This window comes from Streptomyces sp. NPDC002566 (assembly GCF_042889585.1).
Taxonomy (GTDB): Bacteria; Actinomycetota; Actinomycetes; order Streptomycetales; family Streptomycetaceae; genus Streptomyces.
In genome coordinates this window covers 964,360-1,020,520 of record NZ_JBIARD010000001.1, presented here as the reverse complement: position 1 = coordinate 1,020,520, position 56,161 = coordinate 964,360, and the positions used below count along the sequence as shown (strand labels likewise).

Here is a 56,161-nt window from a genome sequence, read left to right as displayed (position 1 = left end):
GCACCGCATGGGCGCCTGGACCTCCGAGTCCAAGACCAACGTCGCCACCATGGGCGTGGACGACTTCCGCTCCACCGAGAAGTCCGTGGTGATCGCCGAGGACGGCGCGCTGCGCATCGAGCTCAAGGGCGACGACGGCTCCACGACCGTCCTGCGCGAGTCCGTACCCGTGCTGGCCGGCGAGGTCGTCGACGCCTCGGTGATGCGCGTCGCCGCGCTGCGCGAGTTCCTGACCGAGCAGGTCGCCCGCGCCAAGGCCGAGGGCGTGCTGTTCTCCGTGCACCTGAAGGCCACGATGATGAAGGTCTCCGACCCGATCGTCTTCGGTCACGTGGTGCGCGCCTTCTTCCCGAAGACGTTCGCCCGGTACGGCGAGGCGCTCGCCAAGGCCGGTCTCACCCCGAACGACGGTCTCGGCGGCATCTACAAGGGCCTGGAGGGGCTGCCCGAGGGCGCCGAGATCAAGGCCTCCTTCGACGCCGAGCTCGCCGAGGGCCCGGAGCTCGCGATGGTCGACTCGGACAAGGGCATCACCAACCTGCACGTCCCCTCCGACGTCATCGTCGACGCGTCCATGCCGGCGATGATCCGCACCTCCGGTCACATGTGGGGCCCCGACGGCCAGGAGGCCGACACCCTCGCGGTCCTGCCGGACTCCTCCTACGCGGGCGTCTACCAGGCCGTCATCGACGACTGCCGCGCCAACGGCGCCTACGACCCGTCGACGATGGGCTCGGTCCCCAACGTGGGCCTGATGGCGCAGAAGGCCGAGGAGTACGGCAGCCACGACAAGACCTTCGAGATCCCGGTCACGGGCACGGTCCGCCTGGTCGACGCCTCCGGCGAGGCCCTGATCGAGCAGGCCGTCTCCGCGGGCGACATCTTCCGCGCCTGCCAGACCAAGGACGCCCCGATCAGGGACTGGGTGAAGCTGGCCGTCACCCGCGCCCGCGCCACCGGCGACCCGGCGGTGTTCTGGCTGGACGAGACCCGCGCCCACGACGCCAACCTGATCGCCAAGGTCAAGGCCTACCTGCCGGAGCACGACACCGAGGGCCTGGACATCCGGATCCTCGCCCCGGTCGAGGCGACCAAGCTGTCGGTGGAGCGCATCCGCCGCGGCGAGAACACCATCTCCGTCACCGGCAACGTGCTGCGCGACTACCTGACCGACCTGTTCCCCATCCTGGAACTGGGCACCAGCGCCAAGATGCTGTCGGTCGTCCCGCTGATGGCGGGCGGCGGCCTGTTCGAGACGGGCGCCGGCGGCTCCGCCCCGAAGCACGTGCAGCAGCTGGTCCGGGAGAACTACCTGCGCTGGGACTCGCTGGGCGAGTTCTTCGCGCTGGTGCCGTCCCTGGAGCAGTACGCCAAGCTCACCGGCAACGGCCGCGCCCAGGTCCTCGCCGACACCCTGGACCGCGCCACGGCGACCTTCCTCAACGAGGACAAGTCCCCGACCCGTCGCGTCGGCGGCATCGACAACCGCGGCAGCCACTTCTACCTGTCCCTGTACTGGGCGCAGGAGCTGGCGGCGCAGACCGACGACGCGGACCTGGCGAAGGCCTTCGCCCCGCTCGCCGAGACGCTCACCGCGAACGAACAGCGCATCGTCGACGAGCTGAACGCCGTCCAGGGCCAGCCGGCCGAGATCGGCGGCTACTACCAGCCCGACCCGGCCAAGGCCGCGAAGGTGATGCGCCCGTCCTCGACGTGGAACGAGGCGCTGGCCGCGTTCTGAGCCGGCGCCGGGCCAGGCCCCTCCAGCTGACGCCGTCCTGACGGTCGTGAGCCGGGGCCCGGCCCACCCCGCTGCCCCCGCTCCGCCCCGACCGGCACACCGCCGGCCGGGGCGGAGCGCTGTCGGGCCGGGGCCCGTACACACGCCACGCCTCACGCACAGGAGTCCTCACATGTCCGCCGACGCCGCCTCTTTCTCCCTCCTCCCGGGCGCCGAGGGCTCCCCGGTGATCCTCCATGTGCCGCACTCGGCGCGGGCGATACCGCCCGAGGTGCGCGCGGGCATCGTGCTCGACGACGGGGCGCTGGAGCGGGAGTTGGACCACATCACCGACGCGCACACCGCGGAGATCGCCGAGCTGGCGGCCCGGTCGGCGCGCCTCGCGCCCTGGCGGTTCGTCAACCGGCTGTCGCGGCTGGTGGTCGATCCGGAGCGGTTCCCGGACGAGCGGGAGGAGATGCTGTCGGTGGGGATGGGCGCGGTGTACACGCGGACCACGCACGGCCGGGCGCTGCGGCCCGCCGACGCCGATCCCGGGCCGCTGGTCGACCGGTACTTCCGGCCGTACGCGCGGGCGATGAGCGAGGCGGTGGCGGAGCGGCTGGCCGCCGTGGGGCGAGCGGTGATCATCGACGTGCACTCGTACCCGAGCGAGCGGCTGCCGTACGAACTCCATGGTGACGGGCCCCGGCCGCCGGTGTGCCTGGGCACCGACTCCTTCCACACCCCGCCCGCGCTGACGGCCGCCGCGCGCGAGGCGTTCGCGGCCGTCGGGGAGACCGGGCTGGACAGCCCGTTCGGCGGGACATACGTACCGCTGGGGTACTACGGGTCGGAGCCGAGGGTGTCCGCGCTGATGGTGGAGATCCGCCGCGACACGTACATGACCGAGCCGGGCGGCCCCGCCGGCCCCGGCCTGCCGCGGCTCGCCGCCGCGCTGGCCGGGCTGGTCGAGGCGGTCTCCGTCTGACACGGCCCCCCGGCGGCTCGCCTCAGCTCACTTGAGGCGACTCGCGTCAGACAGCTCACCTCAGGCGATTCGCGTCAGGCTGCTCGCCTCACGCGCGGAGCCACTCCGTGACGACGACCTCGCCGCCGGTGCGCAGGCGCAGGGCGAACGGGCCGGCGGGCGGGGCGTCGGCGGTGAAGCGGCCCATGGCGTCGGCGGTGAGCACCGCGCCGGTCCGGGGGCCGTCGAGAATCTCGATCGCGGCCGGCTGCGGCGGCAGCAACTGCCCCATCAGGCCGTGCGCGGTCACCTCGACGTCGACGGTGAGCCCGCCGGTGTCGAAGGTGAGCATCCGCGGCGCGTCCACGGCGCCCCGGACCGGCACGGCGTCCACCAGCGAGTCGAAGGTCAGCTCCGCGATGCGGGCGTCGAGGTCGCGCAGGGCGAAAGCCTCGACGGCGATCCGGCGCAGCTCGGCCGGGACCGGGTCGAGGACGGCGACCGCTTCGCGCAACTCCTCCTCCAGGCCGCTGTGGTCGTCGGCGCCGCTCGGGACGTGGTCGTCGTTCATGGCGTTCACAGTGCTCCCCGTGCGTCGAGTCGGGAGCGCAGGCGGCGCAGGCATCGCTGGCGCATCGGTCCGATGCTGCCCACCGCGATGCCGAGCGCGGCCGACACTTCCTGGTAACTGGGCGGCGGCGAGGAGATCAGCACCCGCAGCAACTGCCGGCAGCGCTCGCCGAGCGCTTCGAACTCCTGCCAGAGGTGGCGGACGCGCTCGCTCCGCTCGGCCGCCTCCTCCGAGTCCAGCACCGACTGCTCCGGCGTACGGTCCTCGCTGACCCGGTCGAGCAGCTGGGGATCGTCGGTCGGGGTGAGCCGGCGCAGGCTTTTGATCACTTTGAGGCACTCGTTGCGCGCGGTGCTGGCCAGCCAGGAGCCCGCCTTGTCGGGTTCACGGATCCGCCCGAGGTGCTGGGCGAAACGGAACCACACGGTCTGGTACACCTCGTGCCCGTCGGCCTCGGAGAGCCGGTGTGCGCGTACGACGGACCACACCAGCGGGCTCAGCCCTTCGACGAGTCCCTCCCAGGCCGCCGTGTCACCGTCGACGGCGGACCGGACGAGCACGCCGACATCACTACGGTCCACGGCCCCACCCCTCGTGTACGGCATGTCATCGTACGCCGTGACGGGGGCCGCCTCGCTCCTCATGCCGGCCTCATACGGATGCGGTGAGCTGTCCGACCGCGACCGGACGCCAGGTCGGCGGGCGCAGCGCCGGCACATGGTGTCCGCGCACCTCGGCGAAATCGGCTTCGACGGCGAGCAGTTGACGGGCCGCGGCGCGCGGATCGGTCACCTGGTGCGCCTTCATGTGGGCGGCGACCAGTCCGGCCACGAGGGGGGTGGCGAACGACGTCCCGCTCCAGGAGGCGAGCCCCTCGAACATCACCTGGTCCGGCTTGCCCTCGCCGGCCGCCCGGGTCTCGCTCAACACCCCTGTGTGGCGCGGCGACTGGCAGGTGCAGGAGTAGCCGAAGCCGTAGCGGCACACCTCGTAGGTGGAGTGCTGGTAGACGTACGGGACGGGGTGGTCGAAGCCGGTGAGGGCGCTGACCAGGCGCTCGCCGGGGGCGTAGACCCTCACCCAGGGGCCGTGGTTGCTGAAGCAGGCGCCGAACTCGCCGTCGCCGCGCAGCGCGCCGACCGAGAGGACGGCGTCGGCGTACTCGGGCAGGGCGGCGTAGGCGGCGGGCCAGAACGGCGTGGCGCTGGCGTTGTTGCCGGCGGCGGCGACCAACAGGGTTCGCTGTTCGCGGAGTTCGTCCATGAAGGCGGCCGCTCCGAGCAGTCCGTCGACGCGGCCGTTGGAGGTGCCGGCGGAGAGGCTGAGGATGTCGGGCCAACCGCCCTGCTCGACGGCGTCGAAGAGCCGGTCGCCGAAGTCGTACTCCAGGATCGCGCCGGCGTCGTTCAGGGTGTTGCGCACGGTGACGTCGGTGTCGGGGGCGACGGCGGCGACGAGTCCGGCGATGAACGTGCCGTGGCCGACGTACTGCTGGAGGACGCCGTCGGGGTCGGTCTCCTGGATCTGCGCGTCGCCCTCGGTGCGGCCGAGCAGCGGGTAGGAGCGGTAGTCGTGCATCAGACCGGTGTCGACGACGAGGACGGACACGGCGCCGCCCTCCTCGTCGCGAGTGGCCTGGGCGGCCGCCGGGTTGGGCGTCTCGCCGGACGCGACGGGCACCGGCTCGTCGCCGGGGCAGGCGTTGACCGCGATGGACACGACGTGGTTGCGGCTGACGAGCCGGCGGCCCGTGCGGTCCTCGGCGCCCCGCAGGGCGCGCAGGGCGCCCGCGACGGTGCGGTCGGCGCCGGGCACGCCCTGGCCGGGGTCGCCGACCTGGATGCGGGTGATGCCGGAGCGGTTGGTCTGCGGGCCGGCCCGGCGGATGTGGTCGGGGACGAGGCCGTCGGTCGCGGTGAAGTGCGCGCGGACGGCGTCCTCGACGACCTGTGCCTCCTCGCCGTCCCGGGCGAGGACGACGCCCTTCTCGTAGATGAACTCGGCGGAGTCGTCCGGCCCCATGGCCAGCGGGACGCCGGGAAGGGCTCGTTGGATCTGCTCGAACTGCTCGTGGAATCGCTGTGGCGCCATGGCGTGTCCTCCCTGAGCCCGGTGGTCGTCAGTCAGAGCCGCGACGACGGCCTTTGATACAGGTGGTGCGACGCCGGGGGCGGGGGGTGCGGTTGCGGGGACCGGGGGTGCGGTGCGCGGAAACGGCGTGTTGCCTTCGGCCGTGCGCCCCGGCGTGCGCTGCCGGTGCGTTCGGTGGGCTCGGTGCGCCTGGTGGGTTCGTCCACGCGATGTTCGATCGATACCTCCTGTGGCGGGTCGAACCGGTGTGCCGTACAACCGGGGCCACTACCATCCGTGGGGTGACAGCGGGAAACGACACGGTTCTCGAACTGCTGCCGATGGTGTTCGCCGCCCCGAACGCCGCCCTGGCGCGGGCGGAGGAAGTACTCGACACCGGTCCACCGCCGCTGCACGCCTCCGTGGCCCACCAGGTGATCGGCATCTGGCAGCGGGACTGGGGCGACATGCGTCTGGCCCTGGACCATCTGCGCCGGGCCCGCTCACTGGCCGCGCGCGCGGACAGCGCCGAACGGGAGGCCGACGTCCTGGCCACGCTCGGGGTGGCTCTGGTGCACGCGGGCCGCACCCGGCAGGGGCTGGCCGCGTTCGAGCGGGGCGTCGAACGCGGCACCGGGCACACCCGCGCGCGTGTGCTGTACCGGCGGGCCTACTCCTGGTGGGTGCTGGGGCATCACCGGGAGGCGCTGGACGACGTACGGCGGGCGATACCGGTGCTGCGGCAGGAGGACGACGTCATCTGGACGGCGCGCGCCCTGACCCTGCGCGCCACCGTGCACCTCGCGCTCGGCGCGGTCGACCGCGCCGACGCCGACTTCACGGCCGCCGAGGCCCTGTGGGACACCACCGGCCAGGAGCACGACAAGGCCGACGCGGTGGAGAGCCGGGGGCTGGCCGCGTTCCGGTCGGGGGACGTGCCGGCGGCGCTGCGGCTGCTGGACGAGGCCGAGGAGCGGTACGCCAAGCTGGGCACGCCCACGTTCATGCTGAGCATCCGGCGGTGCGAGGTGCTGATGGCGGCGGGGCTCGCGCCCGAGGCGCTGGCCGAGGCGGACGCGGCGATCGCCGTGCTGGACGGCATCGGCGGGCAGTCGACCCGCAAGGCCGAACTGCTGCTGGCCGCCGCCCGGTCCGCGCGGCTCGCGGGCGATGCGGGGACGGCGATCGCGCGTGCGGAGCTCGCCGTGCGGCTGTTCGCCGGCCAGCGGCGCACCTGGTGGGAGGCGCACGCCCGGCTGGTGCTGATCGAGGCGCGGGTGGCCGCGGGGCGCGGTTCGGGGCGGCTGGTCGCCGAGGCGGTGCGGGTGGCGGAGCGGCTGTCCGGGTTCGGGGCGCCCGCCGCGCCCGAGGCGTGGCTGCTGGCGGGCCGGATCGCGCTGGCGCTTCAGTGGACGGCGGACGCGGAACGGTATCTGGCGGTGGCGGCCCGCGGCCGGCACAGCGGGCCGCCGCTGGCCCGGGTGACCGGCTGGGCGGCGCGGGCGCTGTGGGCGCGGGCGGCCGGGTCGGGGCGGGGTGTGCTGGAGGCGTGCCGGCGCGGGCTGGACGTGCTGGACGACCACCGTACGACGCTGGGCGCCTCCGAGTTGCGGGCCCGGGCCACCGCGCAGGGCGCGGAACTCGCGGCGCTCGCCCAGGAGGTGAGTCTGGAGCGGGGCGGGCCGCGGCAGTTGCTGGTGTGGAGCGAGCGGTGGCGGGCCACCGTGCTGTCGGCGCCGCCGACCCGGCCGCCGGCCGATCCGGCGCTGCTGAGCGGGCTGACCGCCTACCGGGAGATCGCCGCGCGGGCGGAGAGCGCGCGCATGGACGGCAAGCCCGTGCCGACGCTGGAGCGGGAGGAGCGGCGTCTCGAGCGGGAGGTCCGCTCCCGGACCCTGCACATCCGCGGCGGCTCCCCCGGCGGCACGGGCCGCTTCGACGTCGGCCGGCTGCTGGAGCGGCTCGGCGACGGGCGGCTGGTCGAACTCGCGGTGCTGGACGGACGGGTGCAGGTGCTGCTGTGCGGGGGCGGCCGGGTCCGGCGGTTCGCGGGCGGAATGCTCGCCGAGGCGGAACGGGAGGCCGAGCACGTCCAGGCCGGGTTGCGGCGGCTGGCGCACCCCGGTGCGGAGGGACGCCTTCCGGTGGTGGAGGCGGCGGGGCGGCGGCTGGAGGCGCTGCTGCTCGGCGAGGCTGCCGGGCAGCTGGGCCCGGGACCGGTGGTGGTCGTGCCGCCGGCCCGGCTGCACCGGGTCCCCTGGGCGCTGCTTCCGTCGCTCAGGGAACGGGTGCTCAGCGTGTCGCCGTCGGCGGGCAGTTGGCTGCGGGCCCGGGAGACCGAGCCGCCGCCGGGCGGACGGCACGTCCTGGTACGGGGGCCGGGGCTGGCGTCCGGCGGGGCGGAGGTGCCGGAGGTCGCGGACCGGTACGGCCGGCCGACGGTGCTGGAACACGCGGACGCGTGTGTGCCGCGGGTGCTGGAGGAGCTGGACGGGGCAGCGCTCGCCCATATCGCCGCGCACGGCGTGTTCCGGGCGGACAGTCCGCTGTTCTCGTCCCTGCGGATGGCCGACGGCCCGCTGATCGTCCACGACTTCGAGCGCCTCGCCCGCAGCCCTTACCGCATCATCCTCTCCAGCTGCGACACCGCCCGCCTCGCCTCGGTGGGCGCCGACGAGCTCCTCGGCCTGGTCACGGCCCTGCTGCCGCTCGGCACGGCGGGCGTGGTGGCGAGCAGCGCCCCCGTCAACGACGACGCGGTGGTCGCCCTGATGCTGGCCCTCCACAAGGGCCTGAGCACCGGCCAGTCCCTGGCGGAGTCCCTGCGGGACGCCCGCGCGTCCCTTCCCGACGACGCCCTCCACCAGGCGACGGGCTGGGCGTTCACGGCGTTCGGGGCGGCTTGAGCTCGGGGGCGCGATTCCGCCGGACCGCGTGCGGTGGCCCGGCGGGCGGCTGCTCGGGGCGGCCGCCCGTCGACGCCGTGTGCGTCAGGTCATGAGGCGGCGCGCTCCTCCTGCCGGGGCTCGTCCTGCCGGGGCTCGTCCTGCCGGGGCTCGTCCTGCCGGGGCTCGTCCGGGTGGGCGAGGCCGAGGTGGTCGCGGAGCGTGGAGCCCTCGTACTCGGTGCGGAAGACGCCCTGCTCCTGGAGGATCGGCACGACCTTGTCGGCGAATTCGTCGAGGCCGCCCGGGGTGATGTGCGGGACGAGGATGAAGCCGTCGGCGGCGTCGGTCTGCACGTACTCGTCGATGGTCCGGGCGACGGTGGCCGGGGAGCCGATGAAGTTCTGGCGGCTGCCGGTCTCGATGACGAGGTCGCGGATGGACCAGTTGTTGGCCTCGGCCAGCTCCCGCCATTCGCGGGCGGTGGCCAGCGGGTCGCGGTACATGCGGACCTGGGCGCGGCCCCGGGAGACGGTGTGCTCGCCGAGCAGCGGGTCGACGTCCGGGAGGGGGCCGTCGGGGTCGTAGGAGGACAGGTCGCGGTTCCACACCCACTCCAGCTGCTTGAGCGCGGTGGCGCCGCTGACCTGCTGCCGGCGGACCTCCTTGGCGATCTCGTGGGCCTCGTCGTCGGTGTCGCCGAGGACGAAGCTGGCGGCGGGCAGGATCAGCAGTTGGTCGGGGCGGCGGCCGTACTTGGCGAGGCGGGACTTCACGTCGGAGTAGAAGGCCCGGCCGGTGTCCAGGGAGGCGTACCGGCTGAAGATGGCGTCCGCGCCGGAGGCGGCGAACTCGCGGCCCTCGTCGGAGTCCCCGGCCTGGAAGATTACCGGTCGGCCCTGGGGGCTGCGCGGGACGTTGAACCGGCCGTGGATGTCGAAGTGCCGCCCCTGGTGGACGAAGGCGCCGGCCTTGGCGTCGCGCAGGAAGGCGCCGGTCTCCTGGTCGGCGAGGATCTCGTCGCCCTGCCAGGAGTCGAAGAGCTCGTTGGCCGTGGCGAGGAACTCCTTGGCGCGGGAGTAGCGCTCCTCCTGCGGGAGGAAGCCGCCGCGGCGGAAGTTCTCGCCGGTGAAGGCGTCCCAGGAGGTGACGACGTTCCACGCGGAGCGGCCGGCGGAGAGGTGGTCGAGGCTGGCGAACTGGCGGGCCACCTCGTAGGGCTCGTTGAAGGTGGAGTTGATGGTGCCGGTCAGGCCGAGCCGGTCGGTGACGGCGGCGAGCGCGGCGAGGACGGTGAAGGTGTCGGGGCGGCCGACCACGTCGAGGTCGTAGATCCGGCCGCCCTGTTCGCGGAGCCTGAGCCCTTCGGCGAGGAAGAGGAAGTCGAACTTGGCGCGTTCGGCGGTGCGGGCGAAGTGGGCGAAGGAGCTGAACTCGATATGGCTGCCGGCCCTGGGGTCGCTCCACACGGTGGTGTTGTTGACGCCGGGGAAGTGGGCGGCGAGGTGGATCTGCTTCTGGGGCTTGCTCATGGTCGGGTCTCCCTCCCGCTCAGGCGACGGGTGCGGCGTAGCGGTTGGCGGGTCGGGGCAGGCCGAGCAGTCCGCGCAGGGTGTCGGCCTCGTAGGCGGTGCGGAAGGCGCCGCGGCGCTGGAGTTCGGGGACGAGGCCCCGGGTGATGGCGGGCAGGTCGTGGCCGGCGACGGCCGGGCGCAGCCGGAAGCCGGTCAGCCCGGCCGACTGGAACTCCTCGAGCAGGTCGGCGAGTTGGGAGGGGGTGCCGGTGAAGACGCGGGCGTCGCTGAGGTGTTCCTCCCCGGCGAGGGCGTCGAGGCGGGCCCGGCGGGCTGCGGCCTCGGCCGGGTCGTCGTCGAGGTGGACCACCAGGTCGGCGAAGACGTGCAGCGGTTCCCCGGCCCGTCCGGCGGCCTGCTGTTCGGCGCGGATCTCGGCGACGATCGCGCGGGCCTCGTCCGTGTCCCGTGGGGTGACGTAGCCGACGTCGGCGGAGCGGGCGAGAAGCCGGTAGGGGACGGTGTCGTGGGCCAGGGCGGTCACGAGGGGCTGCCCCTGCGGCGGGCGCGGGGTGATGGAGGGGCCCTTGACGCTGAAGTGGCGGCCCTCGAAGTCGATGTAGTGCAGCTTGTCGCGGTCGATGAACCGGCCGGTGGCCGCGTCCCTGATCTCCGCGTCGTCCTCCCAGCTGTCCCAGAGGCGGCGCACCACTTCGACGTGGTCGGCGGCCTCGTCGAACAGGTCGGTCACCACCTGCCGGGTGGCCGGGGCGTCGTGGGAGGCGATGTGCGGGAGCGTGCGGCGGCCGAAGTGCGCCGCCTCGTTCGGACGGGCGGTGATCTGGACGCGCAGGCCGGCGCGGCCGGTGCTGACGTAGTCGAGCGTGGCGATCGCCTTGGAGATGTGGAACGGCTCCGTGTGGGTGGCCACCACGGTCGGAACGAGACCTATGTGGCGGGTCAGTGGTGCGACCCGGGAGGCGATCAGTACGGCGTCGAGTCGGCCGCGGACCTGGTCGGTGCGGTCGTCGGGGTGCAGGAAGTGCGAGGACTGCGGCCCGAGGCCGTCCTCGATGGTGACGAAGTCGAGCAGGCCTCGCTCGGCCTCGGCGACGAGGTCGGCCCAGTAGCCGGCGGTGAACAGTTCCCGGGGGCGGGCGGCCGGCTCGCGCCAGGAGGCCGGGTGCCAGCCGGTGCCGTCCAGGGCGACGGCGAGATGCAGGGGTGCGGGAGGGGTGGGTGACACGAGGGTGCCTTCCTGGAGGTCCGTGGCTGAGCGCCGGCCCGGCGCGCGGGCGCGCGGGGGCACGGCGGGGCCGGGGCACGGCGGGTGGGGAGGAACGGGTCAGGAGCGACAGAGCGCGCCGGCGACGCGCTGGAGGTCGATGTGGACCCGGGAGGTCAGGCGCGGGGCGTGGGGTATGCCGGTCACGTCCCTCACCTCCTCCTGTCTGCCGCGTGGCGGCGTTCTGAGGGCCCTCTTGTCGCGGCCGGCGCGGTGCGCACGGCTCACGGGCCTCGTCCTCGGATACGTCTCGTCGTCAGTCACAACGGCCGGTCCTCGCCCGGTGTTCCCGGGGTGCGCACGGCGACGATCGCCGAGCGGCGGCGCAGGGCGAACCCGAGCGACTCGTAGAGGCGGATCGCCTGCGTGTTGCCGGCGGCGGCGTGCAGGAACGGGGTGTCGCCGCGTTCGCGTACGCCGTGGGCGACCGCCCGGACGAGCCGGGTGGCCAGCCCTCGGCCCCGGTGGCCGGGGTCGGTGCAGACGGCGCTGATCTCGGTCCAGCCGGCCGGCCGCAGCCGTTCCCCGGCCAGGGCGATCAGCCTGCCCCGGTGCCGGATGCCGAGGTAGGCGCCGAGTTCGACGGTCCGCGCGAGGAAGGGGCCGGGCCGGGTGCGGGCCACCAGGTCGAGGATCTCGGGCACGTCGGCGGGGCCGAGCGGTTCGGCCTCCGGGGCGGGCGCGGTGCGCAGCGCCTCGGTGGCGACGAGTTGGACGCCCTCTCCCCGGCGCAGGAGCGTCCATCCGTCGGGGACGTGGTCCACGGGTTTGATCCGTACGGTGGCGCCGGGGCCGGCGAGCCGGCGCAGGTCGGCCCAGGCGGCGGGGTCCGCCGGGTCGGCCAGGGCGGCGAAGGCGTAGACGTCCGCGGGATAGCGGGCGGCGAGGCCGACGCGTTCGGCGAGGTGGGCGTGGGGGCCGGTGAGGGCGGCCCAGACGGCGTTGTCGAGGGGGTGCCGCCTCTCTGGGGCGCGGCCTGTGAAGGCGCGGTGCTGAAGCGGCCGGTGGGTGGGCGGGTGGTCTTCGAGCGTGGGCGGGGCTCCGCCTCCGCGGACGTCTACGGGCTGGGCCACGGAGGCGGAGTCCCTTCTCGGTGCGACTGGTCGTGCGACAAGCCGGGATGACGATGTGTCAGGAGTTGTTCAGCGGAAGACCGGGCGGGTTGATCTCGGACTTCGGCACGGCTTCGCCCGAGAGGTTCCAGGCCGCGAGCCACTTGGCGTACTGCCCGCCGGAGATCAGGTGGTTGATGGCGTCGGCGACGGGCTCGGCGAGGCCGCTGTCCTTCTTCGCGGTCGCCGCGATCAGCCCCTGGAGCGTCTCGCCGGCGCCGGAGAACTGACCGGCGATACGGGTCGCCTGGGGCGTGTTCTCGGTCTTCGCGGCGTGGTAGGCGAGGTTGGGGTTGGGGCCGAAGTAGGCGTCGATCTTTCCGCTGTTGAGGGCCAGGTAGATGCTGTTGCTCTCCTGGAAGTACTTGACGGTGAGGGGCTTCTTGCCCTCCTTGGCCAGCCGCGCCTTCCACTCCAGGAGGATCTTCTCCTGGTTGGTGCCGTTGCCGACGGAGACGGTCTTGCCGGCGAGGGACTCGTAGTCGCCGTCGAACTTCCAGGGGTTGTCCTTCTTCACCTCGAAGGCGAGTTCGTCCTTGCGGTAGGAGGCGAAGTCGTACTTCCGCTTGCGCTCCTCGGTGTCGGTGATGTTCGAGAAGCCGACGTCGACCTTCCCGCTGTCGATGCCGATGAAGAGGTTCTCCCAGGTCGAGCGGCGCACCTCCGGCTTGAGTCCGAGGACGGCGGCGACGAGCCGGCCGAGGTCGACCTCGGATCCGGTGACCGTCTTCTGGTCGTCCCCGACGAAGCCGAGCGGCGGGCTGCCGGAGGGCAGGGTGCCGGAGCCGATCACCAGCGTGCCGCGCTTCCTGACGGCGGCGGGGAGTCGGGCGCTGATCGACTTGACCTCGGGCACCTTCAGGGTGGTCTCCTGGGCGGCGCCGTTGGACAGCCGGCCCACGGTGACCGTGCCGGCGGCGTCGGTGGTCCGGGTGGCGGCGTCGCTCTCGCCCCCGCAGGCGGCGAGCCCGGTGGCGAGGGCGGCGACGGCGGTCGCCGCGGTGATGCCGCGTGTCAGGCTGCGTCGGGTGATGTGGGCAGGCATGGCCGTCCTTGAGTGGAGAGGGTGGTGGTGGGAAGTGGCGTGGGGGGAGGCTGGGGGCGGGGTTCAGAGCACCTTGCTCAGGAAGTCCCGGGTGCGTTCGTGTCGCGGCCTGTCCAGGACCTCGGCGGGCGGCCCCTGTTCGACGATCCGGCCGCCGTCGATGAAGACGACCCGGTCGGCGATCTCACGGGCGAAGCCGATCTCGTGGGTGACGATGACGAGCGTGGTGCCGCTCCTGGCCAGGTCCTTGATGACGGCGAGGACCTCGCCCACGAGTTCGGGGTCGAGGGCCGAGGTGGGCTCGTCGAAGAGGATGACTCCAGGCCGCAGGGCGAGCGCCCGGGCGATGGCCACGCGCTGCTGCTGTCCGCCGGACAGTTGCCGCGGGTAGGCGTCCGCCTTGTCGGCGAGGCCGACCCGGCCGAGGAGTTCACGGGCGAGGTCCTGGGCCCTCGCCTTGTCGAGCTTGCCCGTGGCCACGGGCGCGGCGGCCACGTTGTCGAGCACGGTCAGGTGCGGGAAGAGGTTGAAGTTCTGGAACACGAAGCCGATGCGGCTGCGCTGGGTGAGGATGACCCGCTCGCTGAGCTCCTTCAGCCGCTCGCCCTGCCTGCGGACGCCGATGAGTTCGCCGTTGACGCTGACGTAGCCGATCTCCGGCTTCTCCAGGTGGTTGATGACCCGCAGCAGCGTGGACTTGCCGGAGCCGGACGGGCCGAGGATCACGGTGACCTCGCCGGGCCGCACCGTCAGGTCGACGCCGTCGAGCACCCGGTGGGCGCCGTACCACTTGTGCACGTCGTGGACCTCGACGGCGGCGGCGTTCTGGATCGTCTCGGCGGTCATACGGCGGCCTCCCGGCGGATGCGGGCCCGCAGGCCGGCGACGCCGTCCCGCAGTCTCCGCAACGGCGTCGGCGGCAGGCTGCGGGTGGCGCCCCGGGCGTAGTGCCGCTCGACGTAGAACTGGACGACGGACACGACGCTGGTGAGGATCAGGTACCAGACGGTGACGACCAGCAGCAGCGGCACGATGTCGCCCGGGTAGGTGGAGCCCATGGTCTGCGCGGCTCCGAACAGGTCGAGCAGCGACACGTAGAACACCAGCGAGGTGCTCTTGATCAGGCCGATGAGCTGGTTGACGTAGTTCGGGGTGATGGAGCGCAGCGCCTGCGGCCAGACGATCCTGCGGAACTGGTAGCCCTTGGGCAGGCCGAGCGCGGAGGCCGCCTCGTGCTGGCCCTGGTCGACGGAGAGGATGCCGCCGCGGACGACCTCGGCCGCGTACGCCGCCTCGTTGAGACTGAGTCCGACGACGGCGACGACCATGTCGGTGGCGAGCCGGGACTCGTCGAAGGTGAAGAAGGCGGGTCCGAACGGGACGCCGACGCTGAGCGTCTGGTACAGGGCGCTGAAGTTGTAGAGGAACAGCAGGACCACGATCAGGGGCGTCGAGCGCAGCGCCCACACGTAGGTCCAGCTGACGGCGCGCAGCACCGGGGATCTCGAGAGCCGGGCCAGGGCGAGCAGGATCCCGCCGAGGAGCCCCAGCACCGCGCTGTAGGCGGCCACTTCGAGGGTGATGAGCAGTCCGTCGAGGATGGCAGGCCGCAGGAACCAGTAGCCGAACCGGTCCCACTGGTAGAAGGGGTTGGACACCAGTCCGTGGACGAACTGGGCCGCGAGGACCAGGACGACGGCGGTGGCGATCCAGCGGCCGGGCCGCCGCAGTGGGACGACTCGCTGCGCTGTCAGCTGTTTTGACGGCACGTCAGGGGGCGGCGGTGCCTCGGTGAGGGACACGGCGGCGCCTGAGGGTTCGCTCATGAGGGGCTCCGGCGGAGGTCGGGGACCCCGGGGCGCGGCGGAGATCGCGCACGGCACGACGGCCGCCCGGTCGGGGCGGGTCGTGGCATGCGGGGACGCACGGCACCGGGGGTGGGTGGACGGGCGCACCGCGCGGGCGGTGTCCGTCGGGGAAGCGGGGCTGCGGAGGGGGCGTCAGCCCCGACAGCGGGCGCGGCCCGGTGCGGTACACAGTGCGCTGCTCACGCGCAGGAGGTCGACGGCACGGTCGGCGACGAGCGGGTTCGCGTACGGCCGTACGCAGCCCTGGTGGCGGCCGGTGGCCGTCCTGGGGGCTGCGTACATGTCCGTCACCATGCTCTTCCGGCCCTGGCGGGCCCTCGCGCTTACCGAATCGTCGTCGGTCCGGTCGTCACCTGGGGCACCCCACCGCGGCGCGAGGGTTGCCGGTCAGCAAGCCAGGGCTTGTCGCTGACGCTCTTGACCGTTCTGGCACGTAAGTTAAGACAACGGCCCGAACGGATGTCAACGCCGGTCCGACAGATGGACGGGGGTCAGGGGCGCTCGACCTGCGGTCGGCCGCCCGCGCCCGGGGTCGCGTGGGCCTCCCAGTCCAGGATCTGGACGGCGGCCCCGGCGGCTTCCAGGCCCTGGCAACCGGCGTGGTGGCGACGGTCGATGGCGTCGAGGTCGAGGTGCGCGCCGAAGGCGGGGTGGGCGGCCAGCCGGCGGGCGTACGCCCACAGGGCGGGGTGGTCGGCGATCCGGTGCACGGCGGACGCGTCGAGGTGGTGGCGGTGCACGGTGTCGAGCCGCACCAGCGCGACCCACAACTCGACGTCGGCCAAGCTGATCTGATCGCTGATCAGGTAGGCGTGGGTACCGAGCCCCCGGTCCAGTGTGCCCAGGGTGGCGAGCAGGGCGTCGAGGGCGGCGGCGCGTTCCGCGTCCGCGGCGCCGGCCGCTCCGGCGCGTTGCGCGGCTTCCTCGATGCCCTGCGCGCACATCCGCTCCACGGCCTCGATCTGCGACTCGGCCCCGCACGGGTACAGCGCGGCCCGGCCGCTGCCGAAGCCCCGGGCGAGGTCGCGGGCGATGTCGGGGCCGTGCGTGGAGACGATCCGCCCGGACCAGTCGTCGCTGAGCACGGGCGCGAGAGCGGGGCCCTGGTAGCGGTGCGCGCTGGCGTCGTAGAGCGGCCGAAGCGCGGAGTGGCCGCCGTCGGAACAGTCCGGGACGGCGGGCAGGAACGTCACCGGGCAGGCCTGGTCCAGGCCCAGGAGGCTGTGGGTGACGGCGATGCGCAGGCCGTCGGGGTCGGCGAGCGACAGATGCAGGCGGTAGCGGCGCGGCACGGCGTAGTGGCCGCTGCGCGCGTCGCGGCCGATACGACCCCGGAAGGCGGGCGTGGGGCGGGCGGACGGGTGGGCGGCGAGCGGGGTGAGGGACATGACTCTCCCGGGGGCGGGCGCGGCGAGGGGTGCGCGCGGCGGATGCGGCGAGGGCGGAGGGGCGGCATGTCGCGCCGCGACGGGGGTGGAGAGGGCATGACGCCGGGGCACGCGTCCGACGGGCCGGCCGGTGTCAGCGGGAAGCCGAAAGGCGCCGGACGGAGACGCCGGTGAGGTCTCGGCGCACGGGGGGCGTGGCCGGTGCGGCCCTGTCAGCCCTGGAACGGCCTGGCGTCGAGCCCGTTCGTGCCGCACGGTCCGGCGCTGCAGACGCGCATCAGATCGATGTGCCGGCGGGAGGTGAGGAGGGGCGAACGCCATGCCGCGGGGCTCACTCGACGGCTGACCGGCTCAAGGCGCCCCATGTTTCCCTACCTGTTCACTAGGATTCCTCGCCTCGAGTGTCGATCGCCTCACGACCCCCGTCAAGGGGGCGTCCACGAACCGAACGGCCCGGCGGCCGGGCCGCCGGGCCGCGTGAGTTCGCCGACGGGGCGGTCGGTCAGCTCACGGGGTGTGTCTTGTGGTGGGCGGCGAACTCGTCGGCCGCGGCGAGGTCGAAGTCGCCGTGGTCGCTGCCGAGGCCCTGGGCCACGAGGGCTGCGGCCGCGCAGCCCAGTACGGCGGCCTCGGCCGGGGAGCGGCCGAGCGACACGCCCCGCAGATAGCCGGCGGAGAACGCGTCGCCGCAGCCGGTGGTGTCGACCACGTCGACCGCGAAGGCGGGGACCGTCTCGGCGCCCTCCCCCGTCGCCACCAGCGCGCCCTCGCCGCCCCGGGTGACGGCGAGGACGCCGACGCCCGCGTCGAGCAGCTTGCGCACGCCGGCCGTGAGGTCCTGCTCGCCGGAGAAGCCGAGCACCTGGTCCTCGTTGGGCAGCAGATGGTCGATGTGGGGCAGCGCGGCCTCGATCTGCTCGAAGCTGCCGAGCACGCCGGGGGCGAGCAGGTCGACGGAGGTGACCGTGCCGTGCTCCCGGGCGAAGGACAGGATGCGCGCGGCGACGTCGACGCCGATCAACTCCGGTCCCCCGAGGTGGAGATGGTCAGCTTCGGCGACCGCGTCCCAGGGCACGTCGTCGAGACCGTAGGTGATGTTCGCGCCGAGCAGGTGCAGGGAGGGCCGGTCCCCGTTCGGCCGGATCGGCAACACGCTCGCGGAGGTGGGGGTGTCGGCGCGGCGGGCGAGGAACTCCGTGCCGATTCCGGCGCGTTGGAGCAGCTGGACGAGCATGTCTCCCGTGGGGTCGGTCCCCACGGCGCCCGCGCTGCGGACCGACGCGCCCAGTTTGGCCAGGGTGAGGGCGGTGCCGCCGGCCGTTCCCGCGGCGGTCATGCGGATGTCCTCCACCAGGGTCGCGCCCTGCCCCTCGGGTATGGCCTCCACCGGCCGCACCAGTACGTCCAGGACGTGCACGCCCATCGTGACGACGTTCATCGGTCTCCCTCCTCCTGCGCGGGTGGTACGGGGCGGGTGGTGCCGTAGCCGCGGGCGAGCGCGGCCTCGATCACGGCGAGCTGCTGCCGTTCGTCGAGGACGCGGGGGCTGCCCATGGCGGCCGCTCGCTGGTAGACGCCGCAGGCCCATTCGAGGAGCAGGGCGTTCTCGACGGCCTTGTCGAGGGTGGGGGCGTGGGTGATCGCGCCGTGGTTCGCCATGAGGGCGGCGCTGCGGCCGTCGAGGGCGGCGAGCACGGACTCGGCGAGTTCCGGGGTGCCGAAGGTGGCGTACGGCGCGACCCGGACCGTGCCGCCCAGGGCGAGCAACTGGTAGTGGATGCAGGGGAGTTCGTCGAGCACGCAGGCGACGGCGGTCGCCATCGGGGCGTGCGTGTGGACGACCGCGCCGGCGCCGTGACGGCGGTAGACGCCGAGGTGCAGTTCCAGCTCGGAGGTCGGCTCCAGGGCGCCTGCCACGATCTTGCCGTCCAGGTCGACGACGGTCACCTGCTCCGGGGTCAGCTCGGCGAGGACCGCTCCGGTCGCGGTGATGGCGACCAGCTCCCCCACCCGTGCGCTGACGTTCCCGGCCGTACCGATGAGGAGGCCCTCGGCCCCCAGGCGCCGGCAGGCGTCCGCCACGGCGGCGCGCTCCTGACCCAGCGCGGAGCTTGAGTCGGTCATGTGCGCGACGCTAGCGTAAACATGAATCAAAGTCACGTTCATGTTCGGAGGCGGCACGTGGACCAGGCCGAGACCGATCCGGGCCGAACTCCCTTGCGCCGTACGCCCCGTCAGGAGCGGAGCAGAGCACGGCTGGCGCTGGTGCTTCGGGCAGCGGAGCGGGTGCTGGTCGACGAAGGGGTGGAAGCGCTCACGACGACACGGGTGGCGGCCGAGGCGAAGGTGTCGGTGGGCTCGCTGTACCAGTACCTGCCCGACCGGGGCGCGATCATCGACGCCCTGGCGGCGGGGTACTTCACGCGGCTGGAAGCGGCGATGGACGAGCTGGCGCGGGCCGCGGCGGCCGAGCGGTGGGAGGACCCGGTCGGTGTGCTCGTCGACGCCTTCGCCGGCATCTACCGGAGCGAGCACGGTTTCCGCGCGCTGTGGTTCGGCAGCGGGCTGACCGAGCGGACCCGGGCCGCCGACCGCGAGCACAAACGCCGGATGGCCGACGGCGTCCGTCGCGTGCTGCTCGCACTGGACGCGGCGGACGACGACGAGGCGCTCGCCCGCGCCTGCCACGCCGCGACCCTGGCGGCGGACGCCCTGGCCCAGGATGCCTTCCGCCGCGACCCCGACGGGGACGGGACGGTCCTCGACGAGGCGAAGGTGATGCTGCGCGGCTACCTGACGGCGGTCACTTCACGCTACCGGGGACGGTGACGGCGGCGGGGCGCCGAGCCGGCAACAGGGCGCGCACGGGCCCACCGCGTGCCGAGACGCCACCAGGGTGCGCACGGGGGCACGGCCGCGCGGGGCGCCGTGCGGACCGGACGCCTGCCGCGCGGGGCGCCGACCAGATGCCCGCCGCGCCGCACCGACGGGCTCCATCGGGCGTCAGCCCCGGGAGGACCTGCTGCGAGACGCCGCGCGGTGCCTTACGGGCCAGGTTCCCCCCGCCCAGGGAGCCGATGCGAACCAGATGCCCGCCGCGCCGCACCGACGGGCTCCATCGGGCGTCAGCCCCAGGAGGACCGGCTGCGAGACGCCGCGCGGTGCCTTGCGGGCCAGGTTCCCCCCGCCCAGGGAGCCGATGCGAACCAGATGCCCGCCGCGCGAGGTGCCGACCAGATGCCCGCCGCACCGCGCCGACGGGCTCCATCGGGCGTCAGCCCCAGGAGGACCGGCTGCGAGACGCCGCGCGGCGCCTTGCGAGCCAGGTTCCCCCCACCCAGGGAGCCGTGCGGACCAGATGCCCGCCGCGCGGGGCGCCGTGCGCGGACCGGGTGCCCGGTGCGCGAGGTGCCGACCATGCGCCCGCCGCACGAGGTGCCGTGCCGACGGCCCGCCGCAGGCGCCGGACCGATCGACCCGCCGCTCACCGCGGCGAGCGAAGGCTCAGGCCTCGCATCCTCCCTTGCCGTACCCCGCCTCCGGCAGGTGCTGTTCCGCCCAGGCCCTCAGCTCCCGCAGGGCCGGCCCCAGGGCCGTGCCGGCTTCGGTGAGGCGGTAGGCGACGCGGAGCGGAGGGCCGTCGTCGACCTCTCGCAGCACCAGGCCCGCCGCGCCCAGTTCGGCCAGGCGGTCGGAGAGCATGCGTTCGCTGATGCCGGGGATGGCGCGCCGCAGGTCGGCGAAGTGCACCGGGCGTTCCATCAGCACGGCCACGATCAACCCGGTCCAGCGCTTGCCCAGCAGCACGAAGACGCGCGCGATCGCGGCGTCGACCGGCTTGCAGGGCTGGCCGGCCGCTTCCTTGCAGGGCTCGTGGACCGCTTCTTTCATGCGCCCAGTGTACGGTGACGACCTAAGCTGCTGCAAAAAAGTAAGCCCCTGTGTTATTACTAGGAGCGTATGGAACGGCAGCTCGCCTACTCACCTCTTTGGAGACCCGTCATGGCCACCCTGCTCCACCTGGACTCCTCCCTCATGCCCGAGTCCGCTTCCGCCTCCCGCGCCGTCACCGCCGCCTTCCGCAAGGCATGGGAGGAGCAGCATCCCGAAGGCACCGTGGTGTACCGCGATCTCAGCGTGGACCCGGTGCCGCACCTGGACACCCTCGCCGCGACGGCCGGCTTCAGCGACCCCGCCGGCCACTCGCCGGAGCAGGCCGCGGCGTTCGCCCCGAGGCTGCGGCTGATCGAGGAACTGGAGAACGCGGACGCCGTGCTGATCGGCGCCCCGATGTACAACCTCACGATCCCGTCGACCCTGAAGGCCTGGCTCGACCAGGTGATCCTCATGGGCCGCACCGCCGGGGTCGAGGAGCTCCCGGCCAAGGGCACGCCGGTCTACGTCGTCGCCAGCCGCGGCGGCTCCTACGCGCCGGGAACCCCGCGCGAGGGCTTCGAGTACGTACAGAACTACCTGCGCGCGATCCTCGGCGACCTGCTGGGCATGGAGGTCGACTTCATCGTGCCCGAGCTCACCATGGCGCACGTCAACCCGGCGATGTCCGAGCTGATCCCGCTCGCCGACGCCTCCCGCGCCCGGGCCCACGAGGACGCCCAGGCCAAGGGCAAGTCCGCCGCGCAGGCCGCCGCCGCCTGACCCCGCCCCGCCGCCCAGGACGCGGCACCCCTCGCGGACACATGACGGAGGCCGTCCCCTCGCACGAGGAGACGGCCTCCGATCCAGGCTGATACCCGGTCGGGACGACAGGATTTGAACCTGCGACCCCTTGACCCCCAGTCAAGTGCGCTACCAAGCTGCGCCACGTCCCGCCGCGCACCCGCCGGGTGAACCGTGGGAACGCGCAGGTGAAACCCTACCGCACCCGCACCGGTGCCCGTTTCGCGGTGCGGCGGGGACGCCCGCGCGAACCCGCGGCTCGGCGCGGGTCGACGAGGGACCGCGCGGCCGAGTCGGTCGACGACCTCCCGAAGGCCGGCTCGGCTGCGCGGTCACGTCAGTTTTCGCGCCGGACGGGGATCACGTCAAGGACGTGTCCACCACTCGGATCAGGGCGCACGCGCGCGCACCGCGCCTACTCGGCGGTAATCCAGACCGCACCGCACACCACGGCCATCGACGCGCCGCGCGCTCACGTCAACAATGCCTTCCCGGTCACTCCTGTGCCGACACAAGGAATTTCCCCGCCGTCCACCCGGAGCCGGAAACAGAGCTCCCCTTTCGGACATGCGGTCCCAAGGAACCCATTTCTCACGCCCGTTCATGTTTCCGTGACATGAGGCGACGATGACGCGATCACGCCGCGCAGCAATTGATCCGCTTTCCTCCGCCCTGGACGCGCGCCGCCGCATGACCGAATCGAAACGGCCGGATACCGGCGCTTCGTTCAATCGTTGACCGGCGAGTAATAACAGCACTACCTTGCAACTCGTTTCGAATCACGCGCTTCAGTCGGCGTTCCGCGGTGATCCTTTCCCGCCGGAATCCGGTGTGCCGCCTTTGCTGTCCCGAACCCCCACCGTGCAGTTTCACCGTTGATTCGGAGAATCATGACGTCCACTGTGCGTTCCGAGGACATGATCATCGGCATCACTCCGTTCGGCGAACCCGATGCCGGGCTCGCCCTGGCGGTCTGCCGGGCCGGCGGGCTGGGCGTGCTCGATCTGGGCGCCGGCGACCGCGGTGCCCGCGAGGCGCTGGCCCGGTTGCGCCGCGCCACCTCGGGCGGTGAGGCCACCGACACCGGTTACGGCGTGCGCGTCGGCCCCCGCTGCCGGCTCTCCCCCGCCGATCTCGAGGCCGACGGCTCCCGGTCCGCCCCGCACACGGTCGTCCTCGCCGAAGGCACCCCCTGGCACATCTCCGAGGTCGCCGCGCACCACCGTGTCCTGGTGGAGGTCACGGACCTGGAGGGCGCCCGGCGGGCGGCCCGCGCGGGGGCGCACGGGCTGATCGCCCGGGGCGCCGAGTGCGGCGGCCGGGTCGGCGACCTGAGCACGTTCGTGCTGCTCCAACAGCTGGTTTCGGACGCCGAGTTGGCGCTTCCGGTGTGGGCCTGCGGCGGCATCGGCCCGCACACCGCCGCCGCGGCGGTGGCCGGCGGGGCGGCCGGGGTCGTGCTGGACGTGCAGCTCGCCCTGCTGGCGGAGTCGGCGCTCCCGGAGCCGGCCGCGGCCGTGCTGCGCACTCTGGACGGCTCGGAGACAGCCGTGCTGGCCGGTCACCGCGTCCTCCAGCGCCGGGGCCCCGGCACTCCGCACGTCCCGGACGACGCCTCCCCCGACACGGTCGCCGCGCTGCTGGGCGCGCAGGACGCGCGCACCCAACTGCTGCCGGTCGGCCAGGACGGCTTCCTGGCAGCCCGGTTCGCGGACCGGTGGGGCGATGTCCGTCGCACCGTACGGGAGTTGAAGGAGACGGTACGGAACTCCGTACAGGAGGAGGGGACCGTAAGGGCGCTGGAGGCGGATTCGCCGATGAGCCGGGCGCTCGGCACGCGGCTGCCGGTGGCGCAGGGGCCGATGACGCGGGTGAGCGACGGGGCGGAGTTCGCCGCGGCGGTCGCCTCCGACGGGGCGCTGCCGTTCCTTGCGCTGGCGCTGGCGGACGGGGAGCGCACCCGGGCGATGCTGGCCGCGACCCGGGACGCGGTGGCGGGCCGCCCCTGGGGCGTGGGCGTCCTCGGCTTCGCCCCGGAGGACGTGCGGGCCGCGCAGTTGGAGGCCGTACGGGAGGTGCGGCCGACGCACGCCGTCATCGCCGGCGGGCGCCCGTCGCAGGCGAAAGCGCTGGAGCAGGACGGCATCAGGACGTTCCTGCACGTCCCCTCGCCGGGATTGCTGCGGCAGTTCCTGGAAGCGGGCGCGCGGCGTTTCGTCTTCGAGGGGTCGGAGTGCGGCGGGCACGTCGGACCGCGCGGCAGCTTCCCGCTGTGGGAGTCCCAACTCACCGTTCTCGAGGACTACTTCGACGGTGGGGACGCCTCCGGTCTGGAGATGTTCTTCGCGGGCGGCGTGCACGACGAGCGGTCGGCCGCCATGGTCGCCGCGCTCGCCGCGCCGCTCACCGCGCGCGGGGCGGCCGTCGGGGTGCTGATGGGAACCGCGTATCTGTTCACCGAGGAGGCGGTGGCGCACGGCGCGATCCGCCCCCTCTTCCAGCGGCAGGTCCTCGCCGCCGAGGGGACCACGCTGCTGGAGTCCGCGCCCGGTCACGCCACGCGCTGCGTGCCCAGCCCCTTCGCCGCCGGCTACCGGGAGGAGGCGGGCCGGCTGCGCGCGCGGGGCGTGCCGGACCGCCGTGTCTGGGAGGAACTGGAGCGGCTCAACGTGGGTCGGCTGCGCGTCGCCAGCAAGGGCGTGACCCGGGCGGAGGACGGCGCGCTGGTGCCCGTGGACGAGCAACGGCAGCTGGACGAGGGGATGTTCATGGCCGGGGAGGTGGCCGTGCTCAGATCGGCGACCACCACGGTCGCCGCGCTGCACACGTCGGTGACGACGGGAGCGGCCGAGTTCCTGAGCCGGCGGGCGGCCGAGCTGGGCGAGGACCGGGCGGACCCGGGGCCGGCGGTTCCCGCGCCCCTGGACATCGCTGTCGTGGGCATGGCCTGCATGTTCCCGCAGGCGCCCGACCTGGCGGCCTTCTGGGCGAACGTCGTCGGCGGCATCGACGCGGTCACCGAGGTCCCGCCGGAGCGCTGGGACCCGGCCGTCCACCACGGCACGTCCACGCCGTCGAAGTGGGGCGGCTTCCTGCCGCCGATCCCCTTCGACCCGCTGCGCTACGGCATCCCGCCCGCGTCCCTCGGTTCCGTCGAGCCGGTCCAGCTGCTGTCCCTGGAGGCCGCCCGGCGCGCCCTGGAGGACGCCGGGTACGGCGACGGGGGGCGGGAGTTCGACCGCTCGCGCACCTCGGTGGTGTTCGGCGCGGAGGCCGGCAGCGACCTGTCCAACGCGGCCACGCTGCGGGCCGTGCTGCCGTCCTACTACGGCCAGGTCCCGAAGGCGCTGGACGACCAGCTCCCGCAGCTCACCGAGGACTCCTTCCCCGGGATGCTCGCCAACGTGATCTCGGGGCGGATCGCCAACCGGCTCGACCTCGGCGGCGCCAACTACACCGTCGACGCCGCCTGCGCCTCCTCGCTCGCCGCCGTCGACGTGGCGTGCAAGGAACTCGTCGGCGGCACCAGTGACGTGGTGCTGTGCGGGGGCGCCGACCTGCACAACGGCATCAACGACTACGTCCTCTTCTCCTCCGTGCACGCCCTGTCCCCCACCGGGCGCTCCCGCGCCTTCGACGGCTCGGCCGACGGCATCGCCCTGGGCGAGGGTGTGGCCTGCGTCGTCCTCAAGCGGCTCGCCGACGCCGAGCGCGACGGCGACCGGGTCTACGGCGTGATCAAGGGCCTCGGCTCCTCCAGCGACGGCCGATCCCTCGGGCTGACCGCCCCCCGCCCCGAGGGCCAGCGGGTGGCGCTGGAGCGGGCCTACCGCAACGCGGGCGTCTCACCGGCCGACGTCGGGCTGGTGGAGGCGCACGGCACGGGCACGGTGGTCGGCGACCGCACCGAACTCCGCGTCCTGACGGAGGTGTTCGCCGAGGCGGGGGCGGAGCGGGGCCGTTGCGTGATCGGCTCGGTGAAGTCGCAGATCGGACACACGAAGTGCGCCGCGGGCCTGGCCGGGATGATCAAGACGCTGCTGGCGCTGCACACCGGTGTCCGGCCGCCCACGCTGCACGTCGAGACGCCCAACCCGGCCTGGGACGCGGACAGCAGCCCGTTCGCCTTCCACACCGAGGCCCGCCCGTGGGCCGCGCCGGCCGCCGAACGCCTCGCCGGGGTCAGCGCGTTCGGCTTCGGCGGCACCAACTTCCATGTCGTGCTGGCAGCTCACGGCGACGGGGTGCCGCCCGTACGCGCGGTGGACGCCTGGCCCGCCGAACTGTTCCTGTTCCGCGGCCGCGACGAGCAGGCGGCCCGGCGGGCGGTGGCGGAACTGCTCACCACCGCCGAGGCGGAAGGCCGACCCTGGCGGCTGCGGGACCTGGCGCTCGGGGCGGCCCGCCGCTCGGACGCGAGCGAGGAACCCGTCCGGGTGGCGGTCGTGGCGACCGACGTGGACGACCTGGTGACGAAGCTGCGCACCGTGGCGGCGGACGGTGGCACACATGCTTCGGACGCCGACTCCCGCACACGGGCCCCGGCGGCCGGCGTCCATCGGGCTCCCACCGCTGCCGCCCCGGAAGACCCCTCCGCAAGCCCCGCCGAGCCCGGCGAACCCGGGAAGGTCGCCTTCCTCTTCCCCGGCCAGGGCAGCCAGCGGACCGGGATGCTCGCCGAACTCTTCGTGCACTTCCCCGAGTTGCGCGCCCATCTGGAGCTGGGCCGGGGCCATGCCGACGCGCTGTACCCCCCGGCCGCCTTCGACGACGCCGGGCGCGCCCGGCAGCAGGACGCCCTGACCGACACCCGGGTGGCGCAGCCCGCCCTCGGGCTCGCCGGGCTCGCCGCGTACGCCGTGCTCACCGGGGCCGGAGTGCGGCCCGACATGGCCGCCGGGCACAGCTACGGCGAGCTGGTCGCCCTCTGCGCGGCCGGGGCCCTCTCCCCCGAGACGCTGCTGGCGCTGAGCTCCGAACGGGCGGCGGTGATCCTCGAAGCCGCCCGGCGGCACGGCGACGACACCGGCGCCATGGCCGCCGTCGCGGCCGGAGCCGACGACGTCACCGGGGCCCTGCGCACGGCGGGCGCGCCGGACACGGTGGTGGTCGCCAACCGCAACTCGCCGGAGCAGACGGTGATCTCGGGACCGTCGGAGGCGGTCGCCGAGGCCGTGCGGCTGCTGCGGGAGGCGGGCCTCGGGGCCAAGCGCATCCCGGTGGCCTGCGCCTTCCACAGCCCGCTGGTGGCCGGCGCGGGAGAGCGCTTCGCGCAGGCGCTGGCCGCCCGCCCGGTGCACCCTCCCGAGTTCCCCGTGTGGTCCAACCGCACGGCCGCCCCGTACGACGCCGATCCGGACGCGGTCCGCGCGGAGCTCGCCGCCCAGATCGGCGCGCCCGTCGCCTTCGTCGAGCAGATCGAGGCGATGTACGCGGCGGGCGCGCGGATCTTCGTCGAAGCGGGCCCCGGGTCGGTGCTGACCCGGCTGGTCGGACGGATCCTCGGCGACCGCCCGCACACCGCGGTCGCCTGCGAGCCCCGCCCGGGCGGCGGGCTGCGCGACTGGCTCGACGCCCTCGCCCGTCTCGCCGTGGCCGGGCTGCCGGTGCGCACCGGACGGCTGCTGCGCGGGCGGGACGCCGTCGACGCCGTGCGCACGCCCGTGCCGAAGCGGCCCGGCTGGACGGTGGACGGGCAGTTGGTCCGCACCGCCTCCGGGGCCCTCCTCCCCGGTGCGCTCGCACCGGCCCGACGCGTGGTGGAACCCGTCGAAAGGACTGTGCCGACTGTGACGACCAACCCCCCGCACGGCGTCCCGTCCGACCGGGACGCGCTCGTCTCCGAGTTCCTGCGCACCAGCCGGGAGATGATCGCCGCCCAACGAGACGTGCTGCTCACCTACTTCGGGGCGACGCCGGGTGCGACGGCCGCCGCACCGCCGTCGCCGGAGCCGCTGTCCTGGGAGACGCCCGCACCGGTGGGCCAGACGGCGCCACCGGCGCTGCCCGCGGCGCTTCCCCCGGCCACAGTGCCGGCGGACGCACCGGATCCGGCCGCCGGCGCCGTGGACGTGCAGCGCGTCGTACTGGAGATCATCAGCGAACGCACCGGCTATCCCGTCGACATGATCGAGCCCGACCTCGATCTGGAGGCGGACCTCAGCATCGACTCCATCAAGCGCGCCGAGATCGCCGGTGAGCTGGCCAGGCGTCTCGGCGCGCAGGGAGGCGCGGATCTGACGTCCCTGGAGGACGCCGAGCTGGAGGAACTGGCGAAGGCGCGGACGGCCGCGGCGGTGACCGACTGGCTGACGGCAAGGCTGGGCGATTCGCCGCCGGATCCGGGCGCGGACGACCGGCCTCCCGCGGCGGCGCCCCCGGTGGCCGATCCGGTCCCGGTGCGGGCTCCCGCCGCCGAGACCTCCGCGCCGGCCGTCGAGGAGGTGTCCGGCGAGCCGCCGAAGCGGCATGTGCTGCGGCCCGTCCCGCTGGACACGCCGGAGGCGCCCGCCGACGCGGCGTCGGTGTTCGCCGGCACCCGCTGGGCCGTCCTCGGGGAGGTTCCCGAGGTCGCCGCGCGACTTGAAGGGTTAGGGGCCGACGTCGTCGTACGCGGCCGGGAGCATCTGCTGTCCGAGGCGGACGGGCCGGTCGACGGGGTGGTTCACCTCGGTGCGCTCACCGGCGACGACACGCCCGTGCTGCCGGACGCGTTCGCCGTGCTGAAGGCGGCGCTGGCCCGCTCCCCGCGTCGGCTGCTGGCCGTACGGCCCGCCGAAGGGGACGTCCGCTCGGCGGGTCTGCACGGGCTGTTCCGCACGGTGGCCCGCGAGTATCCGCACCTGACGGCCCGGGTCGTCGACCTCGCGGACGTGTCGCCCGCCGCCGTCGCGGACGCCGTCGTGAGGGAGGCCGCGCTCCCCGAGGGCGCGCCGGTCGTGCTGCGGACGCCGTCCGGGCGGTACGGCTTCGAGCTGGTGGAGGCGCCGCTCGGCGCGCTCGGCAGCACCGGGGCCGGGCCGGCCGGGGAGGGGGCCGCCGAGGCCGCCGCGCTCGGCCTGGACCGCGACTCGGTCGTGGTGCTGGCGGGCGGGGCGCGCGGCATCACCGCGCAGTTCGCCGCCGCCCTCGCCGGCGCGTCCCGCTGCCGGCTGGAGCTCCTCGGCAGGACGCCCGCGCCGGACGGCCCGGAGGACGCCGACACCGCCGCCGCCCGCACGCCTGCCGCACTGCGCGCGGCGCTCGCCGCCCGCGGCGGGCTGAAGCCGGCCGAGATCAACCGCGCCGCCGAACTGCTGCTGGCGCAGAGGGAGATCACCGCGACGCTGGAGGAGCTCACCGCGCTCGGCAGCCGGGTCCGCTACCGCTCGGTGGACTTCCGGGAGCCGGAGGCGGTGGTCCAGGCGGTCAAGGAGATATACGCCGAGCACGGCCGGCTCGACGGCGTGGTCCACGCCGCCGGGGTGATCGAGGACCGGCTGATCGCGGAGAAGAGCGTGGAGTCCTTCCAGCGCGTGTACGGCACGAAGGCCACCGGCGCGGACGCCCTGCTCACGGCGCTGGAGGAGCTGCCGGCCCGGCCCGGGTTCACCGTGCTGTTCGGCAGCGTCTCCGCCGTCCTCGGCAACCGGGGTCAGGTCGACTACGCGGCCGCCAACGACGCCCTGGAGACCCTCGGCGCGGCCTTCGCCGCCCGGACCGGGCACCGCGCGCTGACGGTGCACTGGGGGCCGTGGGCGCCGTCGGCCGGTCATTCCGGCATGGTGGGCGCGGAGTTGGCCCGGGAGTACGCGCGGCGCGGCATTCGGCTGATCGACCCCGAGGAGGGGACCGCCGCGCTGCTGCGGGAGCTGGCCTGGGGCGAGGAGTCCGCGACCGCCGTCGTCTACACCGCCTCCGCCTGGTGACGGCGTCGGTGGCACCACCTCACCCCCCGCAGAGAACGACAGGCATGACAACAAGTCAGACGCCGGTGGCCATCGTCGGCATGGCGGTGCTGCTGCCGGGCGCAGCCGACCTGGACGCCTACTGGCGGAACCTGCGTGACGGCGTGGACGCCGTCGGCGAGGTGCCGGACGGGCGCTGGGACGCCGGCTACTACCGCCCCGGCAGCGCGACCGGACCGGCCGTCGCGGACCGGGTCTACGCCCGGCGGGGCGGGTTCGTGGACGGGCTGGCGGAGGTCGAGGTGACCCGGTTCGGGATCATGCCGAACTCGGTGGCCGGAACCGAGCCCGACCAGCTGATCGCCCTGCATGTCGCCGCGGCCGCCCTCGCCGACGCGGGCGGCGTGGACCGCCTGCCCGAGCGGGGGCGCGTCGGCGTGGTCCTCGGCCGGGGCGGCTATCTGACCCCGGGCCTGGTCCGGCTCGACCAGCGGGTGCGCACGGCGAGCCAACTCACCCGCACACTGGGCGAGTTGCTGCCCCATCTCACCGGCGAGCAACTGGACCGGGTGCGGGAGGCGTTCACCGACCGGCTGGGCCCGGACAGCCCCGAGTCGGCCATCGGGCTGGTGCCCAACCTCGCCGCGTCCAGGATCGCCAACCGGCTCGACCTGCGCGGGCCGGCCTACACCGTGGACGCGGCCTGCGCCTCGTCACTGGTCGCCGTGGACCAGGCGGTGGGCGAACTCGCCGGCGGGCGCTGCGACTTGATGCTCGCGGGCGGTGTCCACCACTGCCACGACATCACGCTGTGGAGCGTGTTCTCCCAGTTGCGCGCGCTGTCCCCGAGCCAGCGCATCCGCCCCTTCCACCGGGACGCCGACGGCATCCTGATCGGTGAGGGCACGGGTGTGGTCGTCCTGAAGCGGCTGGCCGACGCGGAGCGCGACGGCGACCGGGTCTACGCCGTGATCCGGGGCACCGGGGTGGCGAGCGACGGCCGGGCGGCCGGACTGGTCAACCCCGATCCGGGCGGCCAGGCGCAGGCGGTGCGGCAGGCCTGGCGTGCCGCCGGTCTCGACCCGGCCGCCCCCGGTTCGCTCGGCCTGCTGGAGGCCCACGGCACCGCGACCCCGGCCGGTGACAGCGCCGAACTGGCCACGCTGGCCGAGGTGTTCGGGCCGGGTGACCTTCCCGGTGCCGGGTCCGCGGCGCCGGGTCGGGAGGCGGAGTCCTCGGCCCGTGCGGCCGTCCTCGGCTCGGTCAAGTCGATGATCGGGCACACCATGCCCGCCGCCGGGGTCGCCGGTCTGGTCAAGGCCGCGCTCGCCGTGCACCACCGGACGCTGCTGCCCACGCTGCACTGCGACGACCCGCACCCCGCCCTCGCCCGCACCCGCTTCCGCACGCTGGAGAAGGCCGAGCCCTGGGAGACCACAGGGGAACAGCCGGTGCGGCGGGCCGCGGTCAACGCCTTCGGGTTCGGCGGGATCAACGCCCACGTGGTGCTGGAGGAGGCGCCGGGCGCGTCCCGGACCGCTCCGGCACGAGCCCCCGGGGCACGCTCGGCAGCGGTCACTCAGGTGACCGAACCGGAACGCGTCCTCCTCCTCGCCGCCGACTCCCCCGAACGGCTGGCCGCCGCGCTCGACGCCGCCGACGACGCCGTACGGCACCAGGGCCTCGACCCCGCCCGCACCCATCCGGCGGCCGGCCCGGCCCGGCTCGGCGTGGTCGACCCGACCGCCAAGCGGCTCGCCCTCGCCCGCCGGGCCGTCGCCCAAGGGCACGCCTGGCACGGCCGCAACGACGTCTGGTTCCGCCCGGACCCCCTGCTCGACCCCGGCCACCGCACCGCCCGCCCTCACGCCCGCGCCACCGGCGGCCTCCCGGGCCCCGGCAGGCTCGCCTTCCTCTTCCCGGGCCTGGAGGGCGACTTCACCCCCCGCGTGGACGACGTCGCCGCCCACTTCGGCCTGCCGCCGCTGCCCGTGCCCGAGGAGCGGGCCGGTGACATCGGCCTCGGTCTGCACGGTCTCGGGGTCGTCGCGGCCGGCCGGCTCCTCGACACCGCGCTGCGCCGGACGGGGATCGTGCCGGACGCGGTCGCCGGACACAGCGTGGGCGAGTGGACGGCGATGGCGGCGGGCGGACTCTACGCCGGGGACGAGGTCGACGCCTTCATGGCCGCGTTCGACCCGGACGCGCTGACCGTGCCCGGCGTCGCCTTCGGCGCGATCGGCGCGTCCGCCGAGCAGGTGACGGCCGCCCTGCGGAAGGAGGGCTGGGAGGAGGCAGGTCTGGTGCTCTCCCACGACAACGCGCCCCACCAGTCGATGGTGTGCGGTCCGGAGCCGGCGGTCGACGCCTTCGTGCGGGCGTTCCGTGCCCGGGGGGTGCTCAGCCAGGTGCTGCCGTTCAGGTCCGGCTTCCACACGCCGATGCTGGCGCCGCACCTGGGCCCCATCAAGGAGGCCGCCGAGCGCTTCCGGCTGCACCCGCCGCACACCCCGGTCTGGTCCGGCACGACCGCCGCGCCCTTCCCCGCGGACGAGGCCGAGACCCGCGCCCTGTTCGTACGCCATCTACTGCAACCGGTGCGCTTCCGGCAGTTGACCGAGGCCCTCTACGCGGCGGGCCACCGGGTGTACGTCCAGGTCGGGCCGGGGCAGCTCGGCTCGCTCGTCGGTGACACCCTGGGCGCGCGGGACCATCTCGTCGTCGCCGCCAACTCCACCCGCCGCACGGGCCTGGCCCAGCTCCGCCGGGTCGCGACCGCGCTGTGGACGGCGGGCGCCGCGGTGGCCCCGGCCCTGCCGCACACAACCGACGCCGCGACATCCGACGCCGTGTCCGCCGAGACCGTCTCCGCCGACGGCGCGTCCGGCCCCGGCCGGGCGGCGCTCTCACGGCCCCCGGTCCGACTGGACCTGGACGGCGCGCTGGTGTCCCTCGCCCCGGAACGACTCGCCGAGCTGCGAGCCGAGTTGCGAGCCGAGCTGCGTACGGCGCCGGTGCCGGCCCACGCGGCGGGCGTCACCCGCGCCCCAGGGGCCGGCACCCCCCTCGACGCCCTGGCCCCCCACTCCCCCGTAGCCGCCGAACTCAGCGCCCTGCTGCGCGAGACGGCGAACACGGCGGCCGAGCTCCTGACCGCCCCGCCCCGCCCGCAACCCACGCACCCCACATCCACCGCACCCCCTGCCTCACCCGCGCCACAACGCCCCCTCGCTCCCCGCCGCTCCACCGTCCGCGTCTCGCCCGACACCATGCCGTACCTCCTGGACCACTGCTTCTTCCCGCAGCGGCCCGGCTGGCCGGACGTGGCGGACCGGTGGCCGGTGGTCCCGGCGACGACGATCGTGCGGCACATCATGGACGCGGCGGCCGAGGCCGCGCCCGGTCTGGTGCCGGTCGCCGTGCTCGGGGCGCGGTTCGAGGAGTGGCTCACCGCCACACCCGCCGTCGACGTGCCGGTGACGGTCACCCCCGAGGGCCCGGACCGGCTGGCGGTGTCGTTCGGACCCCGGGCCCGTGCCACCGTCGAAGTCGCCGGCGCATACCCGCCCCCGCCGCCCGTCCGGCCGCCGCTCGATCCGGCATCCGAACGCGCCCCCGAGCACACGGCCGCCCAACTCTACGAGCAGCGCTGGATGTTCCACGGCCCGGCGTTCCAGGGAGTCACCGAGCTCACCGCGATCGGGGACCGCGGGGTGCGGGGTGTGATCACGACGCCGCCCGCGCCGGGCGCCCTGCTGGACAACGTCGGGCAGATCCTCGGCTATTGGATCATGGCCACCCGCGCCGAGCGGACGGTCGTCTTCCCGGTCGGGATGCGGGACATGCGGTTCTACGGGCCGCACCCCGCGCCGGGCGCCGACGTGGTGTGCGACGTGCGGATCACCTCGCTGACCGACACCGCCCTGGAGGCCGACGTCCAGTTGACGGTCGACGGCAGGGTGTGGGCGGAGCTGCACGGCTGGCAGGACCGCCGGTTCGACAACGACCCGACCACCCGCCCCGTCGAGCGCTTCCCCGAGCGCAACACGCTCTCCGAGGTCCGGCCGGGAGGCTGGACGCTGCTGTTCGAGCGCTGGCCGGACCTGGCCTCCCGTGAGTTGATCATGCGCAACTCCCTGAACAGCGCGGAGCGTTCGCTGTACGCCGAGCATCCGCCGCGCGGGCGGCGGCAGTGGCTGCTGGGGCGGATCGCGGTCAAGGACGCCGTCCGCCGATGGCTGTGGGAGCACGGTGAGGGCCCGGTCTTCCCGGCGGAGCTGCGGGTGCACAACGACGCGGCGGGCCGCCCGTATGTGACGGGCGTGCACGGCCGGGTGCTGCCCGCGCTCGACGTGTCGCTCGCGCACCGCGCGGAGGCGGGCGTCGCCCTCGTCCGGCCGCACACACCCGGCCCGGGCCCCGGCATCGACATCGAGGAGGTCGTCGAGCGAACGCCGGAGACCACGGCGACCGTGCTCGGCCCACGCGAACTCCGCCTGCTGCGGGACCTGTTGTCCTCCACCGGTGACCCCGAGGCGCTGTGGTTCACCCGGTTCTGGGCGGCGAAGGAGGCGGTCGCCAAGGCGGAGGGCACCGGATTCGGCGGCCGGCCACGGGACTTCGCGGTCCTGGACGCCGCCCCGGACGGCGGCCGGCTGACCGTCTCCGGTCGTCTGGAACGCGCCTACACCGTGCACTGCGCCCCGGTCGCCAACCCGCCCTCCCTGCCGGACCGCCACTACGTCGTGGCCTGGACGACCGGACCCGTCGAGCCGTCCCCCGCCCCAGCGAAGGAGTACGACCGATGACCGCCGACAGCCCCCGCACTCCCGATTCCCCTCTCCCGCCCGTCGCCGACGAGGAGGCCGTCCTCGCCGACCTCAGGGACATGCTGACCCGGCTGCTCCAGGACGAGTACGGGCTCGACGAGGTCGAGATCGGCCTGCACACCACGTTCAACCGCGATCTGGAGCTGGAGAGCATCGATCTCGTCACCCTGGCCGGGATGCTCCAGGAGCGGTACGGCGAGCGGATCAACTTCGCGGAGTTCCTGGCCGGGATGGAGTTCGACGAGATCATCGAGCTGACCGTGGGGCGGCTCGTCGAGTACGTCGTGACCGGTCTGAAGGCCGCGGAGGCGAGCTGACCGTGGCGATGGTCGACACCGGCGCCGTCCGGTTGCACGTGCAGAGGCTCGGGCCCGGCGGCGGCCGCCCGGCGACCGCCACCGTGGTGCTGGTGCACGGTCTGCTCACCGACAGCCTGGCCAGCTACTACTTCACCGTGGCCCCCGCGTTCGCGGCCGCCGGCCTCGACGTCGTCATGTACGACCTGCGGGGCCACGGCCGCAGCGAACGCCCCGCCCAGGGTTACACGTTGGACCACAACGTGGACGACCTGGAGGCGCTGCTCGACCGTCTCGGCGTCACCGGCCCCGTGCACCTGGTCGGCAACTCCTACGGCGGCACGGTCGCGTTCGGCTACGCGGCCCGCCGTCCGGAGCGGGCGGCGAGCGTCACGCTGGTCGAATCCGAGCCGGCCACCGCGGCCTGGGCGGTGAAGCTGGGCGGCATCCTGGAGCGGGTGGTGGGCGAGCTGGCGTACAACGAGCCCGACGCGATCGCCTGGGTCACCGCCCATCGCGGCCGCAACACCGCCCGGCTGGCCAGGGGCGCGGCCCGTCTCGCCCGGGAGACCACGCTCGGCCGGGACATCCCCGCGAGCCGGGTGCTGACGGATGCTCAGATCGCGGAGGTGCGCTGCCCGGTGCTCGGCGTGTTCGGCGGTGACTCCGACCTCGCCGAACTGGTGCCGTGGTTGGAGGGGTTGCTGCCGGACTGCCGGACCGTGGTGATCCCCGGGCATGAGCACTCGGTGCTGGTGGAGGCGCCGGGGACGGTGGGCGGGCACGTCCTGTCGCTGGTGCGGGAGGCCGAGCCGGCCGGGGCGGCGGAGGTCCGGTGAGCCGATTCCTGTGTGTGGTCCCGCCGTTGACGGGGCACATCAACCCGCTCGTCGGGGTGGCCGCCGAACTGACCGCGCGCGGGCACCGGGTGGCGTGGGCGTGCTCGGACCCGGCGCTGGTGCGGCGGCTCGCGGGCGACGGCGTCGAGGCGCATCCCTGCGCCGGGGCGCCGGAGGGGTCCCGGCCGCCGGAGCTGCGCGGACCGGAGGCGCTGAGGTTCCTGTGGGAGTGGTACCTGCTGCCGCTGGCCGAGGCGATGGCGCCCGGTGTGCGGGCGGCCGTCGAGGCGTTCCGGCCGGACGTGGTGGTGGCCGACCAGCAGGCGTTCGCGGGCGCGCTGGTGGCGGAGCGGATGGGCGTGCCCTGGGCGACCTCGGCGTCGACGTCGGCGGAGTTCACCGATCCGCTGGCCGGGCTGCCCAAGGTGCGGCAGTGGCTGGAGGAGCGGCTGGCCCGGCTCCGGGAGACGATGGGCGACCCGGCGGGAACCGCCGATCCGCGGTTCTCCCCGCGTCTCGTCCTCGCCTTCAGCACACCGGAGTTGGCGGGGCAGCGCGCCGGGGTCCGGTGGGTCGGCCCGTCGATCGCCGCCCGCCCGTCCCCGGCCGCCTTCCCCTGGGAGTGGCTGGATCCGGGCCGGTCCGTAGTGCTGGTCACGCTCGGCACCGCCAACACCGACGTCGGCGGCCGGTTCCTTCAGGTGTGCCGCGGTGCGCTGCGTGAACGGGCCGACCGGGTGCAGGGGGTGATCGTCGACCCGGGCGGCGCCCTGGGGGGCGGCCACACCGGCGGAAAGGACCTCCTGGTAGTGCCGTCGGTCCCCCAACTGCCGCTGCTGGAAAGGACGGACGCTGTCGTCTGCCATGCGGGGCACAACACCGTGTGCGAGGCGCTGTGGCACGGCGTCCCGCTCGTGGTCGCGCCCATCCGGGACGACCAGCCGGTCGTGGCAGGGCAGGTCGCGGACGCCGGCGCCGGGGTGCGCGTGCGGTTCAGCCGCGTCGGCGAGGAGAAGCTGGGCGCCGCCCTGGACGCCGTACTGGACGATCCGGGGCACCGGGCGGCGGCCCGCCGGATCGGCTCCGCGTTCCGCGCCGCGGGCGGCGCGTCCGCTGCCGCCGACCATCTCGACGAGCTGGCGAAGGAGTTGTGATGAGCGACGAGAGCAAGCGGACCACCGAGCGGATCGCGGAGCTGCGCCCGGGCTACCGGGCCGACCTGGCGGCCGGCCTGGACCGCTTCTTCGAACCGCGGCGCACGACCTGCCCGTGGTGCGGCTCGGACCGGCTCACCACCCGGCTGCGCACCACCGACCTGCTCCAGCACAAGCCGGGCCGTTTCGTCCTGGACCGGTGCGAGGCCTGCGCCCACATCTTCCAGAACCCCCGGCTGAGCGCCGAGGGACTGGAGTTCTACTACCGGGACTTCTACGACGGGCTCGGCGAGAAGAAGCTCGGCGACACCTTCGGCGGGCGCACCGCGATGTACCGGGGGCGGGCGGAGTCGATGCTGCCGCACGACCCCGGGCCGAAGACCTGGCTGGACGTCGGCACCGGGCACGGCCACTTCTGCGCGGCCGCCCGCGAGGTGCTGCCGGACACCGTCTTCGACGGCCTCGACTTCACCGAGGGCGTCGAACTGGCCGCCCGCGAGGGCCGGGTGGAGCACGGCTACCGGGGTGAGTTCCACGAGCTGGCGGCGGACCTCGCGGGCCGGTACGACGTGGTGAGCATGTTCCACTACCTGGAGCACAGCACCGACCCCGACCGTGAGCTGCGCGCCGCCCGGGAGACGGTCCGTCCCGGCGGGCATCTGCTCATCGAGGTGCCGGACCCGGAGAGCCGGTGGGCGCGCCTGCTGGGCCGCTGGTGGCTGCCCTGGCTGCAGCCGCAGCACCTGCACTTCGTGCCGGTCGCCAACCTGCGGCGACGCCTGACGGACCTGGGTTTCACGGTGGTGTCCGAGCAGCACCGCGAGCCGCACGACCCGGTCGACCTGCTGGCCGCCGTCTGGCTGTCGCTGGACCGGCTGGCCCCGCGGGGCGACGCGCCCTGGCTGCCGCGGCGGCCGGGGGCGGCCCAGAGGGTGCTGCGCGGGGCGCTGCTGGTCGCCGGGATTCCGGCGCTGGTCGCGGGCACGCTGCTCGACCGGTTCGCGGTCCGGCCGCTGTCGCACCGGCTGGGGCTGTCCAACGCCTACCGGATCGTGGCCCGCCGGGACTGACGGCGGCGGGGCCGCGTCCGGCGGGCGGCGGCGCGCCGGGTCACTTGATCACCGCGTTGGCGACGACCACGATCACGCCCAGCAGCGCGTCGAGCAGCCCGGTCAGCAGCGCCTTCGGCCATGATCTGCGCGACCAGCGGGCGGAGACCAGGCCGAGGCCGAACAGCATCGAGATGTTGAGGACGAACGCCGGGAACTCGACGCCGTCCGGCCGCCACCAGCCCCACCCCGCGCCGACCAGGACGAAGACCGTGGGCAGGACGGCCGCCACCAGCGGCCACTCCTCGCCCATGGTGCGCAGGGCGTCCCACCGCCGGCTCGGCCGGCGCTCGGCGACGAAGTGGGCGTAGCCGTGGGCGAGGGCGGAGGCGAGCGCGGTCACCAGCAGCCAGAGGGCGTCGTAGCGGCGGCTGGCCCGCGAGGAGTGGCCGTAGGTGCTGAGCGCCGCGACCAGCGACGAGGCGAGGACGGCGCCGTAGACACCGCCGAAGAGGACGGCCTCGCGGGTGCCGTGCCGGGGCGGCACGTCATCGGCCGCGGTGGGGTCCGCCATGGTCTCCACGATCGCCGGGGTGCGGGCGGGCCGCCAGCCACGAGGCCCGAAGGGGCGGGAGCGCGACGGGAGGGTTGACACGGCCGCGACCGCGCCCCCAGGGTGACCTGGCAAGGACATCAGGACATATGGACCGCTCATGTGGACCTTCCGAGGGGACGTCCCTGTGCACGTCCGTGTGGACCGCTCGTCGGGAAGGGCAGGGCTCTCGTGGTGGACGCGCTGGGTGTCGCGGTCGTCGGGTTCGGCTGGATGGGCCGGGTGCACACCCAGGCCTACGCGCGCGTGCCGCATCACTTCCCGCGGCTCGGGGTGCGGCCGGAGCTGGTCGCGGTCGCGGAGGAGGTGCCGGGCCGGGCCGAGGAGGCCGCGGCCCGTTACGGGTTCGCCTCGACGTACCGCGACTGGCGTGACATCGCCGCCGACGCGCGCGTGCGGGCCGTCAGCATCACCGCGCCGAACTTCCTGCACCGGGAGATCGGCGTCGCGATGGCCGAGGCCGGCAAGCACATCTGGATCGAGAAGCCGGTGGGTCTCACGGCCGCCGACGCCCGCGCGGTCGCGGACGCGGTCGCCCGCGCGCGCGTGCAGGGGGCGGTCGGCTTCAACTACCGCAACGCGCCCGCCGTCGAGGCCGCGCGCGAGCTGATCGCCTCCGGGGAGATCGGCGCCGTCACCCATGTCCGCATCCGTCTCCTCAGCGACTACGCGGCCCACCCGGAGGGCGCCCTGACCTGGCGTTACGAGCGGGAGCGGGGCGGCAGCGGGGTCCTCGGCGACCTCGCCTCGCACGGCGTGGACCTCGCCCGCTTCCTGCTCGGCGACATCGCCTCCCTCGTCGCCGACACCGCGGTCTTCATCCCCCGGCGCGCCCGCCCCACCGGCGCCACCGCCGGGCACGCCCTGGCCACCGGCGGCGAGCTGGGTCCCGTGGAGAACGAGGACTACGTCAACTGCCTGCTGCGGTTCGCCTCCGGGGCCCGCGGCGTCCTGGAGGCCTGCCGCGTCTCGGTCGGCGAGCAGAACGACTACGGCTTCGAGGTGCACGGCGCCCGGGGCGCCGTCTCCTGGGACTTCCGCCGGATGAACGAACTCGCCGTCAGCCGCGGCACGGCGTACCAGGACCAGCCGGTCAGCACGGTGTACGTCGGCCCGGGCGCGGGCGAGTTCGCCGCGTTCCAGCCGGGCGCGGCGAACGCGATGGGCTACGACGACCTGAAGGTGATCGAGGCGTACCGGTTCCTGCGCTCGATCGCCGAGGGCCGGCCGTACGGGACGACGCTCGCGGACGCCGTGCACAGCGCCACCGCCCTGGACGCCATGGCCCGCTCGGCCCGCACCGGCAGCTGGACGACCCTGGAGCCGGCGCCCTGACAGGCGCCCTGAGAGGCGCCCTCATCACGTCACCCTTTCGGCCGAGTGCGCGCGATCCTCCTCCGCGCTCGTGCGCCGAGGATCACCTTCGCCGGGAGCAGGGCCACCCACCACCATGCGGCCGCGCCGCCCAGCACCTGGGCGAGCGGGATCGTGACCGCGAAGACCGCCACCGTCGCGATGAGGTCGGCGGCGGACAGGAGGAGGTCCGGGTCGCCGGTGGGGGCCTCGCGCAGCCAGGGCCGTCGGTTGAGGAGGACGGCCAGCGCGAGATGGGTCGCCCCCAGGGCCGTGACGGCCGCGGAGTAGACGACCACCGAGACGGCCTCCTGCGGATACTCCGACATCAGGGCCGTGGGGAAGGGCAGGAGAGCGGCGAGGCCCATGCCGAGCAGGGACAGCCGGACGACCTGGGAGTCGACGTGCCGCACCCGGCGGAAGATCCGGCGGTGGTCGCGCCAGAACTGCGCCAGCACGAAGAAGCTCAGGACGTAGGCCCCGAGGTTGGGCAGGACGTCGCGCAGCGCGTCGCGGTACTGCTCGTCGTCCAGGCCCGGCGGCACGGACAGGTCCAGCACGAGCAGGGTGACGGCGATGGCGAACACGCCGTCGGCGAGCGCGACCAGCCGCTCCGGTTCCCCTTCGGGGGCTGCTTTCCACACCCGTACGACAGTAGGAAAGCCGACGGCCCGCACAGACCCTCACACGCCGGGCATACCGGGTGACAGCGAATGCCTCGTGCGCGGTCAGCCGGCCGTCGCCTGGGGCGGTGTGTTGTACGGCGTCACCACCTGGATCGCGGAGGGCAGCACCGGCCCGGCCGGCGGCAGCGCGCCGTGGGCCCTCATCACGACGTGGCAGGCCTCGCGCATGTCCTGGCGCAGGTCGTGGTGGAGCACGGCGGACAGGCGGTGTTCGCGCAGCAGCCGGGTGTTGTCGTGGTCGAGGTCGTGCGCGACGAACACGACGCACTCGCGGCCGAGGTCCTCGAAGGCGCTGAGGGTGGCGATGTTCCCGCCGCCGATGGAGTAGACGGCGCGGATGTCCGGGTCCCGTTCGAGGGCGGCGCGGACGACGTCGTACTGGGTGGCGTCCAGGCCCTGGCCCTCGGCGATCTCGACGAGTGCGCGCTCGGGATGGCGGGCGCGCATGACGCTGCGGAAGCCCATCTCGCGCTCCTCCTCGTTGCGGAAGAACCCGCTGCTGAGGCTGGTGAGCACATTGCCGGGCCGCTCGCCCAGCCACTGGCCCATGAGGTACGCGGCGGTGGCGCCGGCGGCCCGGTTGTCGATGCCCACATAGCCGAGCCGCGCGCTGGCGGGCAGGTCGGTGACGAGGGTGACGACGGGGATGCCCGCGGCGGCGAGCCGGCCGACGGCCGCCGTGACCTCGGGGACGTCCGGCGCCTTGAGGATGACGCCCTGCGAGCCGCGGCGGGCGATCCGGTCCAGGCCGGCGACCAGTTCCCGGACGGGGCCGGTCTCGCGGAAGTGGAAGCGGGAGCGGAGCACGGCCGGGTGCAGCGCGGGCAGTTCGGCCTCCAGCGCGGCCCGCACCGCCGTGGTGAACCGCTCGGGCGCCTGCATCACGATGTCGACCATGAAGGTGCGGCCGACGAGCCGGACCTGGGTGCGCTGCCGGTCCAGGTCGGCGATGGCCCGGCGCACCTCCTGCTCGGTGGAGGCGCGCACCCCTCCCCGGCCGTTGAGGACCCGGTCCACGGTGGCCTCGCTCAGGCCCGCCTGGCGGGCGATCTCACGGATCGGGAAAGGGTGGCCCACGGCCGGCTCCTGAAGGTGTGCGGGACGGATGACCCCGAGGCGCTTGAGGGGTTTTTGATGGCTTGCTGCAGGTTGTTCGAGGGTTTTGTGCTGACAAGAATGGCAGAGCCGCACGACGCCGTGGGGCCCCGCGGAACGCGGCCGGCTCCGTCGAGCCCGCCCGCGACGCCGCGAGAGCTGAGAGGAACGCCGATCCATGCCACTTCTCGACGACAAGGTCGTCCTCGTCAACGGCGGCAGCCAGGGCGTGGGCGCCGCGACCGCCAGGGCCGCCGCCCGCGACGGCGCCGTCGTCGCGGTCAGCGGCCGGCGCCCCGAACCCGGCGAGGCCCTGGTGGCGGAGCTGACCGCGGCGGGCGGCGAGGCGCTGTTCGTCCGCGCCGACCTGGCCGACGCCGCACAGGCGACGTCCTGCGTCACCCGCGTGGTCGAGGCGTACGGCCGGATCGACTGCCTGGTGAACTCCGCGGGCCTGACCTCGCGGGGCACGCTCCTGGACACCACGCCCGAACTGTTCGACCGGCACATCGCGATCAATCTGCGGGCGCCGTTCTTCGCCATGCAGGCCGCCGTCCGGGACATGGTCGGCCGGGGCGCGCCCGGCACCGTCGTCAACATCATCACCTCGTCCGCGCACGGCGGTCAGCCCTTCCTGGCGCCGTACGTGGCCGCCAAGGCCGGGCTGGCCGGCCTCACCCGCAACGCGGCGCACGCCCACCGCCACGACCGGGTGCGGATCAACGGGCTGAACATCGGCTGGACGGCGACCGAGGGCGAGGACGCGACGCAGCGGGCCTTCCACGGCGCCGGCGACGACTGGCGGGAGCAGGCGGCGGCACGGCTGCCGATGGGCAGGCTGGGCCTGCCGGACGAGATCGCGGACTTCGTGGTCTTCCTGCTGTCCGACCGGTCCGGCGTGGTCACCGGTTCGGTGATCGACTGGGACCAGAACGTCCTGGGCGCCCTGGACTAGGCCGTTCGAAAGTCCCGCCCCTCACTCCTCCCCCGGCCCTTCCCGCACGACCTCAAGGAGCTGCACCCCCCATGCGCATCGGAATCCTCGGCCTCGGCCGCATCGGCGCCTTCCACGCCGAGACCCTCTTCGGACTCGACGCCGTCGAGTCGCTCGTCGTCGCCGACCCCTTCGCCGAGGCCGCCAAGACCGCCGCGGAGCGGTTCGGCGCCGAGGTCGCGGACTCCCCCGAGGCGGTGCTCGCGGCGGGCGTGGACGGCGTGGTGATCGCCGCCGCGACGGACGCCCACCCGGGCCTGATCCGCGCCGCCGTGGAGGCCGGGGTGCCCGTCTTCTGCGAGAAGCCGGTCGCCCGGACCATGGCCGAGGGCGTGGAGGTCCTCAAGGCCGTACAGGGCCGGGACGTCCCGATCCAGATCGGCTACAACCGCCGCTTCGACACCGGTTTCGTCAACGCCCGCGCGGCCGTGCGCTCGGGTGAGCTGGGCACGCTGCACACGGTCCGCTCGACCACCCTCGACCCCGCGCCGCCGCCCGCCGCGTACGTCGCCGCCTCGGGCGGCATCTTCCGCGACTGCTCGGTGCACGACTTCGACATCATCCGCTGGGTGACGGGCCGTGAGGTGAGCGAGGTGTACGCGGTCGGCGGGAACCGGGGCGCGGACTTCATCAAGGAGGCGGGCGACGCGGACACCACCGGCGCGATCCTCACCCTGGACGACGGCACGATCGCCGTGGTCTCCAACTCCCGTCACAACGCGCGCGGTTACGACGTGCGTATGGAGATCCACGGCTTCCAGGACTCCATCGCGGTGGGCCTGGAGGACAAGCTGCCGCTGCGCTCGGTGGAGCCCGGGGTGACCTTCCCGGCCGGTCCGCCGCACGACTTCTTCATGGACCGCTTCACCGCCGCCTACCGCGCCGAACTCACCGCGTTCACCGAGGTGGTGGCGGGCTCCCGGCCCTCACCCTGCACGATCGAGGACGCGCTGGAGGCCGGCTGGATCGCGGAGGCGTGCACCCTGTCGCTGCGCGAGCACCGCCCGGTGACGATCGCGGAGGTCCGCACGGCCTGACCGGCGGACTCGGCCGTCCAGCCACCCGCCCGGCCGCCTCGACGCACAGTGGTCCGACCGGCCTCACTGCGCGGCCGGCTGGGCCGGCAGGTTGTACACGTGCTCGGGCGAGATGATCTTCGTGATGGCGTCGCCGAACAGGGTGCTGGGCTCCTGGTTGTCGTGCCCGATGTCGGTGTTCAGCACCACGACGAGGGTGGTCCGCGCGGACGGCAGGTAGATCGTCAGGGACTCGTAGCCGGGCAGGGAGCCGTTGTGGCCGATCCAGCCCTGCACGTCGAAGATGCCCAGGCCGTATCCCGCGCCCGGGATCGTGGTCGGCGGGGTGGTCAGCCGCTGCTTCTGCAGAGCGGGGCTGATCAGCCTGCCGCCGTCGGGCAGTTCACCCGTGGCCACCGTGCGTGCCCAGACGCGCAGATCGTCCAGGTCGGAGATCATCGCCCCGGCCGCCCAGCCCCAGGAGGGGTTCCAGTCGGTGGAGTTCTCGACCTTCCCGGTGGCCGTCTGGTTCGTGTAGCCCTGGGCGTGCGGCGAGGGGAACTCGCTGCCCGTGGGGAAGAGCGAGTGCTTCAACCCGACCGGATCCAGGACGCGTTGCTGGATGTACTCGGCGAGGGGGCGTCCGCTCGTCTTCTCGACGACCAGACCGAGCAGGATCAGATTGGTGTTGCAGTAGAAGAACTTCTCGCCGGGCGGGAACAGCACGGGGTGCTTGAAGCTGTAGTCGAGCAGCTGCTGCGGGGTGAACGGGCGGCGCGGGTCGGAGGTCAGGGCCTTGAAGAAGTCCGGGTCCTCCGAGTAGTTGTACAGTCCGCTGCGCATGCCGGCCAGCTGCCGCAGGGTGATCTTGTCGCCGTTGGGCACGCCGGCGATGTACTTGTCGATGGTGTCGTCGAGGCCGACCCTGCCCTGGTCGACGAGTTGGAGCAGCGCGGTGACGGTGAACGTCTTGGTCTCGCTGCCGATGCGCATGTACAGGTCCGGCGTCATCTTCTGGCCGGTGTCCTTGTCCGCGACGCCGAAGGACTTCACGTACTCGCCCCGGTCGGGCGTCCAGATGCCGACGCTCACGCCGGGGGTGCCCGTCTCCTTCTGGACCCGCTGCACGGCCTGGTCGATCTGTTCCTGGACGTCGGCGGTGAGCGCGCGGACGTCTCCCCCGGTCTGCGTCGGCGAGGGCTGGGCCGCAGGGGCGGCCGAGGACGGCTCGGCGGTGACCGCTCCGCCCACGGCGGGTGCCACCAGGGCCGCCAGGGCTGCGGCCACCAGGGTTCCCCTGCGCAGTCGGACACTCGGACGCGTCATGGGCTCACTCCTCCACGAGGAGACGAACGCCGCAGGCCACAGCCGCACCAACGGGTACGGGCCGCGTGCGGCCCATCGATCCCCAGCATAGAAGCGCCCCCGGGCGGCCGCCCGTCGGCGAGGCGGCGGCCGCGCCGTCACCGCCGTACGTGCAGATGCCCCGGCTGCGGATAGTCGGGCGGGGCGGCCGGCAGCACGGCGTCGAGGACATAGCCCGTCTTCTCCGCGACCCGGCAGGACGCCGTGTTGTCGCTCTGGTGGAGGAGTTCGAGACGGGTCAGGCCGCCGACGGCGGCGAAGGCCCAGTCCGTCAGCGCGGTCAGCGCACGGGGGGCCACGCCCTTGCCCCGCGCGTGCGCGGCCGTCCAGTAGCCGACCTCCGCCGAGGGACCGCCGGACGCCTTGAGCACCACGTTCCCGACCAGCGCCCCTTCCCCGCCGCCGGGTCGTGCTTCCAGCACGGCGAACGCGAAGCGCCGTCCCGAGGTCCAGCCCTCCTGCTGCGCGCCCAACCAGCGCGCCGCGCTCGCCTCGTCCCGGACGTCACCGCTCCCCCAGCGGCGCAGCACGGGGTCCCGGTGGAGGTCGATCAGGTCGGCGGCGTCCGCGGGGCGCCAGGGGCGCAGGACGAGGGCGGGGGCCGTCGCGGTCGCGACGGCCCCCAGCCTGACTTCGGCGTCGAACATGCCGAGCATCATAAGTGACCTGCTCATGAGCTCATCTGACGGATGCTCAGCCAGGCGGGCCCGAATCTCAGTCCTTGTTCTCCCCGCCGCCCGCCACCGGTGCGGTGAGGTCCGTCTCCTCGGGGAGCTCCTCGACGTCGACTCCGCGCACCTGTGACAACTCGTGCTTGAGGGCGGCGAGTTCGGCACCGCCGGCCATGTGGTTGGTGAGCTCCTCCAGGCTGACCTGGCTGCGCTCGGCCGACAGTTCCATCGTGCCGAGGCGCAGGACGCTGAAGTGGTCTCCGACCATGTAGGCGTGGTGCGGGTTGTGGGTGATGAAGATGACGCCGAGGCCGCGCTCGCGGGCGGCGGCGATGTACTTCAGGACCACGCCGGACTGCTTGACGCCGAGGGCGGCGGTGGGCTCGTCCAGGATGAGCACGCGGGCGCCGAAGTAGACGGCGCGGGCGATGGCGACGCTCTGCCGCTGCCCGCCGGAGAGGGTGCCGATGGGCTGTTCGAGGTCGTCGAGGACGATGCCCATGTTGCGCAGTTCCTCGTCGGCGGTCCTCTTCATCCGGTCGATGTCGAGGCGGCGCACGGGCCAGGGGCCCTTGGTCATCTCGGAGCCGAGGAAGAAGTTGCGCCACACCGGCATGAGGGGGACGGTGGCGAGGTCCTGGTAGACGGTGGCGATGCCGTGGTCGAGGGCTTCGCGCGGGGTGGAGAAGCGCACGGGCCGGCCGTCGACGAGGAACTCGCCCTCGGTGTGCTGGTGCAGCCCCGAGATGATCTTGATGAGGGTGGACTTGCCCGCGCCGTTGTCGCCGAGCACGCAGGTCACGTTGCCGGGGCGGACGGCGAGGTCGACCCCGTGGAGGGCGCGGATGTTGCCGTAGGACTTGCCCGCGTTGCGGAGTTCGACGAGGGGGTGCTCGCCGTCGGCGGACGGGGCGTCCATCAGGACGGCCCCGTGGGCGCCGGTGTCGTCGTCGGTCATGGCGGTCACCTCCGGGTAGCCGTGCGCTGGACCCACAGATTGATCAGGACGGCGCCGAGCAGCATCACGCCGAGGAACGCCTTGAACCAGTCCGGGTTCCAGCCGGCGTAGACGATGCCCTGCTGGACCATGCCGAACATGAACGCGCCGAAGACCGGGCCGATCGCGGAGCCGTAGCCGCCGGTGAGCAGACAGCCGCCGATGACGGCCGCGGCGATGTAGATCAGCTCCTGGCCGACGCCCTCGCCGGACTGCACGGTGTTGAACGTGAACAGCTGGTGCATGCCGACGAACCAGGCGCCGAAACCGACCAGCATAAACAGCGAGATCTTCGTGAAGGTCACCGGCACGCCGACGGCCCGCGCGGACTCCTTGTTGCCGCCGACGGCGAAGATCCAGTTCCCGTACCGGGTGCGCAGCAGCACCCAGGTCGCCAGCGCCGCGAAGACCAGCCACCACACGATGGTGATCTTCACCTGGACGCCGCCGACGTCGAACGTCGAGGCGAAGACGCTCTTGGCCTGGCTGAAGCCGTCCATGTCGCTGATGCCGTCGGTGGCCACGTCGCCGGTGACCAGCCGGGTGACGGCGAGGTTGACGCCCTGGAGGATCAGGAAGGTGCCGAGGGTGACCAGGAAGCTCGGCAGGCCCGTCCTGACGAGCATCCAGCCGTTGAACGCGCCGATCCCCAGGGAGACCAGCAGCGCGACGACCACACCGACCCAGACGTTCATGGTCAGCTGGTAGCTCAGCATGCTCGCGGTGAGCGCCGAGGTGATCACGGCGACGCCGGCGGAGAGGTCGAACTCGCCGCCGATCATCAGCAGGGCCACGGGCAGCGCCATGATCCCGATGGTCGACGACTGGTACAGGATGTTCGCCATCGAGCTCGCCTCGCGCACCGGCGGCGCGGCGAAGAGGAAGAACACGTACACCGCGGCGGCGCCGAGGAAGACGCCCACCTCGGGACGGGCCAGCAGCCTGAAGGCGAGCGGCCGACGCGAGGTGCGGCCGTCGGTCTGTCGCGGGCCGGAGGCCGGCGGTGCGCTCACCGCCGGCTCCGCATGCCGGGCCATGCTCATCACCGGGTGCCCTTCGCGGCGTACGAGCCCACCGCCTCGACGTTCGACTTGTCGACGAAGGCCGGGCCGGTCAGCACGGGCTGCTCGCCGCCGCCCATGTAGTTGCCGTTGTTCTTGTAGAGCCACAGCGAGTCGATCGCCAGGTAGCCCTGGAGGTAGGGCTGCTGGTCGACGGCGAACTGGATGGTGCCGTCGGAGATGGCGCTCGTCAGGTCCTTGTTGAGGTCGAAGGTGGCGATCTTCGCCTTGGAGCCGGCCTCGGACACCGACTGCACCGCCGTCAGCGCGAACGGGGCGCCGAGGGTGACGACGTAGTCGATGGCGCTGTCCTGCTTGAGCTTGGCGGTGATCGTCGACTTCACCGACGGCATGTCGGTGCCGTTGACGTAGAGGGTCTCGGTGGTGCCGGAGAAGGTCTTCTTCACGCCGTCGCAGCGCTGGGTGAGGCCGATGTTGCCCTGTTCCTGGACGACGCAGACCGCTTTCTTGGCGCCCTCCTTGTTCAGCCTGTTGCCGAGGGCCTCGCCGGCCACCGTCTCGTCCTGCCCGAAGAACTCCAGCAGGCCGAGGCTCTTCCACTCGCTGACACCGGAGTTGAGGCCGACCACGGGTATCTTCGCGGCCTTGGCCTTGGCGATGACGTCCTTGAGGGCGTCCGGCTTGGCGAGCGTGACGGCGATGCCGTCGACCTTCTGGTCGATCGCGTTCTGGACCAGGTTGGCCTGGTTGCCGGCGTTCGGGTCGTTGGAGTAGACGAGCTTGACGTTGTCCTTGGCGGCGGCGGCCTCGGCGCCCTTGCGCACGATGTCCCAGAAGGTGTCGCCGGACGCCTGGTGGGTCACGAGGGCCACCGTCATCTGCGGGGTGGTCGCCTTGCCTGCGGAGGCGCCGTCCGCGCTCTCCTCGGCCTTCTTGCCGCCGGAACTGCTGGAGCAGCCTGCGAGGGTCAGGGCCACCGCCGCGGCCATGGCCACGACCGGGGCGATTCTGCGGGAGCGGGCGGGAGACGAGCTGTCCATCTTTCCGGCACCTCACTGTGCGACGGGGGAACGACGGCCCGGACCTGGCGGGGTCGGACTGCTGCGCTGTTGGGACGGGATCAAAGTACGTGTTCAGCCCGCTGTCAATGCTTTGTTAAGACATCATTTCACGCAAAGGTCAGAATGTAAGTACAAAACATTGACAGCGTGATCACTCCGCCCCTGCATCTGAGGGGCGACCTACCCCGCGCGCAGCGGCCTCACCCGCGCCAGGACCGCGCTCCCGCCGGAGCCGGGGCCGCCCTACCGCGGGGCCATCCGCAGCGCGCCGTCCATCCGGATCGTCTCCCCGTTGAGGTAGTCGTGGTCGACGATCGCCAGCGCGAGCTTGGCGTACTCCTCGGGCAGGGCCAGGCGGCGCGGGAAGGGCACGCCGGCCGCGAGCGAGGCGCGGAACTCCTCCGAGACGGTGGCCAGCATCGGCGTCTCCACGATGCCCGGCGCGATGGTGCACACGCGGATGCCGTACTGCGCGAGGTCGCGGGCCGCGGGCAGGGTGAGGCCCACGACGCCTCCCTTGGAGGAGGAGTAGGCGGCCTGGCCGACCTGCCCGTCGTAGGCGGCGATGGACGCGGTGTTGACGATGACGCCGCGCTGCCCGTGCTCGTCGGCCTCGGTCCCGGCGATCGCCTCGGAGGCGAGGGCGAGCACATTGAAGGTGCCGACCAGGTTGATCTGGATGACCTTGGCGTACAGAGCCAGGTCGTGCACGCCCTTCTTGCCGAGGATGCGCGCCGACGGGCCGATCCCCGCGCAGTTGACGGCCGTGCGCAGCGGGACGCCCGAGCCGGCCGCGACGGCGACGGCGGCGCGCACCTGCTCCGGGTCGGTCACGTCGGCGGGCACGTAGGTGACGCCGTCGACCTCGGGGGCCTTGTCCACGCCGTCCTTGAGGTCGAGGGCGAAGACCCTGGCGCCGCGCCCGGCGAGCGCCGCGGCGGTGGCCGCGCCGAGGCCGGACGCACCGCCGGTGACGAGGGCGGCGGTGTTCTCGAGCTGCATCATCACTCCTTGCCGAGGACGGTGAGCACACCGCCCTCGCTCCGGTCCAGCGCACGAGAGATGATCATGCGCTGGATCTGGTTGGTTCCTTCGAAGATCTGCATGACCTTCGCCTCGCGCATGTAGCGCTCGACGGGGAAGTCGCGCGTGTATCCGTACCCGCCGAGGACCTGCACGGCGTCGGTGGTCACCTTCATGGCGTTGTCGGTGGCCACGAGCTTGGCGACGGACGCCTCCCGGGTGAAGGGCAGACCGAGGTCCTTCAGCCGGGCGGCGGCCAGGGCGGTGGCCCGCGCCGACTCGATCGCCGCACCCATGTCGGCGAGGACGAAGGCGAGCCCCTGGTGCTCGATGATCGGCTTGCCGAAGGTCTCCCGCTCGCGGGCGTAGCGCACGGCGTGGTCGAGGGCGCCCTGGGCGAGGCCGGTGGCGACGGCGGCGATGCCGAGGCGGCCGCAGTCCAGCGAGGCGAGCGCGATCTTCAAGCCCTGCCCCTCCTCCCCGATCCGCCGCTCCACGGGCACCCGGACGTCGTCGAGCCGCATGGTGGCGGTCGCCGACCCGGTCAGCCCCATCTTCCGCTCCGGCGGGTCGGCACTGAGCCCCGGGGTGTCCGCCGGGACCAGGAAGCAGGAGATGCCCTGGGTGCGGTGGTCCGAGGTGCGGGCCATGACCGTGTAGAAGTCGGCGTATCCGCCGTGGGTGGTCCACGCCTTGGCGCCGTTGAGGACGTAGGAGTCCCCGTCGCGCACCGCACGCGTGCGCATGGCCGCCGGGTCGGAGCCGGCGTGCGGCTCGGACAGGCAGTACGCGCCGAGGAGTTCGCCGCCGAGCATGTCCGGCAGCCACCTGCGCCGCTGCTCGTCGGTGCCGTAGCGGGCCAGCGGGAAGCAGGAGAGCGCGTGCACCGAGATGCCGACCGCGACGCTGGACCAGACCGCGGCGACCTCCTCCAGCACCTGGAGGTAGACCTCGTACGGCTGTCCCGCGCCGCCGTCCTCCTCGGCGAACGGCAGCCCGAGCAGGCCGCTGCGCCCGAGGGTGCGGAAGACGTCCCTGGGGAACGCGCCGTCCGCCTCCGCGTCGGCGACGCGGGGGGTGAGTTCCTTGGCGGCCAGGGTCCGCGTGAGCTGGACGAGGTCGACGGCTTCCTCGCTCGGCAGGGCGCGAGTGGCAGGCATGGCGACCTCCGCGGAGTAGTACTGGAAGTGATACTGAAGTGCGTACGAACGTATCATTCACAGTACGGCACACGGGCGTGCCGAGGCCATACGTGATCAGGTCGTATCCGGGCCGCGGGGTCCCGCCGGCTCCGCCGTCAGGAGGAGACGGCGTGCACGATCAGCGAGGCGAGCTGCTCGTACGCCTCAGCGTCGCTCAGCCCCGTGCGGGCCTTCAGCTCGCCCTGCTGGATCTGCCGCATGGTCGCGGCGGCGACCTCGCCGACGAACGCGGTGTGCACCTCGCGGAACGCTCCGTCCGAGACGCCCTCCGCGATCAGCCGGCGCACCCGCTCAGCGGCCATCCGCGTGTTCGCCTCGTACACCTCGCGCGCGGGCGGGAAGTCCGCCACGTCGTCCAGGAAGCGGCGGGAGAGCGGGCGCAACTGCTCGGCGACGGTGGTCAGGTACACCCGCACCCGGTCGGAGGGCTCGTCGGTCTGGGCGACCCGCTTCTCGACGGCCTCGGTGGCCCCGCGGAAGTAGTGCTTGACGGCCTCCACCACCAGCCCCTGCTTGCTGCGGGCCAGCTGGTACAGCGTGGTCTTCGAGCAGCGCAGCCGCACGGCGAGGTCGTCGAGGGTGAGGTCGGAGAACCCCTCCGCCGTCAGCAGCGCGACGAGTCGTTCCAGCAGGTCTGCCTGTCGGGCGGTACGGCGGGAGGACGGCGGCATGATCCCAGCCTATCCGCGCGCGCAACGCGCCAGAACACGCCGAAGCCGCCCTCCCGTGAACGGGAGAGCGGCTTCCGACCGCGATGTCGCCGGTCGGGACGACAGGATTTGAACCTGCGACCCCTTGACCCCCAGTCAAGTGCGCTACCAAGCTGCGCCACGTCCCGGTGCGCTTCCCGCGGAGCTCCGCGTGATCGCGCGAAGAGCACTTTACCCCACACCGGGCGGTGCTCCGAAGACGGCGGCGGCGCGGGACAATCGCCGTATGGACAGCGATCACCGAACGGGCGGCGCGGGAGACGGGAGCGGCGGCCGGAGCGCCGGGACGCGGGACCGGGACGAGGAGGGCCGGGCGCGCAACGCCAGGCCCCGGGACGGCCTGGGCAGGCCCCTTCCGTACGGCGCGACGGGCGTGGCCCGCCAGCCCGAGGGGGTCGTGCGGATGCCGGAGGAGTCGGTCGCCGAGGCGCAGGCCCTGCTCGACGAGGGAAAGCCGTTCCACGCGCACGAGGTGTTCGAGGACGCCTGGAAGTCGGGCCCCGAGGCCGAACGCGCCCTGTGGCGGGGACTCGCCCAGCTCGCGGTGGGCCTGACGCACGCCGCCCGGGGCAACGTGACCGGCGGGGCCCGGCTGCTGCGGCGCGGCGCGGGGGCCGTCCAGGAGTGGGCGGCGGACCACGGGCACGCGCGCCCGTACGGCATGGATCTCGACGGGCTGGCCCGCTGGGCGCGCGAGCTGGCCGAAGCCGTGGAGCGGACGGGCACGGCGGTCGACGCGCGCGAGTCGGCGCCCCGGCTGCGCTGAGCCCCCGCGACCGCCGGGGAGCCGGGCGTCGAGGCCGGTGTCAGTGGCGTGCGGCAGACTCGAAGACATGCGAAGGATCCACGTCATCGGCATCGGCGCGGGCGACCCCGACCAGCTGACCCTCCAGGCGGTCAAGGCCCTGCGCGACTCCGCCGTGTTCTTCGTGCTGGACAAGGGCGAGGCGAAGAGCGACCTGACCCGGCTGCGCCGGGAGATCCTGCGCACGCATCTGCCGGAGGGTTCCTACCGGGTGGTCGAGGCGCGCGACCCCGAGCGGGACCGCCGCGCGGACGGCGCCGCCTACGCCCCGGCCGTCGGCGACTGGCGGGAGGCCCGCGCCGGCCTCTGCGAGCGGCTGATCGGCGAGGAGCTGGGCGCGGACGAGACCGGCGCGTTCCTGGTCTGGGGCGACCCCGCGCTGTACGACGGCACCCTGGGCGTCCTGGAGGAGGTGCTCGCCCGGGGAAGGGTGGCGTTCGAGTACGACGTGGTGCCGGGGATCAGCAGCGTCTCGGCGCTCGCGGCACGGCACCGCACGGGGCTGAGCCGGGTGGCGCGGCCGGTGCAGATCACCACCGGGCGGCGGCTCGCCGAGGGCTTCCCCGAGGGGGTGGACGACGTGGTGGTGATGCTCGACGCCCACCAGGCCTTCCGGGCGTACGCCGACCAGGACGTCGACATCTACTGGGGCGCCTACGTCGGCACCCCGGACGAGATCCTCGTGTCCGGGCCGGTGGCCGAGGCCGGCCCGCGCATCGAGCGGTTGCGGGCCGAGGCGCGCGCCCGCAAGGGCTGGATCATGGACACCTACCTGCTGCGCCGCCGCCCGGACGATCGCTGATCAGCGCAGCAGCAGCTGCAGACCGCCGACCACGGTCGCCGCGATCACCAGTTGCTCGAAGAGGCGCTGGTTGATGCGGTCCACGGCCCACTTGCCGAGCAGCGCCCCGGGGACGACGAAGGCGACGAGCGTGGCGTCCAGCAGGAGCGAGCGGGCGTCGATGAGGCCGAGGCCCACGCTGAAGGGCACCTTGGAGACGTTGACGATGAGGAAGAAGAACGCGGAGGTGCCGAGGAAGCCGAGTTTGCGGAAGCCCGCCGACAGCAGGTACATCGACATCACCGGGCCGCCGGCGTTGGCGACCATGGTGGTGAAGCCGCCGAGGACACCGTAGGAGCGGGCCTTGATCCGGCCGGCCCGGGTGGCCACGCCGTCCGGTTCCGCGGCGGCTTCGGCGGTGCGCCGCCGCCACACGGTGACCGCGGCCATGAACAGCAGGATCGCGCCGATCGACGTCCGTACGACCGCGTCGTCGGCCCACGTCAGGAACGCCGTGCCGGCGACGACGCCGACGGCGACCGCCGGGAACAACCGCCACAGGGTGGGCCAGTGGGCGTGCCGCCGGTAGGTGAGGACGGCCAGGACGTCGCCGGCGATCAGGATCGGCAGCAGGACGCCCGTGGAGGCGCGGGCGGGCAGGACGGCGGCGAAGATCGCCAGGCTGACGGTGTTGGCGCCGCTGACCGCGGTCTTGGAGAAGCCGACGAGGACCGCCGCGCAGGCGAGCGCGGCGAACTCCCAGCCGGTGAGGTGCGTGATCGTGTTCATGCGGAGACCGATGCTAGATGCATCGAACGGCGGCGTCGGACACCGTCTCGCCTGGTGACCGCCGACGGGGTTCGGCGGCCGGCCCAGCGCGGGCGTCCGTCAGTGCCGTTCCACCAGCACCGCGCTCCCCTGCCCCACGCCCACGCACATGGTCGCCAGGCCGCGTTCCGCGCCCGTCCTGCGCATGCGGTGCAGCAGCGTCGTGAGGATGCGGGCCCCCGAGCAGCCCAGCGGGTGGCCGAGGGCGATCGCGCCGCCGCTGGGATTGACCAGGTCGGGGTCGATGCCCAGCTGGTCCACGCAGGCCAGCGCCTGGGCGGCGAACGCCTCGTTGAACTCGGCCTCCTGGACGTCGCCCACGCTCCATCCGGCGCGGGCCAGCGCCTTGCGGGTCGCGGGCACCGGGCCGATGCCCATCACGTCGGGGTGCACTCCGGCGGAGGCGCCGGCGACATAGCGCCCGAGCGACTCCAGGCCCAGGTCGTTCAGGGCCTCCTCGCTGACCAGGAGGAGCCCGGCGGCCCCGTCGTTCATCGGGGAGGCGTTGCCCGCGGTGACGGTGCCGCCGGGGCGGAAGACCGGCTTGAGCCCGGCGAGCTTGTCGTAGGAGGTGTCCTCGCGGACGGACTCGTCGGCGTCGACCAGCACGCCGTCGGGGCGGGTGACGGGCAGGAGTTCGTCGTCGAAGTGGCCGTCCTTGCGGGCCCGCGCGGCGCGCTGGTGGCTGCGCAGGGCGAAGCGGTCCTGGCGTTCGCGGGAGACGCCGTACCGTGCGGCGACCTCCTCGGCGGTCTCGCCCATGGCCAGCAGGCCGTGCAGGTCCTTCATCGCCGGGTTGACCAGACGCCAGCCGAGCCGGGTGTCGATGGTCTCCACGCGGTGCGGGAGGGCCTCGTCGGGGCGGGCCAGCACGAACGGGGCGCGGCTCATCGACTCGGAGCCGCCCGCGATCACGATGTCGGCCTCGCCTGCGGCGATGGTGCGGGCGGCGGCGGTGACGGCCTCCATCCCGGAGGCGCACAGCCGGTTCACGGTGGCGCCGGGCACGGTCTCGGGCAGGCCGGCGAGGAGCACGGCCATCCGGGCGACGTTGCGGTTGTCCTCGCCGGACTGGTTGGCGGCGCCCCAGTAGACGTCGTCGACGCGGGCGGGGTCGAGGGCGGGCACCTCGGAGACGAGGGCGCGCACCACGGTGGCGGCGAGATCGTCGGGCCGCACGGTGGACAGGGCGCCGCGCAGCCGGCCGATGGGGGTGCGGCGGGCGACGGCGAAGTGGACGGGACGCACGACAGGCACTCCTGATCGAGGATGCGCGGAGGGCGAGGACGCCTTTATTAGCACTGCTAGTTTCCGACTATAGACCGCCCGCACGCCCCTGGGAAGATCGCTCCCCGGTGAGCCTCCCCGAGTGGCGCGTATCGCGAGGACAGGCCGTGTTTGCGGGTGTTCGCCCTGGGCACCCGCGCGGTCATGGAGTGGTTGCGCAGCGCCGCCTGCGTGGGCGAGGACCCCGAGCTGTTCTTTCCCGTCGGCACGTCCGGCCCGGCCCTGAGGGACGCGGCGGACGCCAAACGCGTCTGCGCCCGGTGCAGGGTGACCGCCGCGTGTCTGGCCTTCGCCCTGGAGAGCCCGCCGACGTCGGGCGTCTGGGGCGGGACCGACGAGGAGGAGCGCGCCGAACTGCTCCGTACCGCACGTGACGACGCGAGAAGGAGAACCTCGGTATGACTGTCGTGAAGAGCCCGCTGCCCGAACCGGACCGTCAGGTCACCTTCGACGCGTTGCAGAGCACTCTCGTCGACCTGCTGGGACTCTCGCTGATCGGCAAGCAGGCCCACTGGAACATCGTGGGCCCCCGCTTCCGCTCGATCCACCTCCAGCTCGACGAGGTGGTCGCGACGACCCGCACCTACTCCGACACCGTCGCCGAGCGCGCCGCCGCCCTCGGCCTGCCGCCGGACGGCCGGCCGGAGACGATCGCGTCGGCGTTCACCCTGCCCGCCCCGAAGGACGGCTGGGTGCGCGACGAGGACGTCGTACAGGTGATCTCGGAGACGCTGGGCGCGGCGATCGGACGGCTGCGCGAGCGCATCGCGGCGACGGAGAAGGCCGACCCGGTGACCCAGGACCTGCTCATCGCCATCACCGCCGATCTGGAGAAGCAGCGGTGGATGTTCGAGGCGGAGAACTGGCAGCAGGGCGACTGACTCGCACCGACCGCATCGACAGCCCCGGTCCGGCCGCCCCGGCGGCGCGGGCCGAGCGGCGCCCGGACGGCACACGTACGACGCAGAACGACGCACGCGAACGACGCACGACGACGCACGGACGGAGGAGCACCGCATGACGGACGCCCTCGAACTCGACGCGCTGTGGGAGGACTTCCACCGCGTGGTCAACATGACCTCGCAGGAGCTGGCCGCCTGGCTGCGGGTGCGGGACGCCGACGAGAACGCGGAGCCGCTGCCCGACGAGGCGGGGACCGCGACCGGTCAGCACGTACTGGCCATCCTGCAGAAGCGGCGCACCGACCTCACCGAAGACGACCTGCGGGTGATGCACCGCGTCGTGGACACGGTGACCGAGCAGACCGACCTGGAGAACGAGCCGGCGGCCGAAGACACCCGGCTGCGCCACCGTCTGATGACGGTCGGCCACGACCCGCTCAAACCATGACCCTGGGGCCCTGAGCCCCCACACGTTCCACGAGGGGTGCGCGGCGCGCGCCGCGGGCCCCCCCTCGGCGGCAGCGCCGGGCGCGCACCCGCCGGTCGAGCCCCCCGGCGCTAGGGCGCCCCACGCCCGTTTGGTTTTTGGAAG

Annotated in this window: 47 protein-coding genes, 2 tRNA genes and 1 riboswitch (1 of these 50 cut by a window edge); of the genes, 19 read left to right on the top strand and 30 right to left on the bottom strand. The window is 73.6% G+C overall.

Annotated elements, in window-relative coordinates; genetic code table 11:
* Both ACFYXA_RS04390 and ACFYXA_RS04385 read left to right on the top strand, forming a co-directional pair.
* Positions 1–1,741, top strand: partial view of an NADP-dependent isocitrate dehydrogenase gene (locus ACFYXA_RS04390; RefSeq protein ID WP_389028054.1) — the 3' portion only. 476 nt of this gene lie to the left of the window's left edge; 1,741 of the gene's 2,217 nt are visible here — the last part of the coding sequence; its start codon lies off the left edge, out of view; the stop codon is at positions 1,739–1,741.
* A 172-nt stretch (positions 1,742–1,913) separates the two neighbouring features.
* The gene (locus ACFYXA_RS04385; RefSeq protein WP_389028052.1) at positions 1,914–2,711 is read left to right on the top strand and encodes an N-formylglutamate amidohydrolase; all 798 of its coding nucleotides are present in this window, start codon (positions 1,914–1,916) and stop codon (positions 2,709–2,711) included.
* Between the two features lie 88 nt (positions 2,712–2,799).
* Here the strand turns inward: ACFYXA_RS04385 and ACFYXA_RS04380 are convergent, their stop codons facing one another.
* From ACFYXA_RS04380 to ACFYXA_RS04370, 3 genes are read right to left on the bottom strand one after another with little or no spacing between them, the layout of a single operon-like run.
* On the bottom strand, positions 2,800–3,261 hold the full coding sequence (locus ACFYXA_RS04380) for a hypothetical protein (RefSeq protein ID WP_389028050.1): 462 nt from the start codon (positions 3,259–3,261) through the stop codon (positions 2,800–2,802).
* Positions 3,262–3,266: 5 nt separating this feature from the next.
* Complete coding sequence (locus ACFYXA_RS04375) at positions 3,267–3,866, bottom strand: RNA polymerase sigma factor (protein WP_389028048.1); 600 nt, start codon at positions 3,864–3,866, stop codon at positions 3,267–3,269.
* 46 nt (positions 3,867–3,912) lie between these two features.
* A complete protein-coding gene (locus ACFYXA_RS04370) occupies positions 3,913–5,352 on the bottom strand; it encodes a S8/S53 family peptidase (protein ID WP_389028046.1) in 1,440 nt (479 codons plus the stop codon).
* 320 nt (positions 5,353–5,672) lie between these two features.
* Between ACFYXA_RS04370 and ACFYXA_RS04365 the strand changes: the two genes are divergently transcribed.
* Positions 5,673–8,237: a CHAT domain-containing protein gene (locus tag ACFYXA_RS04365; protein ID WP_389029056.1), complete on the top strand. Its 2,565-nt coding sequence runs from the start codon at positions 5,673–5,675 to the stop codon at positions 8,235–8,237.
* Between the two features lie 89 nt (positions 8,238–8,326).
* Here the strand turns inward: ACFYXA_RS04365 and ACFYXA_RS04360 are convergent, their stop codons facing one another.
* The 11 genes from ACFYXA_RS04360 to ACFYXA_RS04310 all read right to left on the bottom strand — a co-directional run bounded on the left by ACFYXA_RS04360 (position 8,327) and on the right by ACFYXA_RS04310 (position 18,552).
* A complete protein-coding gene (locus tag ACFYXA_RS04360) occupies positions 8,327–9,748 on the bottom strand; it encodes an NtaA/DmoA family FMN-dependent monooxygenase (protein WP_389028043.1) in 1,422 nt (473 codons plus the stop codon).
* 19 nt (positions 9,749–9,767) lie between these two features.
* Positions 9,768–10,976: an LLM class flavin-dependent oxidoreductase gene (locus ACFYXA_RS04355; RefSeq protein WP_389028040.1), complete on the bottom strand. Its 1,209-nt coding sequence runs from the start codon at positions 10,974–10,976 to the stop codon at positions 9,768–9,770.
* Positions 10,977–11,075: 99 nt separating this feature from the next.
* Positions 11,076–11,162, bottom strand: coding sequence for a putative leader peptide (locus ACFYXA_RS04350; protein WP_389029053.1), 87 nt, complete (start codon positions 11,160–11,162; stop codon positions 11,076–11,078).
* 113 nt (positions 11,163–11,275) lie between these two features.
* A complete protein-coding gene (locus tag ACFYXA_RS04345) occupies positions 11,276–12,088 on the bottom strand; it encodes a GNAT family N-acetyltransferase (RefSeq protein WP_389028038.1) in 813 nt (270 codons plus the stop codon).
* A gap of 58 nt (positions 12,089–12,146) precedes the next feature.
* Positions 12,147–13,172 carry an ABC transporter substrate-binding protein gene (locus tag ACFYXA_RS04340; protein WP_389028036.1) on the bottom strand — a complete coding sequence of 342 codons (1,026 nt, stop codon included), beginning with the start codon at positions 13,170–13,172 and terminating at the stop codon, positions 12,147–12,149.
* Between the two features lie 63 nt (positions 13,173–13,235).
* Positions 13,236–14,018 carry an amino acid ABC transporter ATP-binding protein gene (locus ACFYXA_RS04335; protein ID WP_351096218.1) on the bottom strand — a complete coding sequence of 261 codons (783 nt, stop codon included), beginning with the start codon at positions 14,016–14,018 and terminating at the stop codon, positions 13,236–13,238.
* Positions 14,015–14,998: an amino acid ABC transporter permease gene (locus ACFYXA_RS04330; RefSeq protein ID WP_351096216.1), complete on the bottom strand. Its 984-nt coding sequence runs from the start codon at positions 14,996–14,998 to the stop codon at positions 14,015–14,017. The genes ACFYXA_RS04335 and ACFYXA_RS04330 overlap by 4 nt, the downstream gene beginning before the upstream one ends.
* A gap of 174 nt (positions 14,999–15,172) precedes the next feature.
* Positions 15,173–15,322 (bottom strand): hypothetical protein, encoded by a 150-nt coding sequence (locus ACFYXA_RS04325; RefSeq protein ID WP_352252472.1) that lies wholly within the window; start codon positions 15,320–15,322, stop codon positions 15,173–15,175.
* 32 nt (positions 15,323–15,354) lie between these two features.
* A riboswitch (SAM riboswitch) is annotated at positions 15,355–15,463 on the bottom strand.
* Between the two features lie 68 nt (positions 15,464–15,531).
* A complete protein-coding gene (locus ACFYXA_RS04320; RefSeq protein WP_389028032.1) occupies positions 15,532–16,428 on the bottom strand; it encodes a glutathione S-transferase C-terminal domain-containing protein in 897 nt (298 codons plus the stop codon).
* Between the two features lie 502 nt (positions 16,429–16,930).
* Positions 16,931–17,866, bottom strand: a complete 936-nt coding sequence (locus ACFYXA_RS04315; RefSeq protein ID WP_352252468.1) for a carbohydrate kinase family protein — start codon at positions 17,864–17,866, stop codon at positions 16,931–16,933.
* Positions 17,863–18,552: a class II aldolase/adducin family protein gene (locus tag ACFYXA_RS04310; protein ID WP_352252466.1), complete on the bottom strand. Its 690-nt coding sequence runs from the start codon at positions 18,550–18,552 to the stop codon at positions 17,863–17,865. The genes ACFYXA_RS04315 and ACFYXA_RS04310 overlap by 4 nt, the downstream gene beginning before the upstream one ends.
* A gap of 57 nt (positions 18,553–18,609) precedes the next feature.
* Between ACFYXA_RS04310 and ACFYXA_RS04305 the strand changes: the two genes are divergently transcribed.
* Positions 18,610–19,257, top strand: coding sequence for a TetR family transcriptional regulator (locus tag ACFYXA_RS04305; RefSeq protein WP_389028029.1), 648 nt, complete (start codon positions 18,610–18,612; stop codon positions 19,255–19,257).
* A gap of 675 nt (positions 19,258–19,932) precedes the next feature.
* Here the strand turns inward: ACFYXA_RS04305 and ACFYXA_RS04300 are convergent.
* Positions 19,933–20,319 carry a helix-turn-helix domain-containing protein gene (locus tag ACFYXA_RS04300; RefSeq protein WP_352252462.1) on the bottom strand — a complete coding sequence of 129 codons (387 nt, stop codon included), beginning with the start codon at positions 20,317–20,319 and terminating at the stop codon, positions 19,933–19,935.
* Positions 20,320–20,430: 111 nt separating this feature from the next.
* Between ACFYXA_RS04300 and ACFYXA_RS04295 the strand changes: the two genes are divergently transcribed.
* Positions 20,431–21,084, top strand: coding sequence for an NAD(P)H-dependent oxidoreductase (locus ACFYXA_RS04295; RefSeq protein WP_352252460.1), 654 nt, complete (start codon positions 20,431–20,433; stop codon positions 21,082–21,084).
* A gap of 99 nt (positions 21,085–21,183) precedes the next feature.
* Here the strand turns inward: ACFYXA_RS04295 and ACFYXA_RS04290 are convergent.
* Positions 21,184–21,257, bottom strand: a tRNA-Pro gene (locus ACFYXA_RS04290).
* A 738-nt stretch (positions 21,258–21,995) separates the two neighbouring features.
* Here ACFYXA_RS04290 and ACFYXA_RS04285 point away from each other — a divergent pair.
* Genes ACFYXA_RS04285 through ACFYXA_RS04260 form a run of 6 tightly spaced genes read left to right on the top strand, consistent with a single transcriptional unit; the run spans position 21,996 to position 37,179 of the window.
* Complete coding sequence (locus tag ACFYXA_RS04285) at positions 21,996–29,012, top strand: SDR family oxidoreductase (protein WP_389028026.1); 7,017 nt, start codon at positions 21,996–21,998, stop codon at positions 29,010–29,012.
* A 44-nt stretch (positions 29,013–29,056) separates the two neighbouring features.
* Positions 29,057–33,799 (top strand): beta-ketoacyl synthase N-terminal-like domain-containing protein, encoded by a 4,743-nt coding sequence (locus ACFYXA_RS04280; RefSeq protein ID WP_389028024.1) that lies wholly within the window; start codon positions 29,057–29,059, stop codon positions 33,797–33,799.
* On the top strand, positions 33,796–34,137 hold the full coding sequence (locus ACFYXA_RS04275; RefSeq protein ID WP_389028022.1) for an acyl carrier protein: 342 nt from the start codon (positions 33,796–33,798) through the stop codon (positions 34,135–34,137). Before ACFYXA_RS04280 ends, ACFYXA_RS04275 begins: the two co-directional genes overlap by 4 nt.
* A gap of 2 nt (positions 34,138–34,139) precedes the next feature.
* Complete coding sequence (locus tag ACFYXA_RS04270) at positions 34,140–34,955, top strand: alpha/beta fold hydrolase (protein ID WP_389028020.1); 816 nt, start codon at positions 34,140–34,142, stop codon at positions 34,953–34,955.
* On the top strand, positions 34,952–36,109 hold the full coding sequence (locus tag ACFYXA_RS04265; RefSeq protein WP_389028018.1) for a glycosyltransferase: 1,158 nt from the start codon (positions 34,952–34,954) through the stop codon (positions 36,107–36,109). The genes ACFYXA_RS04270 and ACFYXA_RS04265 overlap by 4 nt, the downstream gene beginning before the upstream one ends.
* Positions 36,109–37,179, top strand: a complete 1,071-nt coding sequence (locus ACFYXA_RS04260) for a class I SAM-dependent methyltransferase (protein ID WP_389028016.1) — start codon at positions 36,109–36,111, stop codon at positions 37,177–37,179. Before ACFYXA_RS04265 ends, ACFYXA_RS04260 begins: the two co-directional genes overlap by 1 nt.
* A 40-nt stretch (positions 37,180–37,219) precedes the next feature.
* On the opposite strand, the gene ACFYXA_RS04255 is transcribed toward ACFYXA_RS04260, so the two are convergent.
* Complete coding sequence (locus ACFYXA_RS04255; RefSeq protein ID WP_389028014.1) at positions 37,220–37,732, bottom strand: hypothetical protein; 513 nt, start codon at positions 37,730–37,732, stop codon at positions 37,220–37,222.
* Between the two features lie 210 nt (positions 37,733–37,942).
* Here ACFYXA_RS04255 and ACFYXA_RS04250 point away from each other — a divergent pair, with 210 nt between their 5' ends.
* Positions 37,943–39,106 carry a Gfo/Idh/MocA family protein gene (locus tag ACFYXA_RS04250; protein WP_389028012.1) on the top strand — a complete coding sequence of 388 codons (1,164 nt, stop codon included), beginning with the start codon at positions 37,943–37,945 and terminating at the stop codon, positions 39,104–39,106.
* A gap of 29 nt (positions 39,107–39,135) precedes the next feature.
* Here the strand turns inward: ACFYXA_RS04250 and ACFYXA_RS04245 are convergent, their stop codons facing one another.
* Both ACFYXA_RS04245 and ACFYXA_RS04240 read right to left on the bottom strand, forming a co-directional pair.
* Positions 39,136–39,768, bottom strand: coding sequence for a TMEM175 family protein (locus tag ACFYXA_RS04245; protein ID WP_389028010.1), 633 nt, complete (start codon positions 39,766–39,768; stop codon positions 39,136–39,138).
* 84 nt (positions 39,769–39,852) lie between these two features.
* Positions 39,853–40,887, bottom strand: a complete 1,035-nt coding sequence (locus ACFYXA_RS04240; protein WP_352252886.1) for a LacI family DNA-binding transcriptional regulator — start codon at positions 40,885–40,887, stop codon at positions 39,853–39,855.
* Between the two features lie 196 nt (positions 40,888–41,083).
* On the opposite strand from ACFYXA_RS04240, the gene ACFYXA_RS04235 reads away from it, so the two are divergent.
* Positions 41,084–41,860, top strand: a complete 777-nt coding sequence (locus tag ACFYXA_RS04235) for an SDR family oxidoreductase (protein ID WP_389028007.1) — start codon at positions 41,084–41,086, stop codon at positions 41,858–41,860.
* A gap of 71 nt (positions 41,861–41,931) precedes the next feature.
* Positions 41,932–42,936 (top strand): Gfo/Idh/MocA family oxidoreductase, encoded by a 1,005-nt coding sequence (locus tag ACFYXA_RS04230; RefSeq protein ID WP_389028006.1) that lies wholly within the window; start codon positions 41,932–41,934, stop codon positions 42,934–42,936.
* Between the two features lie 63 nt (positions 42,937–42,999).
* Here ACFYXA_RS04230 and ACFYXA_RS04225 read toward each other — a convergent pair whose 3' ends face one another.
* The 9 genes from ACFYXA_RS04225 to ACFYXA_RS04185 form a co-directional block, all read right to left on the bottom strand.
* The gene (locus ACFYXA_RS04225) at positions 43,000–44,241 is read right to left on the bottom strand and encodes a serine hydrolase domain-containing protein (RefSeq protein ID WP_389028005.1); all 1,242 of its coding nucleotides are present in this window, start codon (positions 44,239–44,241) and stop codon (positions 43,000–43,002) included.
* A gap of 137 nt (positions 44,242–44,378) precedes the next feature.
* Complete coding sequence (locus ACFYXA_RS04220) at positions 44,379–44,954, bottom strand: GNAT family N-acetyltransferase (RefSeq protein WP_389028003.1); 576 nt, start codon at positions 44,952–44,954, stop codon at positions 44,379–44,381.
* Positions 44,955–44,994: 40 nt separating this feature from the next.
* On the bottom strand, positions 44,995–45,909 hold the full coding sequence (locus ACFYXA_RS04215) for an ATP-binding cassette domain-containing protein (protein WP_389028001.1): 915 nt from the start codon (positions 45,907–45,909) through the stop codon (positions 44,995–44,997).
* A gap of 5 nt (positions 45,910–45,914) precedes the next feature.
* Positions 45,915–46,991 carry an ABC transporter permease gene (locus ACFYXA_RS04210; protein WP_389027999.1) on the bottom strand — a complete coding sequence of 359 codons (1,077 nt, stop codon included), beginning with the start codon at positions 46,989–46,991 and terminating at the stop codon, positions 45,915–45,917.
* On the bottom strand, positions 46,991–48,010 hold the full coding sequence (locus ACFYXA_RS04205) for a sugar ABC transporter substrate-binding protein (protein WP_352252871.1): 1,020 nt from the start codon (positions 48,008–48,010) through the stop codon (positions 46,991–46,993). Before ACFYXA_RS04205 ends, ACFYXA_RS04210 begins: the two co-directional genes overlap by 1 nt.
* Before the next feature lie 264 nt (positions 48,011–48,274).
* A complete protein-coding gene (locus ACFYXA_RS04200) occupies positions 48,275–49,033 on the bottom strand; it encodes an SDR family NAD(P)-dependent oxidoreductase (protein ID WP_389029051.1) in 759 nt (252 codons plus the stop codon).
* A gap of 2 nt (positions 49,034–49,035) precedes the next feature.
* Positions 49,036–50,214: an acyl-CoA dehydrogenase family protein gene (locus ACFYXA_RS04195; RefSeq protein ID WP_352252869.1), complete on the bottom strand. Its 1,179-nt coding sequence runs from the start codon at positions 50,212–50,214 to the stop codon at positions 49,036–49,038.
* A gap of 137 nt (positions 50,215–50,351) precedes the next feature.
* The gene (locus tag ACFYXA_RS04190; RefSeq protein WP_130442957.1) at positions 50,352–50,927 is read right to left on the bottom strand and encodes a TetR/AcrR family transcriptional regulator; all 576 of its coding nucleotides are present in this window, start codon (positions 50,925–50,927) and stop codon (positions 50,352–50,354) included.
* A 93-nt stretch (positions 50,928–51,020) separates the two neighbouring features.
* A tRNA-Pro gene (locus tag ACFYXA_RS04185) sits at positions 51,021–51,094 on the bottom strand.
* Positions 51,095–51,192: 98 nt separating this feature from the next.
* Between ACFYXA_RS04185 and ACFYXA_RS04180 the strand changes: the two genes are divergently transcribed.
* Both ACFYXA_RS04180 and cobF read left to right on the top strand, forming a co-directional pair.
* Positions 51,193–51,732 (top strand): DUF309 domain-containing protein, encoded by a 540-nt coding sequence (locus ACFYXA_RS04180; protein WP_352252867.1) that lies wholly within the window; start codon positions 51,193–51,195, stop codon positions 51,730–51,732.
* A 67-nt stretch (positions 51,733–51,799) separates the two neighbouring features.
* Positions 51,800–52,573, top strand: a complete 774-nt coding sequence (gene cobF / locus ACFYXA_RS04175; protein WP_389027995.1) for a precorrin-6A synthase (deacetylating) — start codon at positions 51,800–51,802, stop codon at positions 52,571–52,573.
* Here cobF and ACFYXA_RS04170 read toward each other — a convergent pair whose 3' ends face one another.
* The gene (locus tag ACFYXA_RS04170) at positions 52,574–53,341 is read right to left on the bottom strand and encodes a sulfite exporter TauE/SafE family protein (RefSeq protein WP_389027993.1); all 768 of its coding nucleotides are present in this window, start codon (positions 53,339–53,341) and stop codon (positions 52,574–52,576) included.
* Between the two features lie 99 nt (positions 53,342–53,440).
* Positions 53,441–54,628 carry a thiolase family protein gene (locus tag ACFYXA_RS04165; protein ID WP_389027991.1) on the bottom strand — a complete coding sequence of 396 codons (1,188 nt, stop codon included), beginning with the start codon at positions 54,626–54,628 and terminating at the stop codon, positions 53,441–53,443.
* Between the two features lie 183 nt (positions 54,629–54,811).
* On the opposite strand from ACFYXA_RS04165, the gene ACFYXA_RS04160 reads away from it, so the two are divergent.
* The 3 genes from ACFYXA_RS04160 to ACFYXA_RS04150 all read left to right on the top strand — a co-directional run bounded on the left by ACFYXA_RS04160 (position 54,812) and on the right by ACFYXA_RS04150 (position 56,017).
* Positions 54,812–55,069 carry a WhiB family transcriptional regulator gene (locus ACFYXA_RS04160; protein ID WP_388484176.1) on the top strand — a complete coding sequence of 86 codons (258 nt, stop codon included), beginning with the start codon at positions 54,812–54,814 and terminating at the stop codon, positions 55,067–55,069.
* A complete protein-coding gene (locus tag ACFYXA_RS04155; protein ID WP_389027989.1) occupies positions 55,066–55,548 on the top strand; it encodes a Dps family protein in 483 nt (160 codons plus the stop codon). Before ACFYXA_RS04160 ends, ACFYXA_RS04155 begins: the two co-directional genes overlap by 4 nt.
* A gap of 136 nt (positions 55,549–55,684) precedes the next feature.
* Complete coding sequence (locus tag ACFYXA_RS04150; RefSeq protein ID WP_351336670.1) at positions 55,685–56,017, top strand: DUF3140 domain-containing protein; 333 nt, start codon at positions 55,685–55,687, stop codon at positions 56,015–56,017.
* The last annotated feature ends 144 nt before the right edge of the window (positions 56,018–56,161 follow it).

What these genes read in the sequence shown, in the direction of transcription:
- ACFYXA_RS04385 (WP_389028052.1), top strand. Translation starts at nt 1,914, where the DNA reads ATGTCCGCCGACGCCGCCTCTTTCTCCCTCCTCCCGGGCGCCGAGGGC.
- ACFYXA_RS04380 (WP_389028050.1), bottom strand. Translation starts at nt 3,261, where the DNA reads ATGAACGACGACCACGTCCCGAGCGGCGCCGACGACCACAGCGGCCTG.
- ACFYXA_RS04375 (WP_389028048.1), bottom strand. Translation starts at nt 3,866, where the DNA reads ATGCCGTACACGAGGGGTGGGGCCGTGGACCGTAGTGATGTCGGCGTG.
- ACFYXA_RS04370 (WP_389028046.1), bottom strand. Translation starts at nt 5,352, where the DNA reads ATGGCGCCACAGCGATTCCACGAGCAGTTCGAGCAGATCCAACGAGCC.
- ACFYXA_RS04365 (WP_389029056.1), top strand. Translation starts at nt 5,673, where the DNA reads ATGGTGTTCGCCGCCCCGAACGCCGCCCTGGCGCGGGCGGAGGAAGTA.
- ACFYXA_RS04360 (WP_389028043.1), bottom strand. Translation starts at nt 9,748, where the DNA reads ATGAGCAAGCCCCAGAAGCAGATCCACCTCGCCGCCCACTTCCCCGGC.
- ACFYXA_RS04340 (WP_389028036.1), bottom strand. Translation starts at nt 13,172, where the DNA reads ATGCCTGCCCACATCACCCGACGCAGCCTGACACGCGGCATCACCGCG.
- ACFYXA_RS04335 (WP_351096218.1), bottom strand. Translation starts at nt 14,018, where the DNA reads ATGACCGCCGAGACGATCCAGAACGCCGCCGCCGTCGAGGTCCACGAC.
- ACFYXA_RS04330 (WP_351096216.1), bottom strand. Translation starts at nt 14,998, where the DNA reads ATGAGCGAACCCTCAGGCGCCGCCGTGTCCCTCACCGAGGCACCGCCG.
- ACFYXA_RS04325 (WP_352252472.1), bottom strand. Translation starts at nt 15,322, where the DNA reads ATGTACGCAGCCCCCAGGACGGCCACCGGCCGCCACCAGGGCTGCGTA.
- ACFYXA_RS04320 (WP_389028032.1), bottom strand. Translation starts at nt 16,428, where the DNA reads ATGTCCCTCACCCCGCTCGCCGCCCACCCGTCCGCCCGCCCCACGCCC.
- ACFYXA_RS04315 (WP_352252468.1), bottom strand. Translation starts at nt 17,866, where the DNA reads ATGAACGTCGTCACGATGGGCGTGCACGTCCTGGACGTACTGGTGCGG.
- ACFYXA_RS04310 (WP_352252466.1), bottom strand. Translation starts at nt 18,552, where the DNA reads ATGACCGACTCAAGCTCCGCGCTGGGTCAGGAGCGCGCCGCCGTGGCG.
- ACFYXA_RS04300 (WP_352252462.1), bottom strand. Translation starts at nt 20,319, where the DNA reads ATGAAAGAAGCGGTCCACGAGCCCTGCAAGGAAGCGGCCGGCCAGCCC.
- ACFYXA_RS04295 (WP_352252460.1), top strand. Translation starts at nt 20,431, where the DNA reads ATGGCCACCCTGCTCCACCTGGACTCCTCCCTCATGCCCGAGTCCGCT.
- ACFYXA_RS04285 (WP_389028026.1), top strand. Translation starts at nt 21,996, where the DNA reads ATGACGTCCACTGTGCGTTCCGAGGACATGATCATCGGCATCACTCCG.
- ACFYXA_RS04280 (WP_389028024.1), top strand. Translation starts at nt 29,057, where the DNA reads ATGACAACAAGTCAGACGCCGGTGGCCATCGTCGGCATGGCGGTGCTG.
- ACFYXA_RS04275 (WP_389028022.1), top strand. Translation starts at nt 33,796, where the DNA reads ATGACCGCCGACAGCCCCCGCACTCCCGATTCCCCTCTCCCGCCCGTC.
- ACFYXA_RS04260 (WP_389028016.1), top strand. Translation starts at nt 36,109, where the DNA reads ATGAGCGACGAGAGCAAGCGGACCACCGAGCGGATCGCGGAGCTGCGC.
- ACFYXA_RS04255 (WP_389028014.1), bottom strand. Translation starts at nt 37,732, where the DNA reads ATGGCGGACCCCACCGCGGCCGATGACGTGCCGCCCCGGCACGGCACC.
- ACFYXA_RS04235 (WP_389028007.1), top strand. Translation starts at nt 41,084, where the DNA reads ATGCCACTTCTCGACGACAAGGTCGTCCTCGTCAACGGCGGCAGCCAG.
- ACFYXA_RS04230 (WP_389028006.1), top strand. Translation starts at nt 41,932, where the DNA reads ATGCGCATCGGAATCCTCGGCCTCGGCCGCATCGGCGCCTTCCACGCC.
- ACFYXA_RS04225 (WP_389028005.1), bottom strand. Translation starts at nt 44,241, where the DNA reads ATGACGCGTCCGAGTGTCCGACTGCGCAGGGGAACCCTGGTGGCCGCA.
- ACFYXA_RS04220 (WP_389028003.1), bottom strand. Translation starts at nt 44,954, where the DNA reads ATGAGCAGGTCACTTATGATGCTCGGCATGTTCGACGCCGAAGTCAGG.
- ACFYXA_RS04215 (WP_389028001.1), bottom strand. Translation starts at nt 45,909, where the DNA reads ATGACCGACGACGACACCGGCGCCCACGGGGCCGTCCTGATGGACGCC.
- ACFYXA_RS04210 (WP_389027999.1), bottom strand. Translation starts at nt 46,991, where the DNA reads ATGAGCATGGCCCGGCATGCGGAGCCGGCGGTGAGCGCACCGCCGGCC.
- ACFYXA_RS04205 (WP_352252871.1), bottom strand. Translation starts at nt 48,010, where the DNA reads ATGGACAGCTCGTCTCCCGCCCGCTCCCGCAGAATCGCCCCGGTCGTG.
- ACFYXA_RS04200 (WP_389029051.1), bottom strand. Translation starts at nt 49,033, where the DNA reads ATGCAGCTCGAGAACACCGCCGCCCTCGTCACCGGCGGTGCGTCCGGC.
- ACFYXA_RS04195 (WP_352252869.1), bottom strand. Translation starts at nt 50,214, where the DNA reads ATGCCTGCCACTCGCGCCCTGCCGAGCGAGGAAGCCGTCGACCTCGTC.
- ACFYXA_RS04190 (WP_130442957.1), bottom strand. Translation starts at nt 50,927, where the DNA reads ATGCCGCCGTCCTCCCGCCGTACCGCCCGACAGGCAGACCTGCTGGAA.
- ACFYXA_RS04180 (WP_352252867.1), top strand. Translation starts at nt 51,193, where the DNA reads ATGGACAGCGATCACCGAACGGGCGGCGCGGGAGACGGGAGCGGCGGC.
- cobF (WP_389027995.1), top strand. Translation starts at nt 51,800, where the DNA reads ATGCGAAGGATCCACGTCATCGGCATCGGCGCGGGCGACCCCGACCAG.
- ACFYXA_RS04170 (WP_389027993.1), bottom strand. Translation starts at nt 53,341, where the DNA reads ATGAACACGATCACGCACCTCACCGGCTGGGAGTTCGCCGCGCTCGCC.
- ACFYXA_RS04160 (WP_388484176.1), top strand. Translation starts at nt 54,812, where the DNA reads ATGGAGTGGTTGCGCAGCGCCGCCTGCGTGGGCGAGGACCCCGAGCTG.
- ACFYXA_RS04155 (WP_389027989.1), top strand. Translation starts at nt 55,066, where the DNA reads ATGACTGTCGTGAAGAGCCCGCTGCCCGAACCGGACCGTCAGGTCACC.
- ACFYXA_RS04150 (WP_351336670.1), top strand. Translation starts at nt 55,685, where the DNA reads ATGACGGACGCCCTCGAACTCGACGCGCTGTGGGAGGACTTCCACCGC.